The organism is Paraburkholderia fungorum (genome assembly GCF_046027605.1).
Classification (GTDB): Bacteria; Pseudomonadota; Gammaproteobacteria; order Burkholderiales; family Burkholderiaceae; genus Paraburkholderia; species Paraburkholderia fungorum_F.
This window is the reverse complement of sequence record NZ_JAQQEF010000027.1, coordinates 1-57671: the sequence shown is the minus strand read 5'-3', so window position 1 is coordinate 57671 and position 57671 is coordinate 1. Positions and strand designations below refer to the sequence as shown.

The 57671-nt window shown below is 62.3% G+C and carries 51 protein-coding genes (1 of these 51 running past the window's edge); 14 read left to right on the top strand and 37 right to left on the bottom strand.

Annotation, left to right across the window (positions count from 1 at the left end):
- From mrdA to PQR53_RS31525, 4 genes are all read right to left on the bottom strand, one after another.
- Positions 1 to 867, bottom strand: partial view of a penicillin-binding protein 2 gene (gene mrdA, locus PQR53_RS31540; protein WP_408463063.1) — the start only. Its footprint begins 1458 nt before the window's first position; only the first 867 of its 2325 coding nucleotides appear in the window; its start codon is at positions 865 to 867; its stop codon lies off the left edge, out of view.
- Between the two features lie 142 nt (positions 868 to 1009).
- On the bottom strand, positions 1010 to 1522 hold the full coding sequence (mreD, locus tag PQR53_RS31535) for a rod shape-determining protein MreD (RefSeq protein WP_179735467.1): 513 nt from the start codon (positions 1520 to 1522) through the stop codon (positions 1010 to 1012).
- Positions 1519 to 2634: a rod shape-determining protein MreC gene (gene mreC, locus PQR53_RS31530; protein WP_408463059.1), complete on the bottom strand. Its 1116-nt coding sequence runs from the start codon at positions 2632 to 2634 to the stop codon at positions 1519 to 1521. The genes mreD and mreC overlap by 4 nt, the downstream gene beginning before the upstream one ends.
- A 153-nt stretch (positions 2635 to 2787) precedes the next feature.
- The gene (locus tag PQR53_RS31525; protein WP_004189550.1) at positions 2788 to 3831 is read right to left on the bottom strand and encodes a rod shape-determining protein; all 1044 of its coding nucleotides are present in this window, start codon (positions 3829 to 3831) and stop codon (positions 2788 to 2790) included.
- A 380-nt stretch (positions 3832 to 4211) separates the two neighbouring features.
- Between PQR53_RS31525 and gatC the strand changes: the two genes are divergently transcribed.
- From gatC to PQR53_RS31500, 5 genes are all read left to right on the top strand, one after another.
- Positions 4212 to 4511: an Asp-tRNA(Asn)/Glu-tRNA(Gln) amidotransferase subunit GatC gene (gene gatC / locus PQR53_RS31520; protein ID WP_408463056.1), complete on the top strand. Its 300-nt coding sequence runs from the start codon at positions 4212 to 4214 to the stop codon at positions 4509 to 4511.
- Between the two features lie 31 nt (positions 4512 to 4542).
- Positions 4543 to 6030, top strand: a complete 1488-nt coding sequence (gene gatA, locus PQR53_RS31515) for an Asp-tRNA(Asn)/Glu-tRNA(Gln) amidotransferase subunit GatA (protein WP_408463053.1) — start codon at positions 4543 to 4545, stop codon at positions 6028 to 6030.
- Positions 6031 to 6035: 5 nt separating this feature from the next.
- Entirely contained in the window at positions 6036 to 7511 is a 1476-nt protein-coding gene (gene gatB / locus PQR53_RS31510; RefSeq protein WP_408463050.1) for an Asp-tRNA(Asn)/Glu-tRNA(Gln) amidotransferase subunit GatB, read from the top strand.
- 167 nt (positions 7512 to 7678) lie between these two features.
- A complete protein-coding gene (locus tag PQR53_RS31505; RefSeq protein ID WP_408463047.1) occupies positions 7679 to 8518 on the top strand; it encodes a PPK2 family polyphosphate kinase in 840 nt (279 codons plus the stop codon).
- Between the two features lie 54 nt (positions 8519 to 8572).
- Positions 8573 to 9352 (top strand): exodeoxyribonuclease III, encoded by a 780-nt coding sequence (locus PQR53_RS31500; protein ID WP_408463045.1) that lies wholly within the window; start codon positions 8573 to 8575, stop codon positions 9350 to 9352.
- A 73-nt stretch (positions 9353 to 9425) separates the two neighbouring features.
- Here PQR53_RS31500 and PQR53_RS31495 read toward each other — a convergent pair whose 3' ends face one another.
- The 7 genes from PQR53_RS31495 to argB all read right to left on the bottom strand — a co-directional run bounded on the left by PQR53_RS31495 (position 9426) and on the right by argB (position 16825).
- The gene (locus PQR53_RS31495) at positions 9426 to 10712 is read right to left on the bottom strand and encodes a M48 family metallopeptidase (RefSeq protein ID WP_408463166.1); all 1287 of its coding nucleotides are present in this window, start codon (positions 10710 to 10712) and stop codon (positions 9426 to 9428) included.
- A gap of 23 nt (positions 10713 to 10735) precedes the next feature.
- Positions 10736 to 12130, bottom strand: a complete 1395-nt coding sequence (locus PQR53_RS31490; protein WP_408463042.1) for an AmpG family muropeptide MFS transporter — start codon at positions 12128 to 12130, stop codon at positions 10736 to 10738.
- A gap of 14 nt (positions 12131 to 12144) precedes the next feature.
- Complete coding sequence (gene metW / locus PQR53_RS31485) at positions 12145 to 12753, bottom strand: methionine biosynthesis protein MetW (protein WP_120297324.1); 609 nt, start codon at positions 12751 to 12753, stop codon at positions 12145 to 12147.
- Complete coding sequence (metX, locus tag PQR53_RS31480) at positions 12750 to 13895, bottom strand: homoserine O-succinyltransferase MetX (protein ID WP_408463039.1); 1146 nt, start codon at positions 13893 to 13895, stop codon at positions 12750 to 12752. Before metX ends, metW begins: the two co-directional genes overlap by 4 nt.
- Before the next feature lie 304 nt (positions 13896 to 14199).
- Positions 14200 to 14901 carry a nucleoid occlusion factor SlmA gene (gene slmA, locus PQR53_RS31475; protein ID WP_408463036.1) on the bottom strand — a complete coding sequence of 234 codons (702 nt, stop codon included), beginning with the start codon at positions 14899 to 14901 and terminating at the stop codon, positions 14200 to 14202.
- Positions 14868 to 15671 carry a pyrimidine 5'-nucleotidase gene (locus tag PQR53_RS31470; protein WP_408463033.1) on the bottom strand — a complete coding sequence of 268 codons (804 nt, stop codon included), beginning with the start codon at positions 15669 to 15671 and terminating at the stop codon, positions 14868 to 14870. The genes slmA and PQR53_RS31470 overlap by 34 nt, the downstream gene beginning before the upstream one ends.
- A 254-nt stretch (positions 15672 to 15925) precedes the next feature.
- Positions 15926 to 16825 (bottom strand): acetylglutamate kinase, encoded by a 900-nt coding sequence (gene argB / locus PQR53_RS31465; protein ID WP_028197732.1) that lies wholly within the window; start codon positions 16823 to 16825, stop codon positions 15926 to 15928.
- A 265-nt stretch (positions 16826 to 17090) separates the two neighbouring features.
- Here argB and PQR53_RS31460 point away from each other — a divergent pair, with 265 nt between their 5' ends.
- Positions 17091 to 17315, top strand: a complete 225-nt coding sequence (locus tag PQR53_RS31460; protein WP_408463030.1) for a cysteine-rich CWC family protein — start codon at positions 17091 to 17093, stop codon at positions 17313 to 17315.
- 89 nt (positions 17316 to 17404) lie between these two features.
- Here PQR53_RS31460 and PQR53_RS31455 read toward each other — a convergent pair whose 3' ends face one another.
- Positions 17405 to 19042 carry a tetratricopeptide repeat protein gene (locus PQR53_RS31455; RefSeq protein ID WP_408463027.1) on the bottom strand — a complete coding sequence of 546 codons (1638 nt, stop codon included), beginning with the start codon at positions 19040 to 19042 and terminating at the stop codon, positions 17405 to 17407.
- Positions 19043 to 19172: 130 nt separating this feature from the next.
- Between PQR53_RS31455 and PQR53_RS31450 the strand changes: the two genes are divergently transcribed.
- Both PQR53_RS31450 and PQR53_RS31445 read left to right on the top strand, forming a co-directional pair.
- The gene (locus tag PQR53_RS31450; protein ID WP_408463024.1) at positions 19173 to 20483 is read left to right on the top strand and encodes an ATP-binding protein; all 1311 of its coding nucleotides are present in this window, start codon (positions 19173 to 19175) and stop codon (positions 20481 to 20483) included.
- Positions 20480 to 21022: a response regulator transcription factor gene (locus tag PQR53_RS31445; protein WP_408463021.1), complete on the top strand. Its 543-nt coding sequence runs from the start codon at positions 20480 to 20482 to the stop codon at positions 21020 to 21022. Before PQR53_RS31450 ends, PQR53_RS31445 begins: the two co-directional genes overlap by 4 nt.
- A gap of 217 nt (positions 21023 to 21239) precedes the next feature.
- Here PQR53_RS31445 and hslU read toward each other — a convergent pair whose 3' ends face one another.
- From hslU to PQR53_RS31400, 9 genes are all read right to left on the bottom strand, one after another.
- A complete protein-coding gene (gene hslU / locus PQR53_RS31440; RefSeq protein WP_408463018.1) occupies positions 21240 to 22586 on the bottom strand; it encodes an ATP-dependent protease ATPase subunit HslU in 1347 nt (448 codons plus the stop codon).
- Between the two features lie 9 nt (positions 22587 to 22595).
- Complete coding sequence (gene hslV / locus PQR53_RS31435) at positions 22596 to 23132, bottom strand: ATP-dependent protease subunit HslV (protein ID WP_028197737.1); 537 nt, start codon at positions 23130 to 23132, stop codon at positions 22596 to 22598.
- Between the two features lie 309 nt (positions 23133 to 23441).
- Complete coding sequence (dksA, locus tag PQR53_RS31430) at positions 23442 to 23861, bottom strand: RNA polymerase-binding protein DksA (protein WP_012431412.1); 420 nt, start codon at positions 23859 to 23861, stop codon at positions 23442 to 23444.
- Positions 23862 to 24525: 664 nt separating this feature from the next.
- Positions 24526 to 25629 carry a CobW family GTP-binding protein gene (locus PQR53_RS31425; protein WP_179735503.1) on the bottom strand — a complete coding sequence of 368 codons (1104 nt, stop codon included), beginning with the start codon at positions 25627 to 25629 and terminating at the stop codon, positions 24526 to 24528.
- Positions 25630 to 25886: 257 nt separating this feature from the next.
- Entirely contained in the window at positions 25887 to 27089 is a 1203-nt protein-coding gene (locus PQR53_RS31420; RefSeq protein WP_408463016.1) for a class I SAM-dependent rRNA methyltransferase, read from the bottom strand.
- A 97-nt stretch (positions 27090 to 27186) separates the two neighbouring features.
- On the bottom strand, positions 27187 to 28110 hold the full coding sequence (gene xerC, locus PQR53_RS31415) for a tyrosine recombinase XerC (RefSeq protein ID WP_408463013.1): 924 nt from the start codon (positions 28108 to 28110) through the stop codon (positions 27187 to 27189).
- Positions 28111 to 28134: 24 nt separating this feature from the next.
- On the bottom strand, positions 28135 to 28854 hold the full coding sequence (locus tag PQR53_RS31410; protein ID WP_408463010.1) for a DUF484 family protein: 720 nt from the start codon (positions 28852 to 28854) through the stop codon (positions 28135 to 28137).
- Between the two features lie 231 nt (positions 28855 to 29085).
- Complete coding sequence (gene dapF, locus PQR53_RS31405; protein ID WP_408463007.1) at positions 29086 to 29964, bottom strand: diaminopimelate epimerase; 879 nt, start codon at positions 29962 to 29964, stop codon at positions 29086 to 29088.
- Between the two features lie 93 nt (positions 29965 to 30057).
- On the bottom strand, positions 30058 to 30942 hold the full coding sequence (locus tag PQR53_RS31400) for a lipid A biosynthesis lauroyl acyltransferase (protein ID WP_408463004.1): 885 nt from the start codon (positions 30940 to 30942) through the stop codon (positions 30058 to 30060).
- Positions 30943 to 31219: 277 nt separating this feature from the next.
- Between PQR53_RS31400 and metK the strand changes: the two genes are divergently transcribed.
- The gene (gene metK / locus PQR53_RS31395) at positions 31220 to 32410 is read left to right on the top strand and encodes a methionine adenosyltransferase (RefSeq protein WP_408463001.1); all 1191 of its coding nucleotides are present in this window, start codon (positions 31220 to 31222) and stop codon (positions 32408 to 32410) included.
- Positions 32411 to 32681: 271 nt separating this feature from the next.
- Here metK and PQR53_RS31390 read toward each other — a convergent pair whose 3' ends face one another.
- Entirely contained in the window at positions 32682 to 33050 is a 369-nt protein-coding gene (locus tag PQR53_RS31390; RefSeq protein WP_408462998.1) for a hypothetical protein, read from the bottom strand.
- A 462-nt stretch (positions 33051 to 33512) separates the two neighbouring features.
- Between PQR53_RS31390 and PQR53_RS31385 the strand changes: the two genes are divergently transcribed.
- Positions 33513 to 34274 carry a phytanoyl-CoA dioxygenase family protein gene (locus tag PQR53_RS31385; RefSeq protein WP_408462995.1) on the top strand — a complete coding sequence of 254 codons (762 nt, stop codon included), beginning with the start codon at positions 33513 to 33515 and terminating at the stop codon, positions 34272 to 34274.
- A 60-nt stretch (positions 34275 to 34334) separates the two neighbouring features.
- Here the strand turns inward: PQR53_RS31385 and PQR53_RS31380 are convergent, their stop codons facing one another.
- A complete protein-coding gene (locus tag PQR53_RS31380) occupies positions 34335 to 34541 on the bottom strand; it encodes a DUF3185 family protein (RefSeq protein WP_179735520.1) in 207 nt (68 codons plus the stop codon).
- A 219-nt stretch (positions 34542 to 34760) separates the two neighbouring features.
- Between PQR53_RS31380 and mgrA the strand changes: the two genes are divergently transcribed.
- Positions 34761 to 35804 carry an L-glyceraldehyde 3-phosphate reductase gene (gene mgrA / locus PQR53_RS31375; protein ID WP_408462992.1) on the top strand — a complete coding sequence of 348 codons (1044 nt, stop codon included), beginning with the start codon at positions 34761 to 34763 and terminating at the stop codon, positions 35802 to 35804.
- 193 nt (positions 35805 to 35997) lie between these two features.
- Here mgrA and PQR53_RS31370 read toward each other — a convergent pair whose 3' ends face one another.
- From PQR53_RS31370 to PQR53_RS31350, 5 genes are all read right to left on the bottom strand, one after another.
- Entirely contained in the window at positions 35998 to 36183 is a 186-nt protein-coding gene (locus tag PQR53_RS31370; protein WP_120297341.1) for a hypothetical protein, read from the bottom strand.
- A gap of 352 nt (positions 36184 to 36535) precedes the next feature.
- Positions 36536 to 37825 carry an MFS transporter gene (locus PQR53_RS31365; protein ID WP_408462989.1) on the bottom strand — a complete coding sequence of 430 codons (1290 nt, stop codon included), beginning with the start codon at positions 37823 to 37825 and terminating at the stop codon, positions 36536 to 36538.
- A 163-nt stretch (positions 37826 to 37988) separates the two neighbouring features.
- Positions 37989 to 39437, bottom strand: coding sequence for an efflux transporter outer membrane subunit (locus PQR53_RS31360; RefSeq protein ID WP_408463164.1), 1449 nt, complete (start codon positions 39435 to 39437; stop codon positions 37989 to 37991).
- A 62-nt stretch (positions 39438 to 39499) separates the two neighbouring features.
- Positions 39500 to 40825, bottom strand: coding sequence for an efflux RND transporter periplasmic adaptor subunit (locus PQR53_RS31355; protein ID WP_408462986.1), 1326 nt, complete (start codon positions 40823 to 40825; stop codon positions 39500 to 39502).
- Between the two features lie 76 nt (positions 40826 to 40901).
- Entirely contained in the window at positions 40902 to 44084 is a 3183-nt protein-coding gene (locus PQR53_RS31350) for an efflux RND transporter permease subunit (RefSeq protein WP_408462984.1), read from the bottom strand.
- Positions 44085 to 44500: 416 nt separating this feature from the next.
- Here PQR53_RS31350 and PQR53_RS31345 point away from each other — a divergent pair, with 416 nt between their 5' ends.
- Both PQR53_RS31345 and PQR53_RS31340 read left to right on the top strand, forming a co-directional pair.
- On the top strand, positions 44501 to 44713 hold the full coding sequence (locus PQR53_RS31345; protein ID WP_035554043.1) for a hypothetical protein: 213 nt from the start codon (positions 44501 to 44503) through the stop codon (positions 44711 to 44713).
- Positions 44714 to 44814: 101 nt separating this feature from the next.
- Positions 44815 to 45843: a serine/threonine protein kinase gene (locus tag PQR53_RS31340; protein WP_408462981.1), complete on the top strand. Its 1029-nt coding sequence runs from the start codon at positions 44815 to 44817 to the stop codon at positions 45841 to 45843.
- Positions 45844 to 45855: 12 nt separating this feature from the next.
- Here PQR53_RS31340 and PQR53_RS31335 read toward each other — a convergent pair whose 3' ends face one another.
- On the bottom strand, positions 45856 to 47757 hold the full coding sequence (locus tag PQR53_RS31335) for a DUF3857 domain-containing transglutaminase family protein (RefSeq protein WP_408462978.1): 1902 nt from the start codon (positions 47755 to 47757) through the stop codon (positions 45856 to 45858).
- 331 nt (positions 47758 to 48088) lie between these two features.
- Between PQR53_RS31335 and PQR53_RS31330 the strand changes: the two genes are divergently transcribed.
- Positions 48089 to 48829 (top strand): PepSY-associated TM helix domain-containing protein, encoded by a 741-nt coding sequence (locus PQR53_RS31330; protein WP_408463162.1) that lies wholly within the window; start codon positions 48089 to 48091, stop codon positions 48827 to 48829.
- Positions 48830 to 49490: 661 nt separating this feature from the next.
- Here the strand turns inward: PQR53_RS31330 and PQR53_RS31325 are convergent.
- From PQR53_RS31325 to PQR53_RS31290, 8 genes are all read right to left on the bottom strand, one after another.
- The gene (locus PQR53_RS31325; protein WP_408462976.1) at positions 49491 to 49733 is read right to left on the bottom strand and encodes a hypothetical protein; all 243 of its coding nucleotides are present in this window, start codon (positions 49731 to 49733) and stop codon (positions 49491 to 49493) included.
- Positions 49726 to 50748, bottom strand: coding sequence for an XdhC family protein (locus PQR53_RS31320; protein ID WP_408462974.1), 1023 nt, complete (start codon positions 50746 to 50748; stop codon positions 49726 to 49728). Before PQR53_RS31320 ends, PQR53_RS31325 begins: the two co-directional genes overlap by 8 nt.
- Positions 50721 to 51317 (bottom strand): SRPBCC family protein, encoded by a 597-nt coding sequence (locus tag PQR53_RS31315; RefSeq protein WP_408462971.1) that lies wholly within the window; start codon positions 51315 to 51317, stop codon positions 50721 to 50723. The genes PQR53_RS31320 and PQR53_RS31315 overlap by 28 nt, the downstream gene beginning before the upstream one ends.
- Entirely contained in the window at positions 51308 to 52585 is a 1278-nt protein-coding gene (locus PQR53_RS31310; protein ID WP_408462968.1) for a vWA domain-containing protein, read from the bottom strand. The genes PQR53_RS31315 and PQR53_RS31310 overlap by 10 nt, the downstream gene beginning before the upstream one ends.
- On the bottom strand, positions 52582 to 53469 hold the full coding sequence (locus tag PQR53_RS31305; RefSeq protein ID WP_408462966.1) for an AAA family ATPase: 888 nt from the start codon (positions 53467 to 53469) through the stop codon (positions 52582 to 52584). Before PQR53_RS31305 ends, PQR53_RS31310 begins: the two co-directional genes overlap by 4 nt.
- Positions 53470 to 53576: 107 nt before the next feature.
- The gene (locus PQR53_RS31300) at positions 53577 to 54374 is read right to left on the bottom strand and encodes an FAD binding domain-containing protein (protein WP_408462964.1); all 798 of its coding nucleotides are present in this window, start codon (positions 54372 to 54374) and stop codon (positions 53577 to 53579) included.
- A 22-nt stretch (positions 54375 to 54396) separates the two neighbouring features.
- Positions 54397 to 56793, bottom strand: coding sequence for a xanthine dehydrogenase family protein molybdopterin-binding subunit (locus PQR53_RS31295; RefSeq protein WP_408462961.1), 2397 nt, complete (start codon positions 56791 to 56793; stop codon positions 54397 to 54399).
- A gap of 10 nt (positions 56794 to 56803) precedes the next feature.
- Positions 56804 to 57331: a (2Fe-2S)-binding protein gene (locus PQR53_RS31290; RefSeq protein WP_408462959.1), complete on the bottom strand. Its 528-nt coding sequence runs from the start codon at positions 57329 to 57331 to the stop codon at positions 56804 to 56806.
- Positions 57332 to 57671 lie beyond the last annotated feature (340 nt).

Genomic DNA, 57671 nt, shown 5'->3' with positions numbered 1-57671 from the left:
TTCGATCGCGACCAGCGCCCCGCGACGGCCGGCAAAGGCCTGCTCGGCGACCTGCTGCAGGCCGATATCGATCGACAGTTCGAGGTTATTGCCCGGCGTTGCCTGGGTGCGCGACAGCGTGCGCACCGGGCGGCCGCCGGCGGTTACTTCGACTTCCTCAAAACCGGTCTGGCCGTGCAGCTCCGTCTCGTAGCTCTGCTCGACGCCGATCTTGCCGATGTAATCGGTGCCCTTGTAGTTGTTCGCGTCGAGGCGCGGATCGTAATGGTCCGGATCGCTGTCGTTCTGATCGCTGGCGTCGTCGATACGGTCCTGATCGCGCTGCGAAATCCGCCCGATATAGCCGATCACGTGCGCCGCAGTGGGCCCAAGCGGATATTGGCGGAACAGGCGTGCGCGCACTTCCACACCCGGAAAGCGGAAGCGTTGCGCGGTGAAGCGCGCGACTTCGTCATCGGTGAGGCGGGTGCGGATAGGCAGGCTTTCGAAGTTCTTCGAGTCTTCCTGCAGCTTCTTGAAGCGGCGGCGGTCGCGCGCGTCGATCGAGACGACGGTGGCCAGATTGTCGATCACGTTTTCGAGCGTGTCGTTCAGCTTCGACGGCGTGATTTCGAGCGTATACGCCGAGTAGTTCTTGGCCAGCACCACGCCGTTGCGGTCGGTGATGATGCCGCGGTTCGGCACGATCGGCGCAACCGAAATGCGGTTTTCGTCGGCTTGCAGCGAGTACTTGCTGTAATGCCAGACCTGCAGGACCAGGAAACGGAAGCCGATCAGCCCGAAGCAGATGAACACGAACAGGCCCGCCGCCGCGACGCGCAGGCGGAACTTCGAGAGCTGTTGCTGAGTGTCCTTGAATTCGGTCATGCGATTCTGCAAAAGGCCGTGTGATGGCCATCATGAGTGTGCACCCAAACCGGCCGGAACCGGGAGGCATGAACAGCGATGCGCATCGAGCGGGCCGGGCGCCCCGGTTTCAGCGGAACGGCCGGCGGGCTCGAATGCGTGGTTAAATCGGCCGCGTATCGTCCGGATCGGCCGGGCGACGCTGCGGCATCAACAGCAGCACGCTGGCGATCGGCCACAGCGCGGCTTCGACGAAGCCGTCGATCAGATAACCCCAGCCCGGAAACGCCGCGCCCGTCAGCAGACGGATCACGAACGGCACCAGTTGCGCGACGACCAGCAGCGGCATCACCGCGAAGGTCTGCACGCCGAGCGACATCCACAGCACCCGGCGATGGATCGTAATCGCACCGTACGACAACAACGTATACGCCAGCGCATGCTCGCCGAGCAGGCTGGCGTTGTGCACGTCCATCAGCAAGCCGAGAAAGAAGGCGATGCCCATGCCCACTTTGCGCGGCTGGTGGACGTTCCAGAACAGCAGCACGAGCGCCACGAAGTCCGGCACGCCGGCGAGGCGCCCCCACGGCATCAGGTTCAGCAGAAACGCCGCGGCGAGGCTGAACGCGATGAAGTAAGGATTGACCGGCTGCAGGATGTATTGCGGACGGTTCATGGCTGGGCCCCCGGCGTGGCTTGCGGCTTCGCGGTCTTGTCAGCGGCCGGTTTCTTTTCGGCGGCGGCTTTCTTCTCCGTGGCAGGGGCTTTGGCCGACGGTTTTTCAGCGGGTTTGGCTGCGGCGGCGGGCTTGTCAGCAGCGGCGGGTTTTTCAGCGGCCCTGGCGGGGGACTTGTCCGCCGCAGCCTTGCTGTCCGCGGGCTTACCGCCCTTCTTCGCTTTCGCGTCCTTGGCGGTCGTGGCCGCATCGGGCTCTTCCGCTGGACGCGGCGGCACGTTGTTCAGATAGTGCAGCACCAGCAACTGACGTGCGCCACGCACCGGAGCAACCGGCAGGCAGATCACGCGCGCGAATGCCGTATCGGCTTGTTTGTCGACCCGCACGACCCTGGCGACCGGCAGCCCCGGCGGATAAACGCCGTCGAGCCCGCTGGTGACGAGTTCGTCGCCGGTTTGCACGTCGGCGCTAATCGGCACGAAGCGCAGATCGAGCGTATCGCCCTTCGGCGTGCCGTAAATCACGCTGCGCAGGCCAGTACGCACGATCTGCACGGGCACCGCCTGGTCCTTGTCGGTGAGCAGCGTCACTTCGGCTTGCAGCGGGAACACGCGCGTGACCTGGCCGATCACGCCGTCTTCATTGACCACCGGTGAACCGTTCTGTACGCCTTGCTGGGCGCCGCGGCCGATCACGACCTTCTGGGTGAACGGATCGCGCGTGTCGTACTGGATTTCAGCCGGCAGCGATTCCGTGGTCGAGCGCTGCGAGAGTTGCAGCAGCGCGCGCAAATGGGTGTTTTCCGCAGCCAGTTCGGTGGCCGTATTGGCCTGCTGCGAGAGCTGAAGATCCTTGGCGCGCAGCTTGTCGTTTTCGCTGCGCAAGGTGGCGCTGGTCACGGCCAGGTCGGCGGCGCCCATGAAGATGTCGCGCGGCACGAGGGCTGCGCGTTGCAACGGATAAAGACCCGCGCCGAGCACGCCGCGAACGATTTCGAGCGTATTGAAGCGTGCATCGGAGATCAGCAGGGCGAGCGCCAGCACGACGAAAAACAACAGTCGTGCGAGGGCGGACGGGCCTTGCTTGAACAGGGGCGGCGGACTGTATTCCATGGTCGGCGCCGGGGGCGTGAGCGGTTGGGTGAGACGGCGGCGCGCGAAGGACGCGCGTTCAGCGCGCGGCGGCTGGTCGGTCCAGCCAACGGCAAACCGGCCCGCAAGGGGCCGTTTGCCTGATCCGCGCTACTGACATGGAGACGGGCTCGCTTACTCGTACGAGAAGATGCTGCCCAGCTTGTCCATGCGTTCGAGCGCCATGCCCGAGCCGCGCACAACGCAGGTCAGCGGGTCTTCGGCGACGAGCACCGGCAGGCCGGTTTCTTCGGCGAGCAGGCGGTCCAGATCGCGCAGCAGTGCGCCACCGCCCGTGAGCATCATGCCGCGCTCGGCGATGTCGGCGCCCAGTTCCGGCGGCGTTTGTTCAAGCGCGATCTTCACCGACGACACGATCTGGTTCAGCGGATCGGTGAGGGCTTCGAGAATTTCGTTGCTGGAGATCGTGAAGCTGCGCGGAATGCCTTCCGACAGATTGCGGCCCTTCACTTCCATTTCCTTGACCTCGGAACCCGGGAAGGCTGAACCGATTTCTTTCTTGATGGCTTCGGCGGTTTGTTCGCCGATCAGCATGCCGTAGTTGCGGCGGATGTAGTTGACGATGGCTTCGTCGAACTTGTCGCCGCCTACGCGCACCGAACCCTTGTACACGATGCCGCCAAGCGAGATCACGCCGACTTCGGTCGTGCCGCCGCCGATGTCGACGACCATCGAGCCGGTTGCTTCCGACACCGGCAGACCTGCGCCGATTGCCGCAGCCATGGGTTCTTCGATGAGGTAAACCTGCGACGCGCCCGCGCCGTGAGCCGCTTCCTTGATCGCACGACGCTCGACCTGGGTCGAACCACACGGCACGCAGATGATGATGCGCGGCGACGGCGAGAACATACGCGATTCGTGAGCAGTTTTGATGAACTGCTTGATCATCTGTTCGGTGACGGTGAAGTCGGCGATCACGCCGTCTTTCATCGGGCGGATCGCCTCGATGTTGCCCGGCACCTTGCCAAGCATCTGCTTGGCTTCCTTGCCGACTGCCTGAATGGTTTTCTTACCGTTGGGACCGCCTTCCTGGCGGATCGAGACCACCGACGGTTCGTCAAGAACGATACCTTTGCCACGCATATAGATGAGCGTGTTGGCTGTGCCGAGGTCAATCGCCAGATCGTTGGAGAAGTAGCTGCGCAGAAAACCGAACATTCAAAATCCTGTCTCGCTTGGGGCCGGCCCTCGCAACGATTACGCAAGGCGGCAGCGGAAAAAATAACAGCTTCAACCGGGCGGAAGCGGCGCCACAGGAACTTGAAGCTGCGAGGGAGTCTACCGGAGGCCGGTGCAAGGCCAGGTCAGAAAAATCCGAACGATCTTTGGGAATAGTTCAGAAAGGCCTTGGTAAGTCGGTCCGGGTTTGGGTCGAACGCGTAATGATACCTTATAATTTTGGTTGTTTTGAAGGAAACGGACGGCACTTTTTGCCTCCGCTGGCCCCTTTTTCGAGGCATTCCTCCAGTGTCGTAACCCGCTGTCGCAGCATCGTTTTTCTCGCGCTGCGGCGGTCCACCACATTTTCCGGTGACTGCATGGCTCTGACCCTGACCGATGTTAAACGCATCGCGCATCTCGCGCGGCTCGAACTGGCTGATGCCGAGGCTGAATACACGCTTGTCCAGCTCAATGATTTCTTCGGCCTCGTCGAGCAGATGCAGGCGGTCGATACCACCGGCATCGCCCCGCTTGCCCATCCGATCGAGCAGATCGAAGACGTCGCGCTGCGTCTGCGCGACGACGCGGTGACCGAAACGGTCGAACGCGAAGCCTTCCAGCGCCCGGCGCCGGCCGTGCAAGACGGCCTGTACCTCGTGCCGAAGGTGATCGAGTAAGAACCGCGAATAAAGCCCAGGATAAAACGCAATGCATGAAAAAAGCTTGACCGAACTGCGTGCCGCACTGGCGGCCAAGGAATGCTCCGCAGTCGAACTGGCGCAGCTGTATCTGAAGCGGATCGACGCGGCCAACAGCCTGAACGCCTTCATTCAGGTCGATGCCGAGCTGACGCTCGCGCAGGCCAAAGCTGCGGATGCGCTGCTTCATACCGGCCACGCCGGCCCGCTGGTCGGCCTGCCGATCGCGCACAAGGACGTGTTCGTCACCAAGGGGTGGCGCTCCACGGCCGGCTCGAAGATGCTGTCGAACTACGAAAGTCCGTTCGACGCGACGGTGGTCGCGCGTCTGCAGAACGCCGGCATGGTGTGCGTGGGCAAGACCAATATGGACGAGTTCGCAATGGGTTCGTCCAACGAGAATTCGTACTTTGGCCCCGTGCAGAATCCGTGGGATCGTAAGGCTGTGCCGGGCGGTTCGTCGGGTGGCTCGGCAGCGGCCGTGGCCGCTCGTCTTGCGCCCGCTGCAACCGGCACGGATACCGGTGGCTCGATCCGTCAGCCGGCATCGTTCTCCGGCATCACCGGCATCAAGCCGACGTACGGCCGTGTCTCGCGTTACGGGATGATCGCGTTTGCTTCGTCGCTGGATCAGGGCGGCCCGATGGCGCAAAGCGCCGCGGATTGCGCAACGCTGCTCAACGCCATGGCCGGTTTCGACGAGCGCGATTCGACCAGCCTCACGCGCGAGAACGAAGACTTCACCCGCTACATCGGCAAGACGTGGAAAGAAGAGGGCGCGGACAAACCGCTCGCGGGCTTGCGCATCGGCCTGCCGAAGGAATACTTCGGCGCGGGCCTCGCCGACGACGTGCGCGCTTCGATCGACGCCGCCTTGAAGCAATACGAGGCACTCGGCGCGACGCTGGTGGAAGTGTCGCTGCCGAAAACCGAGCTGTCGATCCCGGTGTACTACGTGATCGCGCCGGCGGAAGCTTCGTCGAACCTGTCGCGTTTCGACGGTGTGCGCTTCGGCCATCGCGCCGCGGAATACCGCGATCTGCTCGACATGTACAAGAAGTCGCGTGCGGAAGGCTTCGGTCCGGAAGTGAAGCGCCGCATTCTGGTGGGCGCCTATGTGCTGTCGCATGGCTACTATGACGCGTACTACCTGCAGGCGCAGAAGATCCGCCGCATCATCGCGCAAGACTTCCAGGAAGCGTTCAAGCAGTGCGACGTGATCATGGGCCCGGTCGCGCCGTCGGTGGCGTGGGACCTCGGCGCGAAGGGCGACGATCCGGTGCAGATGTATCTGGCCGACATCTACACGCTGTCGGTGAGCCTCGCCGGTCTGCCGGGCATGAGCGTGCCGTGCGGTTTCGGCGCGGGCGCGAATGCGCAGCGTCCGGTGGGTCTGCAGATCATCGGCAACTATTTCAATGAAGCCCGGATGCTGCAAGTGGCCGATGCGTTCCAGCGCGCGACCGACTGGCATCGCAAAGCACCGGCAGGAGTGTGAACACCATGGCCAAGCAATGGGAAGTCGTGATCGGTCTGGAGACCCACACGCAACTGTCGACTCAATCGAAAATTTTCTCGGGCGCCGCCACGCAATTCGGCGCTGCGCCCAATACGCAGGCCTGCCCTGTCGATCTGGCGTTGCCGGGTACGCTGCCGGTGATGAACCGCGGTGCTGTTCAGCGCGCCATCGAGTTCGGACTCGCGATCGGCGCAACGATCGCGCCGCGCAGCATCTTCGCGCGTAAGAATTATTTCTATCCCGATCTGCCGAAGGGTTATCAGATCAGCCAGTACGAAATCCCCGTCGTGCAGGGCGGCCAGGTCACGATTCAAGTGCCGGCCAATGAAAAGGCGGGCAAGGCAGCGTACGAGAAGGTCGTCAACCTGACGCGTGCGCACCTCGAGGAAGACGCGGGCAAGTCGTTGCACGAAGACTTCGCCGGCATGACGGGCATCGATTTGAATCGTGCCGGTACACCGCTGCTCGAAATCGTCACGGAGCCGGAAATGCGCAGCGCCGCTGAAGCCGTTGCGTATGCGAAGACGCTGCACACGCTGGTCACCTGGCTCGGCATCTGCGACGGCAACATGCAGGAAGGCTCGTTCCGTTGCGACGCGAACGTGTCGGTGCGCCCGGTTGGTCAGGCGGAATTCGGCACGCGTGCTGAGATCAAGAACCTGAACTCGTTTCGTTTTCTTGAAGAAGCGATCCAGTACGAAGTGCGTCGTCAGATCGAATTGATCGAAGACGGCGGCACAGTGGTGCAGGAAACGCGTCTATACGATCCGGACAAGCGCGAAACGCGCTCGATGCGCAGCAAGGAAGACGCGCACGATTACCGCTATTTCCCCGATCCCGATCTGATGCCGCTCGTGATCGACGCGGCGTGGGTCGAGCGCGTGAAGAGCGAAATGCCGGAACTGCCGGAAGCGATTCAACAGCGCTTCGTCACGCAATACGGCCTCACGCCGTACGACGCGAACGTGCTGACGTCGAGCAAGGCCATGGCTGCGTACTACGAAGCGGTCGTTCTCAAGGTCGGCCCGTCGAATGCGAAGGTCGCGGCCAACTGGCTGATGGGCGAGGTGTCGTCGCAACTGAATCGCGAGGACCTAGACATTGCGAATAGCCCGGTGTCCTCGGCGCAACTCGCGCTGCTGCTGCAACGTATCGCAGACGGCACGATCTCGAACAAGATCGCCAAGGAAATTTTCCTCGCGATCTGGGAAGAGAAGGCCACCGACGAAGCCGCTGCCGATCGCATCATCGAAGCGAAGGGCCTGAAGCAGATTTCGGACACCGGCGCGCTGGAAGCGATCATCGACGAAGTGCTCGCCGCGAACCAGAAATCGGTGGAGGAATTCCGCGCCGGCAAGGAAAAGGCGTTCAACGCATTGATCGGCCAAGCGATGAAAGCGACCAAGGGCAAGGCCAATCCGGCGCAGGTGAACGAACTGCTGAAGAAGAAGCTGGCCTGAGTTGACGCTGGGTTGAAGCTAAGTTAAACCGCAGTTGAAGCAAAGTTGAAAAAGCACGGCTGAAGCGCGAGCTTTAGCCATCACGGGCTGTTGCCGGAAACGCAAGTGGGGCAACGGCCCGTTTCATTTTGCGGGCGATGTTTTAACGCAGATCACGGAGTGAGCGAATGGCCAGGCAACCCGAACTCGACGATTTCCGCGTACCGTATTTCGACGAAGGCAAGAAGGCCAGCAAATTTTCGCTCGATGCTTTCGACCCGGCCGCAAAGCCTTTTTCGACCGGTTCGAAAGATTCCGATCGGGCGCGCCTGTCGGAGATCGGCGCGGTGCTCGACACACAGCAGGAGTGCCTGCACGCGCAGCAAAAGCGTCGGGTGTTGCTCGTGCTGCAGGGCATGGACACGAGCGGCAAGGACGGCACGATCCGCGCGGTGTTTCATGAAGTCGATCCGCTCGGTTTGCGCATCGTGCCGTTCAAGGCGCCCACGCCCGTCGAACTGGCCCACGATTTCCTCTGGCGCGTGCATGCACAGGCGCCCGCCGCGGGCGAGTTGACCATCTTCAACCGAAGTCATTACGAGGATCTGCTGGTACCAACCGTGCTCGGCGATCTGGACGCAAAAGCATTCGAGCAGCGCTGTTGCCACATCCGCCAGTTCGAAGAGCTGTTGGCCTATAGCGGCACGACCATCATCAAGTGCATGCTGCACATTTCGAAAGACGAGCAGCGCGCGCGTCTGCAGGCGCGCATCGACGATCCGAGCAAGCATTGGAAATTCGACGTCGCCGATCTCGACGCCCGCAAGCAGTGGGACAAATATCAGGCGGCGTACCGTGACGCGCTGGCCGCGACGTCGACGGATTACGCGCCGTGGTACGTGATTCCAGCCGATTCGAAGACCCATCGCAATGTGATGGTCGCCGAGTTGTTGCTGCGCACGTTCGAAGCGCTGAAGCTCGAATATCCGGCGCCTAAAGAATCGCTGAAGGGCATCAAGGTCGAATGACCCAATAGCAACTGCCCTTTGCTCCACAAACGAATTGAACATAAAAGGAACGACATGTTGCGTGTGATTACCGCCAACCTGAACGGCATCCGCTCAGCGGCGAAGAAGGGCTTTTTCGATTGGTTCGGCGAACAGAAAGCCGACGTGCTGTGCGTGCAGGAAATCAAATGCTCGCAAGACGACATGACGCCCGAGTTCCTGGCGCCGCACGATTTCACCGGCTATTTTCAGCACGCGGTGAAGAAGGGCTACAGCGGCGCGGGCGTGTACACGCGTCACGAGCCGGATGAAGTGGTAATCGGTTTCGGCAGTGAGGAATTCGATCCGGAAGGGCGTTACGTTGAATTGCGCTTCGGCAAGCTGTCCGTGATCTCGGTGTACGTGCCGTCGGGATCAAGCGGTGAAGACCGCCAGCAGGCCAAGTTCCGCTTCATGGACGAGTTCATGCCGCATCTCGCGGAGCTGGCCCAGGAGCGCGAAGTGATCGTGTGCGGCGACGTGAACATCGTCCACAAAGAGATCGACATCAAGAACTGGAAGAGCAACCAGAAGAATTCAGGCTGTCTGCCGGAAGAGCGTGAGTGGCTCACCAGGCTGTTCGACGAAGTCGGTTACGTCGACGTGTTTCGCACGCTCGATCAGCGGCCGGAACAGTACACGTGGTGGAGTAATCGCGGTCAGGCGTATGCGAAGAACGTGGGGTGGCGAATCGATTATCAGATCGCGACGCCGGGCATCGCCAGCAAGGCGAAACGCACGGACGTGTTTCGCGATATCAAGTTCAGCGACCATGCGCCGCTGACGGTCGATTACGATCACAAAGTCAAGAAGTAAGCACGGCGGCAGCGCGCGCGGCAACGGAACCGCGTGTGCCGCAAATAGGCCGCAAAGCCGCAGCTCGAACCACTCAATCTGTGATCGGTTTGCGGCGTGGGCGGCCGAGGCCGGCATAGTCCGGCAGCGCATCGACGCTCTTGCCGATGGCCTTCGCATAGAGCGGCAGCATATCCGGCAAACGCTTGATGATGTCCTGGCGCCGCGCCGGCGTGTAGGGATGCACGTAGATATAGCCCTGGTCGCGATCGCTGCGCGTTGCCGCAGCCAGCTTGTCCCATAGCGTGACCGCCGCGCGCGGATCGAAGCCGGCGCGCGAGGCGATATCGCTGCCGATGACGTCGGCCTCGGTTTCGTCGGTACTTTCGTACTTCATCTCCAGCAACCGCGAACCGATGCCCAGCGGCGCCGCGCCCAGATCGGCGAGCCCAAATAGCTGCGGGATCGTGCCGGACGAGTCGAGCTGGCTGGCCTGCAATTCGCCGAGCCGCTCGCGCGCATGTTCGCGCAGTGCGTGCGCGATCTCGTGACCGATCAGCATGCCGAGTTCGCTGTCGTTCAGACGCACGCGGTCGAGCAGGCCGCTATACACGACGATCTTGCCGCCTGGCAGGCAGTACATGCGGATATCGGGCGAGCGCACCACGGCCACATCCCACTTCCAGTTTTTGGCCCGCTCGTTCCACTTCAGCGAGTAGGGAATCAGCTTGTCGACGATCGAACGAACACGTGTGACATGGGCGTCGGTATCGCCGTACAGGCGGTTCGCGTGTTCCGCGCCGTACGTGATCTGGCTGAATTCTTCAGCGGCTTGCGCCTCGAGCATCGGCGACGGGATCAGATTGCGAAACACGAGGTAGCCGCCGTAGCGCAACTGTGTGTTCGGACTACTGTAAGTCGGTGGCGTGGGGGCGTTGGTGGTTGCAACCGGCGTAGAGGTGGCGCCAGGCGCTTTTGCGCCCGCGGCTGGAGCCGCGGCCGGCGCGGCCGTTGCGGCGGGCGTCTTCGCCGTGACTGGTGGCGGTGGCGCTTGCGTCGAAGAAGGTGGCGTGGCGGCTGCGGGTGCGCTGCCAGCGGTCGCGGCGCTGGTCGCGCCCGCCGTAGGCGCCGAGGTCGCGGTTTCAGCGCTCGACGTATTGGGCGCCTTAGCCGCCGGCGCAGTTGCGGTAGCCGCTGCGGTTGCAGGGGCAGGCGCCCCCGCCGCAGGCGCGCTGGTCGCGTTCGCCGGCACAGCCGTCGCATACGCGCTCAATGGCGCCGTCAACGTCAGACTCGCGCAACCGAGCGTCAACGCCGCACGCAGCATCACGCGGCTGGCTTTGGGCGACAGAATCCCAAACGCATTCAAATCCAGGCGCATCGCGCGCTTTGACTGAAGCGTGGTCACGACCGGGTTCTCCAGGGCGCGATGCGCAGCAGAAGCAGCATGCCGGGCAGCCCCAGCGCGGTACACACAATGAAGTAGTCGAACCAGCCGATCCTTGCGACCACATACCCGCTGGCCGCCGACGCCAACGTGCGAGGCACCGAAGCCAGGCTCGTGAAAAGCGCGAATTGCGTGGCGGTATAACGCGGATCGGTGGTGCTGGCGATGTAGGCGGTGAAGGCCGCCATCGTCAGACCGGTTGCGAAGGTTTCCAGACCGTAGACCAGCGCCAGCGCGACTGAGCGCGGATCGAGCTGCACGGTCCAGTCGATGCCGACCAGCGCGAGCAGTTTCGACGTGCCCTCGCTGAGCCAGACGGCGATGTCATAAATCACGGTAAGACCAGGCGATGCCGGGCCAAGATGCGCGAGCCATGCAAAGCCGAGCGTCGACACCATCTGCAGGACGCCGAAGATCCACAAGCCGCGGCCGATGCCGACCTTCATCAGCCAGATCCCGCCGACGATTCCGCCCGCGAGACTCGCACCGAACGCCGTAGTCTTGGCGATCACACCGATCTGCGTGCGCGAAAAGCCAATGTCGAGGAAGAACGACGTGGACAGCGTGGTTGCCATCGTGTCGCCGAGCTTGTAAAGGAAGATGAAGCCGAGCACAAAGAGCGCGCCGCGCCAGCCGTCGCGTTGAATGAATTCGCTGAACGGCTGGACGATCGCTTCGCGCAGATTCTTCGGCGGCGTGCCGTGCACGTCGGGCTCGCGCACCACGAGCGTCATGATCATGCCAGGCAGCATGAATGCAGCGGTGACGATGAAAACGGTGCTCCACGGCAAATGGTCGGACAGAATCAGCGCCAGCGAACCCGGCACTAGTGCTGCGATTTTGTACGCGTTCACGTGGACGGCATTGCCGAGACCCTGCTGCGTGTCGCTCAGCAACTCACGCCGGTAGGCGTCGATCACGATGTCCTGGCTCGCGCCAAAAAACGCGACCAGCGCGGTCAAAGCGGCCACAGTCCAAATGGAGTCTTTCGGCGACACGAAACCGAGCGTGGCAATCGCGCCTGCGACCAGAATCTGCGTGACCAGCATCCAGCCGCGCCGTCTTCCTGGACGCCAGCCCGGAAAGCGCGGCACGTAGCGGTCCATCAACGGTGCCCAGATGAATTTCCAGGTGTACGGGAACTGGATCAGCGCAAAGAGGCCGATTTCCTTCAGATTGACGCCTTCGGAGCGTAGCCACGCCTGCACCAGGTAGACGAGCGTGAACAACGGCAGTCCCGACGTAAAGCCGAGAAAGACGCAGATCAGCATGCGCGTATTCAGAAACGCGCGCCAGCCGGGATGTTCTTCGTGAGCGGTAAGTGCAGGCGCCTCGTGCGGCGGGTTCGACATGTGGATAAGTGGCGTTAGCTTTTCTTGACGCGATAGACCGCAAGACTACCACGCCAGTTCACCCCCCACCGCACCACCTGGCCGTCGTGCAGCACCACGCGGTCGAGAATTTCGATGCCGACTTCCGGCGCCAGCGCCTCGAAATCCTTGATGGTCAGCACCCGCACGTTCGGCGTGTTGTGCCACTGATAAGGCAGCGACTTCGACACCGGCATGCGACCCTGCAGCACGGAAAGCCGGTGCGCCCAGTAGCCGAAATTCGGGAACGATACGATGCATTCCTTGCCCACGCGCACCGTCTCGCGCAGGATGGCAGCCGTCTGATGAATGGTTTGAAGCGTTTGCGACAGAACCGCGAAATCGAAGCTGCTGTCTTCGAACAGACGCAGGCCGTCTTCCAGATTCTGCTGGATCACGTTGACGCCGTTTTGCGTCGACGCCAATACCCCGGCGTCGTTGATCTCGATGCCGTAGCCCTGCACGTCCAGCTCTTCGGTCAGCAGCGACAGCAGCGAGCCGTCGCCGCAACCCAGGTCGAGCACGGTGGCGCGCGGTTCAACCCAGCGGGCGATCGCGCGGAAGTCCGGGCGCAGCGCCAGGTAATCGAGTGCTCGCTGGTTCATGCGTTCACCTCGTTCGCAATACGTTCGTAATAGGCGCGCATCAGGTTGTGATAGCGCGCGTCGTCGAGCAGAAAGGCGTCGTGGCCGTGCGGCGCGTCGATTTCCGCGTAGGTCACCGTGCGCTTGTGGTCGAGCAGCGCCTTCACCAGTTCGCGCGAGCGGGCCGGCGCGAAACGCCAGTCGGTCGAGAAGCTGGCGATCAGGTATTTCGCCGTGGTGTGCGCGACAGCGGCGGTCAGATCGCCGTCGAAGGCTTTGGCAGGATCGAAATAGTCGAGCGCGCGCGTGATCAGCAGATACGTGTTCGCGTCGAAGTAATCGGCGAATTTGTCGCCCTGGTAGCGCAGGTACGATTCCACTTCGAATTCCACGTCGAAGTTGAAGTTGTACGCATCCAACGCGCCTTCCGCGCGGCGCAACGAGCGGCCGAATTTCTCGGCCATGTCGTCGTCCGATAAATAGGTGATGTGGCCGATCATCCGCGCGACGCGCAAGCCGCGCTTCGGCTTGACGTTGTGCGCGTAGTAGTTGCCGCCGTGGAAGTCGGGGTCCGACAGGATCGCCGAGCGCGCCACCTCGTTGAACGCGATGTTCTGCGCCGACAGCTTCGGCGTGGACGCGACCACGATGCAGTGGCCCACGCGCTCCGGATACATCATGCTCCACGCGAGCGCCTGCATGCCACCGAGGCTGCCGCCCATCACCGCGGCGAAACGCGTGATGCCGAACTCGTCGGCGACGCGCACCTGCGCGTTCACCCAATCTTCAACCGTGACAACTGGAAAGCTCGCGCCGTACGGATTGCCGGTTGCCGGATCGATACTCATCGGGCCGGTCGAGCCGAAGCACGAGCCCAGATTGTTCACGCCAATCACGAAGAACCTGTTGGTGTCGAGCGGCTTGCCCGGACCGACCATGTTGTCCCACCAGCCGACGTCCTTCGGGTTGTCCGCATAGACGCCCGCCACGTGGTGCGACGCGTTGAGCGCGTGGCACACCAGCACGGCATTGCTGCGCGCGGCGTTGAGCGTGCCGTAGGTTTCGACCATCAGGTCGTAACCGGCCAGCGAGCTGCCGTTCTGCATGAGCAGCGGCTCGGTGAAATGCATTTTTTGAGGAGCCACGATACCGATCGATTCCATTCATTCCGCCGTTTAACAAAAACAGGGCGGCTAGATGGCGTCGGCGAGGCACGGAAGAGAAACAGTGTGCGCGGCTGACGACCTCTTTAGCCGCATTTGTAGTGAACTGCGGGAGACGTTCCCGGCAGTTCGCGCGCCCGCAATCGAGTCAGCAAATCGGCGCGTAATAAGTGTTCAAGTGTGTTCGAGGTGCTTAGGACAGCGGTCTCAGGTGCTTCGAGGGTCCGTAGTCAGGCGCAAAGTATAGCGGAAAATTTCATGCGGCAGCGTCGCAACGCCTCTGCAAGCTCGCGTGCCGCGTGGACTACTGAAGAATCAGCAGCAGTTGTGCATCGGCGTGTTCGGCGGGCGGCCGCGCGAAGCCGCTGCGCACATACCGATGCCAGCGGCCGATGATGTAACTCAGCAGCAGGCTCGCGCGGATCGCGGGATCGTAGCCGGCGGGCAGCGGTGCGGCATGCTCATTGGCGCTCGGGTTCGTGTTTTCCACTGCGTTTTCGCCTGCTTCCATCTGAGCCAACCGCAAACACTGTTTCAGCGATGCCTCGACTCGCTCCAGCATCTGAGTGACCCGCTCGGTCAGCCGTTCGTGCTCGCCGACCAGCGCCTCGCAGGTCAGCACGCGTGTCATGCCGGGATTTTTCGCTGGGAAGTTGAGCAGCATCAGCGCGATCGCACGGGCTTGCAGCACGCCGTTGCTTTCCTTGTCGGCGATCTGGTTGATCAGGGCGAAGAGAGTCTGCTCGATGAACTCGATGAGCCCTTCGAACATTTGCGCCTTGCTGGCGAAATGACGGTACAGCGCGGCTTCGGAGACACCGAGCCGGGCGGCGAGGGCCGCCGTGGTGATCTTTTCGCTTTTCGGCGCTTCCAGCATGGCGGCAAGCGTCTGCAGGATGTGCACGCGGCGCTCGCCCGGCTTCAGGCGAGTCGCACGCGGGGCGGCGGGCGGCGGCGTGGGTTCGTGTTCGGCTACGGCTTCGTCAGGCTTGTCGATCGGCTGCATGGCTGTCGTCCCGTCTGCTGTCCCTTCAATCGAACCGAGCGGGTGCCCAGTCGTAGCGATTTTAACGAACGAATGCTTCGGTCGACATAATGCGGCCGGCCGGTGCCCGGCAGACGCGTCGGCACACCGTCCGCATGCGGCTTGCGCGGCAGATGGCCGGTGATCCACACGGTGCGGATGCCGAGTCGCCGGTAGTTCTTCAGATGCGAGCGCGTGTCTTCCACGAGGATCACGTCCTTCAACGAGACGTGCGCGTCGCGCATCGCCCGGCGCAGCATCGAATGGTCAGGCTTGGCGCGCCAGTGGCGGCGATCGCGCATATGTTCGATGGCAATCACCTGTTCGAACAGCCGCTCGATGCGCAGCTCCGCGAGCACCGCGCGCGCATATGCCTCGGGGGCATTGGTCAGCACGATCTTGCGACCGGGCAGCGCGGCAACCAGACGCGCGACGCCGCGTTCGTGACGGATCATCGAAACGAGATCGGGGAACGTATGGACGACTTTCAGGAAGTCGTTCGGGTCGAGCGGATGGTGGCGTGCCAGGCCGAGCAGCGCCGCGCCGTAGCGTTGCGTGTAGCCGGTGCGCAGGCGGTTGGCTTCGTCGATATCAACACCCAGCGAGTCGATGATGTATTGCGTCATCCCCTGATTGATCGCCGGGAAGATCGCGTGCGACGCGTGGTGCAAGGTGTTGTCGAGATCGAACAGCCAGACCGGACTGCCGCCTGCGATGTGCGGACGACGGCGTCGGGAAGTGGGCGTGCGCATGATGAAAGACGCCGATCAGGCGTGAGCAGTCGCATCGCGCAGCGGACGCGGAGGGTTCGCGGTGCGGATGACGGTGAAAGAGAGGAGCGCTTGGTGGCGCGAGAGGGCGGCGCGCTGTGGGCCGTTACGCCGCGAGCCGCCGTGGCGCCGGCGCTCGCCGGGCATGCAGGAACTCACGGTGACGGCAGCGGTGCTGCACGGCACACATGGCGCGCCGTGCAAGCGTGCCGTATGTGCCGGGTTTGAGGCAGGAATCAATGCGAGCGGATCATCGTGCCGAACGGCTGTTCGGTGAGAATTTCCAGCAGCACCGAGTGCTCGATGCGACCGTCGATGATGTGGACCGAACGCACGCCGCTCTTGGCTGCATCCAGCGCCGACGAGATTTTCGGCAGCATGCCGCCGGAGATCGTGCCGTCCGCGAACAGGCCGTCGATTTCGCGCGCCGACAGATCGGTCAGCAGATTGCCTTCCTTATCCATTACGCCCGGGATGTTGGTCATGATCACAAGCTTTTCGGCGTTCAGCACCACCGCCAGTTTGCCCGCGACCAGATCCGCATTGATGTTGTACGACAGGCCGTCTTCGCCGAAGCCGATCGGCGAGATCACTGGAATGAATGCGTCGTCTTGCAGCGCCTTCACGACCGCCGGATTGATCGCCTCGACTTCGCCCACCTGGCCGATATCGACGTACTGGCCCGGATTGTCGCGATCCGGCATCTGCATTTTGCGCGCGTGGATCAGGCCGCCGTCTTTGCCGGTCAGACCGACCGCGTGGCCGCCAAAATGGTTGATCAGCGTGACGATGTCCTGCTGCACTTCGCCGCCGAGTACCCATTCGACGACTTCCATCGTCTCTTCGTCGGTGACGCGCATGCCCTGAATGAACGTGCCCTGCTTGCCGATTTTCTTCAGCGCCTGGTCGATCTGCGGACCGCCGCCGTGCACGATGACTGGATTGATACCGACCAGCTTCAGCAGAATCACGTCGCGCGCGAAGCCTTGCTTCAGCCGCTCTTCGGTCATGGCGTTGCCGCCGTATTTGATGACCACGGTCTTACCGTGATATTGGCGAATATAGGGCAGCGCCTCGGCCAGGATTTCAGCCTTCAGGGTGGGCGCGATCTGCGAAAGGTCAGGAAGCTCGGACATGGCGGCAGGCTCAGGCACGGAACAGTTAAAACAGGGCGAATTGTACAGGACTGGCGCGCTGCAACAGGGTTTTCGACATGGGCGCCAATGGCGGCGGGCGCGGGCTTTGCGCGCTGCGCAATAGACGGCGTCAGGCGCCGGCTGACAATCAAGCGTACCGCCGATCGGCGAGGCCGGTAAATCGGCCGAATGGCCGACTCACGCCGGCGCGCCAGTCGTGGCATCATTTCTGGGTTCAGGCTGAAGCGAGACCACCCGGCCCGTTATGAAATCGTCAGCTTCCCGATCACAAGGTAGCGCGCTGTGTCCGCGCTGCGGTCATGCATTCGATTGCGCCATGCATGGAGTGCCGTTTGACTGCTGGTGCCGTGAGATGCCGGCTATGCCGGCAGAGCGGCTCGATCCGTCCGGCCGTTGTCTGTGTCCTGAATGTCTCGCGGCGGAGATCGCGCGAGCGGTGCAACCGGCGCCGGGAGTCGGTACACCGTGAAGCGTAGAGGCGCAGAAACGTGGAAGCGCGGAAACGCAGAAACCAAGACGGCTTGAATGCCGTACGGCATTCAACAATGCAGTGACGATCTATGCCGCGCGGTGCCGGGCCGCGAGCGCGCTCAGATCACAGGCGACTGCTTCCAGCACCGGGTTCCATTCCCTGAACCGTGGCTGCCGGTAGAGCGTCGCGCTCGGATACCACGGGCTGTCAGGGCGGTCGAGCAGCCACACCCAATGCGGATTGACGTCGAGCAGCACCCAGGTGCGCTGGCCGAGTGCGCCGCTCAAATGCGCCACGGATGTGCAAACGGTAATGACGAGATCGAGCGCGCTGACAAACGCGGCCGTGTCGTCGAAGTTGGCGAATTCGGCGGTGCAGTCCGACATTGGCAGACCGGCGGCCTCGGCCGCCGCGACGTCCGCCTCGGCACCCGGTTGCAACGAATAGAACGCCACGTCTTGCAGGCCGCCGAAATGTGCCGCGTAGCGTTCCCAGCCCACCCGCCGGAATGGATTGCGCTGATGGCCGACGCTGCCGGTCCATGCCAGTCCGACTTTAAGCCTCGCTTCGCCGGCAAGCCTCTGCTGCCATGACGCCCTGGCCGCCGTATCTGGACGCAAATATGGAGTCGCGGCGGGGAGGGTCTCTTCGCGCGTGTCGAATATCAAGGGCAGGCTGAGTAACGGAATCTCATAGTCGAACGGCGGCAGCGATTCGACGCCGCCCCCGGCCGAATAGTCATTTACATGCTCGCCGAGGCTGCGGGCGAGCAGCGCGCCCATTTGCGGAAATGAGTTCCACACGAGACGGCCGCCTTCGCGATGAACGCGCTCGGCCAGCAGGGGGATATAGCGGCTGAACTGCAGGACATCGCCCATGCCTTGTTCACCCCACGCCAGCAGCGTTTTGCCGGCGAGCGGCTCGCCTTGCCAGGTCGGCGCCGGCATCGCCGGACGGTTGCCGCCCAACTCAAGCGAGCCATCCCAACGCGCCTCGTGAGCGTGCCAGCCGTGCGCGTAATTGCCGCGCAGCAGGAGCAGCATGCCCAGATTCGAACGCACAGTCGCATCGGTGGGCGCTAACGCACAGGCGGTTCTTGCGGCGTGCTCCGCTTCGGCCCAGCGTTGCGCTTCACGCAGCGCCAGCGCATAGTTGTTGTGCGCCAGCGGGCTATGCGGCGCGCATTGCACGGCTCTTGCGCCGGCTTCGAGCGCGCGACAGAGATTCAGATTGACGCGGCTTGCCTGAGTGAGATTAGTCCACGCGTCGCCGTGGTCGGGTTCGTCATGAACCGCACTTTCCAGTAGAGCGAGCTGCTCGCTCAGGTCGCCACCAGTGAGCGTAAGGGCGCCAGCGAGATTGTTGCGCAACTGCGGCAATTTCGGATCGATGGCGAGCGCGCGACGATAAGCCGCGATGGCTTCGTTATGCCGGTTTGCCATCTGCAGCGCGTAACCGAAACGGAAGTGCGCAAGAGCGCGATGCGGATCGAGTTGAGCAATAATGGCGGCGAGTTCGATCGCGTCGTTGTGACGATGTTGTTCGAGCAGTGCAGCAATGAGCGATTCGATTGACTCGTCGTCGAGTGCGTGAAATTGCGCGGCGGCATCGAGCCAATTGGCCTGCGCTTCTGCGGTGCCATTTTGCCGGGCTGCGGCGGCATGTCGCAGAAAAGTCAGGAAAGCTGACGAGGCGGGTGTCGCGCTATCAGAAGTGGGTAGCATGGATGGGTTTGGGCGGCGTAAGAACCGGTGATAAGCGATCGGCCGATACAACAACTGTCGCAAAAATGCCATGTTACCGGCGCGAAGCCGCGAGGTAAGTCGGACTAGTCCGAACAGGTAAACTAAAGTCATGCATCGTATAACCAACACCGGCCGGGTCAACCTCGGTCATCTGTTCTGGCTGCGTAACCTGGCCATCATCGGTCAGTTGATGACGATCGCATTCGTGCAGATCTTCATCGGCGTGCACCTGCCTTTGCCTGCGATGTTGCTGGTGATCGCCCTCGAGGTGATCTTCAATGGACTGACGTGGTGGCGTGTTTCGCAGCAGCGGCCCGAGTCCAATCTCGAACTGTTCGGCCAGCTCTGGGTCGATCTCGGCGCGTTGTCGGCGCTGCTGTTTCTATCCGGTGGTACCACCAACCCATTCGTTTCGCTGTACCTGCCATCGCTCGCAATTGCGGCAGCCGTGTTGCCATGGCATCTGATGGCATGGCTCGCCGCATTCGCCGTGGCCTGTTATGCGGTGCTCGGTTTCGATTCCGTCGCGCTGAATCTCGACAACCCGGCGAATCTGTTCGAATACTACCGAGCCGGCATGTGGGTGAACTTCATGGTCAGCGTCGGCCTGATTGCGTGGTTCGTTGCACGCATGTCACGCGCACTGCGGCTACGTGACGCAGCGCTCGGAGACGCGCAGCAGCGCTTGCTTCACGACGAACGCGCGGTCGCGCTCGGCGTGCAGGCCGCCACTGTCGCGCACGAAATCGGCACGCCGCTGTCTACAATTGCCATGTTGTCCGAAGAATTGCGCGACGCCGCGCGAACCGATAAGGGACTGGCGCCGTACAGCGCCGATCTGGCGTTGCTCGAACAGCAAATGACGCTGTGTACTTCGGCGCTTGCGCGACTGCGCAGCCGTGCCTCGACAACGACCACCCGGCAAACGGTCAGCGAATGGCTCGAGTCGTTCGGCGAGCAATGGCGCTTGCGTCATCCGCATGTGAAGTTCGAGCGGATCGGTGTGCCGCCCGCGGGTGTCAGCCTTGACGATACGGTTGCCGTCAGTCAGATTCTCACGATTCTGCTCGACAATGCCGCGCGGGCGAGTCGCGATCACGTGACGCTGTCGTGCATGCTCTCGGCGCGCGGCGACCAGGTTGTATTCGAGGTATGTGACGCGGGCCCTGGTATTCCGGCTGCGTTGCGCGGGTCGCTCGGCACGATGCCGGTCGACAGCACACAGGGTGGGCACGGCGTGGGCCTGTATCTGGCATTTTCAGCGGCGGCACGTCTGAGGGGATCGATCGAGCTGAACGATGTCAGCGAGATCAAACCGCGTGGCACGCGTGCAGTGTTGAGACTGCCGCTCGCTGGGCGCAAATTATCAGGTGCGGGCCGTCAAGGCACTTCGCCATCCAACACGGAGAAACAGGCATGAGCGATATGAATTTTCTGGTGATCGACGACGACGAGGTGTTCTCCGGCATCCTCGCCCGCGGGTTGACGCGGCGCGGGTATACGGTAGCCGAAGCGCACAACGCGGATGAGGCGATCAAGTTGGCGAACCAGCAGAAGTTCGGCCAGATCACGGTAGACCTGCATCTCGGCAACGACTCTGGTCTTACGCTGGTTGCGCCTTTGCGTGATTTGCAGCCTGACGCGCGCATGCTGGTGTTGACCGGTTATGCCAGCATCGCCACGGCGGTGCAGGCGGTGAAAGACGGTGCCGATAACTACCTGGCAAAGCCTGCCAACGTCGAGACGATTTTGTCGGCGCTGCAAAGCGAGGCGAGCGCGTTGCAAGCTGAGGAAGCGATTGAGCGTCCCACGCCGTTGTCGGTTGCGCGCCTGGAGTGGGAGCATATTCAGCGCGTGCTCGCGGAGCACGGCGGCAATATTTCGGCCACCGCGCGCGCGTTGAACATGCATCGTCGGACGCTGCAGCGGAAGTTGGCGAAGCGGCCGGTCAAACAGTAAGCACTCGGTCTCGCTTGGGCGCTGCTTGCACTTGCGGGCAGGAAGAAAAACGGGCTGTCTTTCGCAAGACAGCCCGTTTTTTACGCCTTTAGCATAGCCGGCCACGTGCCAGGTAGATGGCTTTAACGCGGCATCGGCATCAATGTTGATATCAGCATCAACGATGGCATCGATACAAAAGTCGGCATCGATATCAACGTCGACACTGACACCGGCATCACAGTACGTAGCGCGACAGATCCTCATCTTCCGCCACTTCGTTCAGCGCGCGATCGACATACGCCGCGTCGATCTGCACCGTCTTGCCCGAGTGATTGCCGGCTGCGAACGAGACATCTTCGAGCAGCTTTTCGATCACCGTGTACAGACGGCGCGCGCCGATGTTCTCGGTTTTCTCGTTCACCGAGAACGCGATTTCGGCCATGCGACGAATGCCGTCGTCGGCGAATTCGAGGTGTACGTCTTCCGTGGCCAGCAGGGCCTGGTATTGCTTGACGAGGCTCGCGTCGGTCGACACCAGGATCGATTCGAAATCGCCCACCGACAGCGAATCCAGTTCGACCCGAATCGGGAAGCGGCCTTGCAGCTCCGGAATCAGATCACTCGGCTTGGCCAGATGAAACGCGCCGCTTGCGATGAACAGAATGTGATCGGTCTTCACCATGCCGTACTTGGTGTTGATCGTGGTGCCTTCGACGAGCGGCAGCAGATCGCGCTGCACGCCCTGACGCGACACCTCGCCACCGCCGGCTTCATTGCGCGACGCGATCTTGTCGATTTCGTCGAGGAACACGATACCGTTCTGCTCGACGTTCTGCACCGCCTTGGCTTTCACCTCTTCGTCGTTGAGCATCTTTCCGGCTTCTTCGTCAGTGAGGACCTTGAGCGCTTCCTTCACCTTCAGCTTGCGGCGCGTTTTCTTGCCGCCGCCGATGTTCGCGAACATCGAGCGAATCTGCTCGGTCATGTCTTCCATGCCCGGCGGCCCCATGATGTCCATGCCGACTTGCGGCTGTTCGACGTCGAGTTCGATTTCCTTGTCGTCGAGCAGGCCTTCGCGCAGACGCTTGCGGAAAGTCTGACGCGTGGTGCTGCCTTCGTCGACGGTATCCACAGCGCTCGAGCTCGCGCCGAAACCAACCGGCCGCGCGCTCGGCAACAGGATGTCGAGAATGCGGTCTTCGGCCTGGTCTTCGGCCTTGGTTCGAACTTTGCGCATTTCCGTTTCGCGCGTCTGCTTGACCGAGATTTCGATCAGGTCGCGCACGATGCTATCGACGTCGCGGCCGACGTAACCAACTTCAGTGAACTTGGTGGCTTCGATCTTGATGAACGGCGCGTCGGCCAGTTTCGCCAGACGCCGCGCGATTTCGGTTTTGCCGACGCCGGTCGGCCCGATCATCAGAATGTTCTTCGGCGTGATTTCCTGACGCAGCGGGTCTTCAACCTGCTGACGGCGCCAGCGGTTGCGCAGCGCCACGGCGACTGCTTTCTTCGCGCGGCCTTGGCCGATGATGTGTTTGTCGAGTTCCGAGACGATCTCGGCAGGGGTCATGGTGCTCATCGTGGGTCCTTACTCGATCGTCTCGATGACGCGGTTATGGTTCGTATAGATGCACATGTCGCCGGCAATCTCCAGCGACTTCTCCACGATCTCGCGCGGCGACAGCTCGGTGTTGTCAACGAGTGCCTTCGCGGCGGCTTGTGCGTAAGCGCCGCCCGAACCGATCGCGCAGATGCCGCCTTCCGGATCGAGCACGTCGCCGTTACCGGTGATGACGAGGGTGGTGGTGGCGTCCGCCGCGATCAGCATCGCTTCGAGGCGGCGCAGCATGCGGTCGGTGCGCCAGTCTTTGGCGAGTTCGACGGCGGCGCGGGTCAGATTGCCCTGATGTTTTTCCAGCTTCGCTTCGAAGCGGTCGAGCAGCGAGAAGGCGTCGGCCGTGCCGCCGGCGAAGCCGACCATCACCTTGCCGTTATAGATGCGCCGGACTTTCTTCGCGCCGCCTTTCATGACGATGTTGCCCAGCGTTACCTGGCCGTCGCCGCCCAACGCGACCTTGTCGCCGCGGCGCACGGAAACGATCGTCGTGCCGTGAAATTGCTCCATATGCGTTCCTCTTTGCAAAACGGGTAGGACGCGGTGGCGCAGCACCACCGCCTGAATCCTCGAAGCGGACGGCGCGCAAAGCTGAAACGATCAACTCGCCGGCGCGCGCTCGTGCAACGCATGTCGGACTTATTTTAGGGCGTGCGCGGTCATATCAAGAGCCGGCAAATGGCATAAGACAAAAACACGGGATTCGGTGCGGGGAACTGTGCGGAAGCACGCACAAAAGAAAAAAGGCGCACAGATCACCGTGCGCCTCTCGACGAAGCAGCTTAAAAGGGCGCGGAGCCGAAGCCGCGCCGCGGGCGTTCAGTCGCCGAACAGCTTCTGGCGCAGTTCGCGGCGCTCCTGTGCTTCGAGCGACAGGGTGGCCGTGGGCCGTGCGAGCAGACGCGGAATGCCAATCGGCTCGCCGGTTTCTTCGCACCAGCCGTAGTCGCCGGAATCGATGCGCGCGATCGATTGCTGCACCTTTTTCAGCAACTTGCGCTCGCGGTCGCGCGTGCGCAGTTCGAGCGCATGCTCTTCCTCGATCGTTGCGCGGTCGGCCGGGTCCGGCACGATGACAGTTTCGCGCAGGTTCTCGGTCGTCTGGCCGGCATTGCGGAGAATGTCCGCTTGCAGCTGTTCGAGCTTGTTCTTGAAGAAGGCGAGCTGATCCTCATTCATGTAATCCTTGTCGCTCATCTTCAGGATTTCGGCTTCGGTCAAGAGTCGTTTCGTCGTCATCTGGCTTGCTTCTTCAATGTGAGGCAAAACTCTTACATAGTGCCCGCACTTTCGTATTGCCCGCAAAGGCGCCTCGAGGACGCGGAGCGCCAGGGCGGGCACGGACGATGGACTGTCGTGACGCCGAAGCGCCTGGCGCCCACACGCCGGGCGTCGCTACGCCAATGCGGGGCCGAACTCCTCTGGAAACCGATTCTCAAATGCTCCTGAGGCATTGCTTGCCGGCAGCGCGCCTTATCAGCTGTGCCAGCCGGCATTGTCGGCGTGCTATCCGGACAAGATTTTCCGGCGCCGTTTCAGGCCCAGCGCGGGATACGCGCGACCGGGCAATTCGTTGTCATTCTCCAGTGGGCACGTATTGTAACTGAATCACAATCCTGCACCGCAACTGGTGAAAATCCCGCATCAAGCGCAGATATCCCGAAAATATAACGCGCGAACGGCCAAAAAGCGATGGTCGTGCACGCTTTAATGCAGCAGGGTTTTCACGTGCTTTTCACACAACCGACATTTCAGCAGGCTTTCGGACGTTTTTTGCGGTGCTTTCTGCAGATGATTTACTTTTGTGACCGCACGGCGCTCGTGGTTACAGCCCGTGGTTACAGCACAGAGCACAGAGCACGCAGCATGCCGTGCGCTCGGCACGGCATGCACGGCATGATATTTACGCCAGACAGGCGTCGAGGCCGTCGGTGATCAGGTCTTGCGGCAGTTCGATGCCGATGAACACCATCTTGTTGGTCTTCTTCTCGACCGGTTGCCATTTCGCCGCCAGGTCGCTGCCCATCATCTGATGCACGCCCTGGAACACCACCTTGCGGTCGACGCCCTTCATATACAGCACGCCCTTATAACGCAACAGGCGCTCGCCGTAGATCTGCAGAATGCCGCCGAGGAAGTCCTCGAGCTTGTTCGGATCGAACGGACGGTCGCTGCGGTAGACGAACGATTTGATCTTGTCGTCGTGGTGCGCGTGATGATGATGCGCGTGGTCGTGGCCTTCGTGGTCGCACTTGCCGTGGTCGTGATCGCAGTTTTCGTGATCGTGACCATCGTGGTCGGCATGGGTGTGGCCGTGCTCGTCATGCGCGTGGGCATGGCTATGCGCGTGCTCGTCTTCAGCGAGGAAGTCCGGATCGATTTCCAGCTTCGAATTCAGGTTGAAGCCACGCAGGTCGAAGATTTCCTTGATGTCCGCTTCGCCGAAATTGACGATCTTGATCGCCGCCCGCGGGTTCATGTGCAGCAGACGATGGCGCAGATCGTCCACATGCTTTTCGTCGACCGTATCGGACTTTGTGATGAACAGGCGATCGGCGAAGCCGACCTGGCGCTGCACCACTTCGTGTTCGTCCAGCTGATGATTCGCGTGCTTCGCGTCGACCAGCGTGATGATCGCGTCGAGCAGGAATTCGTTGGCGATCTGGTCGTCCATGAAGAAGGTCTGCGCGACCGGGCCCGGATTCGCGAGGCCAGTGGTTTCGATCACGACGCGGTCGAAATCCAGTTCGCCGGACTGTTTCTTCGCCGCCAGATCGCCCAGCACACGCGAAAGGTCGCCGCGGATCGTGCAGCAGATGCAGCCGTTGCTCATCTGGATGATCTGTTCACTGGTGTCCTGCACGAGGATTTCGTTGTCGATGTTCTCTTCGCCGAACTCGTTCTCGATCACGGCGATCTTCATGCCGTGCTTTTCGTTCAGGATGCGCTTGAGCAGGGTGGTTTTGCCGCTGCCGAGAAAGCCGGTCAGGATGGTGACTGGGATCATGTTGGTCGCCTGTATGTACGTGAGTCTGTGCGTAATCAAATGTGCAGCGCAAATGTGCAGCGCGAGATCTGCAGCGCGAAATGCGCGGCGCGCAAGCTGCGCCGAATGCGTCTGCAAATCCGCTTTGCCGGGCGCGTCAGCCTGACGGCGCGCGGCCCGATCTAGCCGGATATTGAAACATATCTGTCAAGCCGGCGCTCGCGGCGGGGGCGAACCCCTCGGCGGCGCGCCGGAAATAGCCCTGAAACTATGGGCGATCAGGCAATTTGCAACAGCAGGCCTTTTAGATATTCGCCTTCCGGGAATGCGGTGAGCAACGGGTGGTCCACCCCGGCGCCGAGGCGCTTGAGAATCCGTGCATCGACCCGTGCATCGGCCGCCGCGCCGGACACGATCTTCTGGAACAACTCGGAATCGATCGCGCCGGAGCATGAATAGGTGAACAGCAGGCCGCCCGGGCGCAGCAGCTTCAGGCCGGTCAGGTTGATGTCCTTATAGGCGCGCGAGGCGCGGTCCACATGTTCACGAGACGGCGCGAATTTCGGCGGATCGAGCACGATCAGGTCGAAGCGTTCGCCTTCGTCGTAGAGGCGGCGCAGGGTTTTGAACGCGTCGGCGTCGAGCCAGATCGCGCGCTCGGGGTCGAAACCGTTGGCGGCCACGTTCTGTTGCGCGATCGCGAGCGCGTCGCCCGACGAATCGATCGACACCACGCGTTTGGCGCCGCCTTTCAATGCCGCCAGAGAAAAACCCCCGGTGTAGCAGAAGCAGTTCAACACGTCGCGATCTTTTGCCAGCTCCTGCACCAGCAGGCGGTTGTCGCGCTGGTCGACGTAGAAGCCAGTCTTGTGGCCGTTGCGCACGTCGACGTGGTAACGCACGCCGTTTTCGCTCGCGATCAGCGCTTCCGACGGCGCAACGCCTGCCAGCACGCCGGTGATCTGCTCGAGCCCTTCCTTCTGGCGGATCGACACGTCCGAGCGCTCGTAGACGTTCGGGCAGCCCGTCGCGTCGACCAGCGCGGCAACGATCGCTTCCTTCCACGCTTCGACGCCTGTCGCCATGAACTGGCACACCAGTTGGCTGCGCTGGCCTTCGTCCTCGGCGACGTAGTGATCGACGATCAGACCAGGCAGGCCGTCCGCTTCGCCGAAAATCAGCCGCACGGCGCCGGTGTTGTGCACCATCGTTTGACGATGCGCCAACGCGCGCTGCACGCGGCGCTTGAAGAACGCGTGATCGATCGGCTCGGCTTCGTCGAAACTCCACACTCGGGCGCGAATCTGCGACTGCGGGCTGTAGGCCGCCCGGGCGAGGAAGCGGCCGTCGTGCCCGCGCACCAGCACGGTCGCGCCGGGGGCGGGATTGCCGTCGACGCGATCGATCGCGTTGGCATAGACCCACGGATGACGGCGCAGCAGCGATTTTTCTTTCGACGGTTTGAGCGTAACGGTATTCATCAGGGTGTCAGCAGAGCAATAGGCCGCGTGGCTTTCGAAGCACGCAGCGGGTGAAGCGAAGGCGGAGACCGCAAACCGCAAAAACAAATGAGCGGAATCAGTCGCGTTTTTTGGCGCGCGGATGCGCCTGATCGTAGACGTGCGCGAGATGCTGGAAATCGAGCGCGGTATAGACCTGCGTCGCGGTGATGCTGGCGTGCCCGAGCAGTTCCTGCACGGCCCGCAGGTCGCCGCTCGACTGCAGCACGTGCGTGGCAAACGAATGCCGCAGCACGTGCGGGTGCACATTGGCCGGAATGCCGGCGACCAGCGCCGCGCGCTTCACGCGATCGCGCACGACATTCGGCGACAGCCGATTGCCGCGCGCCGAGAGAAACAGCGGATGCGGATCGTGTCTGACCATCTGGTCGCGCACGGCGAGCCACGCATTCAACGCATCGATCGCTTTGCTGCCGACCGGCACGACGCGGCGCCGGTTGCCCTTGCCCAGCACTTCGACTTCCGCGGAGTCGAGCTTGAGCCAGCCCGCGGAGCGGTAGCCGTCGGCCTCGGCGAAACGGGCGTCGAGACCGACCAGTTCGGACAGCCGCAAGCCCGACGAGTAGAACAATTCGAGCATCGCGTGGTCGCGCAAACCTTCGGGCGTCGCGGGGGGAGGGCTTTCCATCAGGCGCGTGGCGTCGTCGACGGAAAGCGCTTTTGGCAGTGCTTTGGGCTGCTTCGGCGCGCGTACGGTGGCGACCGGATTGGCCGGCAGATCGACGCGGCCCGCGAACCAGCGGTAGAACGCTCGCCAGCACGACAGCCGATGGCTGATCGAGCGCGCCGTCAGGCCGCCGGCATGCGCCCGCGAAACCGCACCGCGAATATCGACGGCCGTGAGGCTTTCGAGCGGCCGGCCTTTGGCCAGCAGCTTGAGTTCTTCGAGTTCGTGGGTGTAGCCGCGCAGCGTATGCGCCGACAGTCGCCGCTCATGTTCGAGGTTCGACAGGTAGGCGGCGATCGGGTCGGCTTCGGTCACGATGGCTTATGTGGGCTCGGCGGCTCAGCGCGGCAGCAGACGGCTCAGCGCCGCGCTTGCCAACGCGCCGATCTGCGTCAGGAAATCGGTTGCCATGCCGTCGTGGAAGCGGCGCGGATCGGCCGAACCCATCACCAGCAGGCCGAAGGTGGGCGCTTCTTCCTTGCCTTCGGGGTCGCGCAGCGCGAGCAACGCAATCGATTCGGTGGCGTGCGCGGCCTCGCCCGTACCGCCGGCGGACCCCTCGTCGCTCACCGATGCCACCGCCGGCACCAGCCACTGCGCCGCTTCGAAGCCGGTGTTCGCGCCACAGTAAGGCGTGGTGAGGCTGTTCGCGAAGATTCGCACTTCCTCGCCGACATGGCGCGCGAACTCGGCCTGCCCATACGGCTCGGCTACGTCCCATACGCGCAGCGCCGCTTGCGGCACGTCGAAAATATCGCGCAAACCGTTCGAAATCGTGCGCGGCAGCGCGTAGGGATCGCGCTCGGCCATCACGCGGATGGTCCAGCGATTGAACTTCGAGGCGATGCTGTCGTTTTCGTGACCGTAGCGCAGCAATTCGGCCAAACGCCGTTCGAGATGCTTGTTCTTGTCGCGCAACATTTCCATCTGTCGCTCCTGCAGCGACACCGCGGCTTTGCCGTGCGGGTTCGCAAGCCGGATCGTCGCGAGCATTTCCGCGTGTTCGGCGAAGAATTCGGGGTTGGCGAGCAGATATTCGGCGACTTCGCGATCGTTCATGGTATCGGCTAAAGGACTACGGGACGACGCCTACGGGCGCCGCATCGGTCATGAGTTTGGTCGGCTGGTGAAAAAGCCGCTTTGCCCGGCTCTTCATCGGCTTCTTTGTTGGCCTGTTCATTGGCCTATCGTCGGGCTATTCGTCAGGTCATTCATCGGCCTGGTCGAGACCTCGCACAGGCCACATGCGTGGTATTTCGCGGGCCGATCGATTGGCCACTGATGCGGGTGTCAGACCGGCGCAAGTCCCTCGGCCAGTTCGATCTCGCCTTCGAAGACGGTTGCCGCAGGACCGGCCATCAGCAGCGGTGCGCCGTCTTGCGAGTTGTCCCACGTGATGGTCAGCTTGCCGCCGTGCGTGTGCACCAGCACCGGCGCATCGAGCAGCCCGCGGCGAATGCCGGCAGCGACTGCCGCGCACGCACCCGTGCCGCATGCCAGCGTTTCGCCGGCGCCGCGTTCGTAAACGCGCAGCTTGATCTCGCTACGGCCGACGATCTGCATGAAGCCCGCGTTCACTCGCTGCGGGAAGCGTGCATGCCGCTCGATCACCGGGCCTTCGACGACAACCGGGAAATCCTCGACGTCGTCGACCACTTGCACCGCGTGCGGATTGCCCATCGACACCACGGAGATCCAGCGCGTCACGCCGTGCACATCGAGCGGCCAGAGCGTGTCAGCACCTTCACGGCGGCCTTCGAGACCTTTGGTGGCGAACGGTACGCGCTCCGGTTCGAACACGGGTGTGCCCATGTCGACCAGCACTTCGCCATTCTCCTGCATGGTCAGCACAATGGTGCCGTTCTGCACTTGCACACGGACGCTGCGCTTGTCGGTCAGCCCACTGTCGCGCACGAACTTGACGAAGCAGCGCGCGCCGTTGCCGCAGTGCTCGACCTCGCCGCCGTCGCAATTGAAGATGCGATATCTGAAATCGACGCCGTCTACAGTGGGCTTCTCGACCAGCAGCAACTGGTCGGCGCCGACGCCGAAATGCCGGTCCGCGAGCGCGCGCACCTGCGCCGGTGTCAGGTTGACCGGTTGGGTGTAGCCGTCGAGCACGACGAAGTCGTTACCCGCGCCGTGCATTTTGGTGAATTTCAGTTTCATCACGCTATTGTAAGTGACGCGCCCCAAGGTGGGCCGAACCCACTTTATTTCCGCGTTCGGGCGCTTTTTTCAAAGACCGGTCAAGAAGGCCGGTCAATAGACGTTCGGCTCGCCTGGCGGCCGCGTCTTGAAGCGCTTGTGCACCCAATAATATTGTTCCGGTATCAGGGGAATCTGTTCCTCGAGGAATGCGTTCATGCGGCGCGCGTCGGCCTCGTCGTTGCCGGTGGGGTAGTTTTCCCATGGCTTGAACACCTTGAGACGGTAGCCCTTGTAATTCGGCAGCACCTCGCCGATGAACGGCACCACTTGCGCATGGCCGACCCCGGCGAGGCGTCCCACGGCTGTCAGCGTGCACGTGGGTACGCCGAAGAACGGCACGAACGTCGAGTTGCGCATGCCATAGTCCATGTCGGCGCCGAGCATGACCGGCTTGCGGTCGCGCAACCAGCGCAGCACGATGCGCGCACTGTCGGCGCGGCTTGCCATGTCCGCGCCGAAGCGGCCGCGAGCGGCCTTTGCAACGTCGTCGAGCACCTTGTTGGACATCGGCTGATAGAGCGCGCCGCATTGCCGGCGCAGCGCGTGATTGATAAACACTGAGCCCGCTTCGATGCCGACGAAATGCGCGCCAAGCAGCAGGGTGGGCGGCATGTCGGGATCCAGCAGATCGATCTCGCTATCCACCTGCACGAGCTTTTCGAGCTTTTTCGCCGAGCCGAACCACTGGACGCTGCGCTCAACATAACTGCGGATCGCGTGGCGGAAGTGTTTCTGCGCGATCTCCTCGCGGTGCGCGGCGCTCCACTCCGGGAAACACAAGCTCAGATTGATGTGGACGATGCGCTTACGGTTGCTTGGGATCTGATAGAGCAGCCAGCCCAGCCCGTCGCCCATTCGCGCGACCAGGCCGTAGGGCAGCAAAGCCAAAAATTTCAGGAATCCAATGGCCAGATGGGCGCCGAGACGACTCAACATGCCGCCCCTCCGTTTAGGGCGTCGAGCGACGCTTTGCTCAAGAAACCAGAAGACGGGTCGAAAACCAGCACGGATGAACACTCTGTGACAATCAAAGGAAGTCGCTATAATAAGGGCTTCGCCGAGTTAATAGACAACTTGCGGGGCGAAGCTGGCGGGTGCGATCCATGGGATACGCCCCCTGCCGGTAAGGTAATCCGCTAAAGCGTCGCCGCTTCAAGCTCCCGAAGCTGGCTACGTGAAACTCAACCGTAACCACCAAACAGGAGTCTGCAACGTGGCAAACGACTATTTCTTCACCTCCGAATCCGTTTCCGAAGGCCATCCCGACAAAGTCGCGGATCAGATCTCGGACGCCATCCTCGACGCCATCCTGACGCAAGACAAGTACTCGCGTGTTGCAGCCGAAACGCTGTGCAACACGGGTCTGGTCGTGCTCGCCGGCGAAATTACCACCACGGCGAACGTCGATTACATCCAGGTCGCGCGCAACACGATCAAGCGTATCGGTTACGACAACACGGATTACGGCATCGACTACCGTGGCTGTGCAGTACTGGTCGCATACGACAAACAATCGCCAGATATCGCCCAAGGCGTGGACCGTGCGCACGACAACAACCTCGATCAAGGCGCCGGCGACCAGGGCCTGATGTTCGGTTACGCGTGTGAAGAAACGCCGGAACTGATGCCGCTGCCGATCCACCTGTCGCACCGTCTGGTGGAACGTCAGGCAAATCTGCGCCGCGACGGCCGTCTGCCGTGGCTGCGTCCGGATGCGAAGTCGCAGGTCACCGTGCGTTATGTCGACGGCAAGCCGCATTCCATCGACACGGTCGTGCTGTCCACGCAGCATGCGCCGGACATCGATCTGGCCGTGCTGCGCGAAGCCGTGATCGAAGAAGTGATCAAGCCGACGCTGCCGGCTGACCTGATCAAGGGCAATATCAAGTTCCTCGTGAACCCGACCGGCCGGTTTGTGATCGGCGGTCCGCAAGGCGATTGCGGTCTGACGGGCCGCAAGATCATCGTCGATACGTACGGCGGCGCGGCGCCGCACGGCGGCGGCGCGTTTTCGGGCAAGGATCCGTCGAAGGTCGACCGCTCGGCAGCCTATGCCGGCCGTTACGTCGCGAAGAACATCGTGGCTGCCGGTTTGGCATCGCGCTGCCTGATTCAGGTGTCGTACGCGATCGGCGTGGCTCAACCCACTTCGGTCATGGTCAACACGTTCGGCACGGGCCGCGTGTCGGATGCAACGATCACGAAGCTGGTGCAGGAGCACTTCGACCTGCGTCCGAAGGGCATCATCCAGATGCTCGACCTGCTGCGCCCGATCTACGAGAAGAGCGCGGCCTACGGTCACTTCGGCCGCGAAGAGCCGGAATTCACGTGGGAAGCCACTGACAAAGCATTGGCACTCGCCGAAGCAGCAGGCACCGAACCGGTCGCCGCGCTCGCAGAATAAGCGCAGTCCGCTTCAGCAAAAAACCCCGCCGGCGCGAGCTGGGCGGGGTTTTTTATTGCCATCGAATATGCTGCGGTGGGGTGATGAAGGCGTCAACGCAGTCGCGGCGGTCTGTATCCGCTTGCGGGCGTGGGGGCGTCGTTCGAGGCCGGCTCGGCGGTTCGCTCTCAACGACTCGCGCCTGGCCGCGCATCCGCAGCGCAGACGCCTATCCGGCCGCTGATTCAGCGTCTCATTCAGCGGTCCGCAGACCTTCCATCTAGTCGCTAATTCAGCGACTCGCAAACGCGAACGCAAACCAGCCGGTGCTGCCGCTCGTCGACATACGTCGTGGGCGGCGGCTTGTGCTTTGCGGTGCTGCTACCGGCGCAGTCGGCTTGGCGGTAAGGCGCAGCGGCGTCGGTTTGCGCAGCAGCGTGCGCAGCGAGAAACGGCGCGAACCGCCTCGCAGGCGCAGTGCGGAGAAGAAGGTGTGGAACCACGTGCGAATGCCGTCGACCGCTTTGGCTTCACGCCATTGTTCGCCTAACGCGCGAGTGCGGGTGGCATGGTGACGCAGCGCCCGCACGACATGGCGGCGCGCCGGACGCGCCGCTTTCAACGCGGCGCGGGTAAGACGGGTGCTCAAAAGAGTATGCATGGCTTCACAGGTAGGCAATGTGTCGCGCGACGGAGTGTGCGCCAGAATGAGCACCAAATGTGCCAATGGCGGTGTCGCGAAGGACGACGCGAGAGCCCGGAATTCGACTGATAAGAACGCGGGGGACGGCGGAGTCGGCCACAGCGGCCTGTGTGCGCCGTAAAAGTGCGGGAAGAGCGATCAACATGTGTGAAAGGCTACACGTGAATCGTGACGTCAGAAAGTCCGTTTTTACCCTGCGAATACGGGTTTCTACCGGTAAAACGTGAGATGCCAGCTTGGGGGCTCGCGCCCTTTGCGATCGATTGTCGTGCGAGCTTGCCCTCACAACGTGCTCTGCCAATCGGCTTTCGCATGAAAGTAGTGCGTAAGTCTGCGGCTTCTCGCAAGGCGAAACTGCGCGCAGTCCGATCGCGCCCGTTTTACAATCGAGCATCAGCTAGTCGACAGTAACGGAACACCATGTCACTTCATTCGAAGAAAGAGCAGATTCACACGTTACGAGAGCAGGGTTTCGTCGTCGTGCCCGGATTGGTGTCACCCGAGCGCTGCGGCGAACTGAAGCAGATTGCGGAGCGCCAGTTGCAGGAAGCGGCCGCGCCGATCGAGTTCGAAGCGGATCTGCAGTATCCGGGCGCGCCGGAATCCAAACATGCGCCGGGCGGCCACACGGTTCGCCGCTTGCTGGATGCGTACGGCCGTCATCCGAGTTTTGCGCAATGGGCGACCGCGCCGGAAATTCGTGGCTGGATGGAGTTGTACTTCGGTGAAGAGCCGCGCTTATCGCGGGCGCATCACAATTGCATGATGACCAAGCACCCTGCTTATGGCAGCCTGACCGGCTGGCATCGGGACGTGAGGTATTGGTCGTTCGAGCGTGACGACCTGGTATCGGTGTGGGTCGCAGTCGGGTCGGAGACGGTCGATAACGGCGCGTTGTGGTTTGTGCCGAAGTCGCACGGCGCTGCCTTCACGTCCGAGCGCTTCGACGAGGCCAAGTTTTTCCGCTCCGATCTGGAAGAGAATCAGGCCTTGATTCGCACCGCCGTTTCGCCCGAACTCAAGGCCGGCGACGTGGTGTTCTTTCATTGCAACACGCTGCATTCGGCTGGCAAGAACCTCAGCGATCAGGTGAAGTTTTCTCTGGTGTTTACCTATCACGGGGCGAGCAATGTGCCGCTACCGGGATCCCGCTCGGCGGCCAAGCCGGAAATTGTCTTTTAGGTTTTTAGCCGGGCGCGGCGCGAATGTGTGTTGGTCTCGCGCCGCCTAGGCATCAATGCGCTACCGCTTGCGCCCTGAAACAGCTACCCCGGTCAGGCCGGCAATCGTGGCGATAACGCCGCCCACAATCAGCATGATCGCCTTGTTGGTCGGCGATCCGGTAAACACGCGCGATACCTCGCTGCTGACCGAGTTGAACGCCTGCCCGCCGAAATACAACAACACGATACCGCCGACAACCAGCGCGATTGAAATCGCCTTCGTCATGAATCCACCCCTTCGAGAAGCCTTGATCGGCCAAAGTGTAGGGGAGCTGCAAGCAACCGTCCATCCCGCATGCTCGGCGTCTGCACGCATCACGTCAATTGGCTACCATAGTGGTCTAGCGTCACTCATACCTCAACATAGAATCTGCACGCCTCTCGCAGCATGCGATCTCCTCACGTCCGCAACCGCCGGGCGACTTCACCATCAAGGACACTAGCAATGGCTTACGAAGCAGCTTCAGAACGCTATTCGGACATGCAATACCGCGTCTGCGGCAAATCGGGTCTTAAACTGCCGGCGCTGTCGCTGGGCCTGTGGCACAACTTCGGCGACACCACGCCGATCTCCACGCAGCGCGATATCTTGCGTACGGCCTTCGACCTGGGCATCACTCATTTCGACCTCGCCAACAACTACGGTCCCCCGTACGGCAGCGCCGAAACCAACTTTGGCCGTCTCTTCAAAGACGACTTCAAGCCGTATCGCGACGAACTGCTGATCTCGTCGAAGGCAGGTTGGGACATGTGGCCGGGTCCCTATGGTCAGGGCGGCGGCTCGCGTAAGTACGTGCTCGCGAGTCTCGATCAGAGCCTGCAGCGCATGGGTCTCGATTACGTCGACATTTTCTATTCGCATCGCTTTGATGCTGATACGCCGCTTGAAGAAACCGCCGGTGCATTGGCGAGCGCCGTGCAGCAAGGCAAGGCACTGTACATCGGTATTTCGTCGTACTCGGCAACCAAGACGCTCGAAATGGCCAGGCTGCTCGCTGAGTACAAGGTGCCGCTGCTGATCCATCAGCCGGCGTACAACATGCTCAACCGCTGGATCGAACGCGAGCTGCTGGATACGCTCGAGAAGGTCGGCGCGGGCGCGATCGCGTTCACGCCGCTCGCGCAGGGTCTGCTCACCGGCAAGTATCTGAACGGCGTGCCGGAAGACGCGCGCGTCAACAAGCCGGGCGGCGGTTCGCTGAAGCAGGAGCATCTAAGCCCGCAAAACATCGAGCACGTGCGCAAGCTCAATGACATCGCGCAGCGTCGCGGACAAAGCCTCGCGCAAATGGCGCTCGCATGGGCGCTGCGTGATCCGCGGGTGACGTCTGTGCTGATCGGCGCGAGCCGTGCTGAGCAAGTGCGTGAGAACGTCGGTGCGCTGAAGAATCTCGCGTTCTCGAAGGAAGAGCTGGCAGAGATCGACCACTATGCAACGGAAGGTGGCGTCAACCTATGGGAAAAGCCTTCGACCGATCAGGCAGTCTGATCGAATCAGCGCTTCAACGGTAGGGATTCGTCGTAGCAATAGCAAAGCCGCCCGCTTGGGCGGCTTTTTTAATCAAGGCATTCAGGGACGCACATCTTCCCACGCAGCGACCGAAGCGACTGCGCGTTCAGTCGACCGAACTATCCGGATCGAACTATCCCCGAAGCGTCCAGGCCGTCTTCGCCGGACTCCGCTACACCAGCGCAGGCAAGCCCTCGACCAGCACGACGGCGAACACCACGCCGATCAGCGCGCCGAGCACGCGTAGCGCGTTGTGACGCAACTCCGTCTTGCAGGGAAGCGCGCCGACAAACAGAGCGCCGGCCAGCGCCATCGGGATGACCAGGATGAAATCGCCAATCGTGAAGTAGGTCGTCATACTCGTCTCCTTGTCTAGTACTGGCGCGGGCAGCGGCTCTATTTCTGGAGTCATGCACTGCCAACGCCTGAATCGAGTATAGGCGACGGTTAGATCAACATAACGACGGCTTGCGGCGCTGCAGCGCGTCTTCGCAGGCTGCTGAACCCAATGCTGCAAAGGCCGCTGCGATTGACGCGACGCAGCAAAAGTGTCGTAAAAAATTGAAGCGTTCGCTTACATTGGGCTTTCTTTTTTGAGCATTTTGATGCGCGGCGGATTGTTCCCGTCTGCTGCGATGGGCGTCTTTTCAGGCTTGTCTCCCAGCCGTGTCCGAGTCCGGTTTCGCGAAACGAGCGATCAGGGGCTGCCTTCATCCTGCGGTCCCTTCGCGCTGACGCAAGCGCACAGCCGCAACGATGCCAATGACGAGCAGCACGCCCACCAGTCCCACGACACCATTCCAGCCATAACCGGCCCACACGTGCCCGCCATAGGAACCGACCACGCTGGAGCCGATGTAATACGCGAGCAGATATAGCGCGGCCGCTTGTCCCTTGGCTTCTTTCGCCAGGCGTCCGACCCAGCCGCTTGCCACCGAATGTCCGGCGAAAAAGCCGAACGTGAAGCAGGCGATGCCGATTGCAATTGTCGCGATCGGATGGAACATCGTAAGCGCCAGTCCGAGCGCCATCAGCAGCAGGCCGCCGATCAGCACACGCGCCCGGCCGAATGTATCGGCCATGCGGCCCGACCACGGCGAGGCGATCACGCCCGTCAGATAGACGACGAAAATCGCGCCGATCTCGGTCTGACTCAACTGGTAGGGCGGCGCCAGCAGCCGGTAACCGATGTAGTTGTACAGCGTGACGAAGCTGCCCATCAGCACGAAGCCGAGCAGAAACAGCAGCGGCAAGCCGGGCCGCGTGAATTGCTTCAGCAGCGCAGCGCGATGATGTGCAAAGCCGAGTCCGCGACGCGGCACGAAATGGCGCGACGGTGGCAGTAGCGTGCGAAACGCGAGCATCGAGAGAATGCCGAGCACGCCGATCGTGCCGATTGCCACGCGCCACGAAAACAGATCCGCGACGACGCCGGTAATCACGCGCCCGGCCATCCCGCCGATCGCCGTGCCGCCAACATACAGTCCCATCGCCAGACCAAGCCCATCGGGGTGGACTTCCTCCGCGAGGTACGCCATCGCGACGGCGGGCACGCCGCCCAGCGCGAGGCCTTCGAGCGCGCGCAACACGAGCAGATGATGCCAGTGCGGCGCGATCGAGACGCCGATCGTCAATAGCGCCGACAGTGTGAGCGATGCAGTCATCAGCTTATGACGGCTCCAGCCTTCCGAGACGAAACCGGCCACGAACACGGCGAGCGCGAGCGCGGCCGTCGTCACCGACAGCGACAAACTGCTTTGTGCCGGCGTGACGCTGAACGCCGTGGAGAATGCAGGCAGCAATGGCTGTACGCAATACAGCAGCGAGAAGGTCGCGTAACCGGCGAACAGCAACGCGATGCTGGCGCGCCAATAGGCTCGCGTGCCGCGTTCGAGATAAGGGATGTTGGTGACGTCAGGCACGGCAGAGGAGGCGAAAGTAGCGCGTGAAACAGGAACAGCCGAGGTAGCAGTCCGGTGAGATTCCGGCGATGCGGTCACGAAAAAATCTCCAGGGAGCGCAGGTGGTCGAAGGAGTTAAGGATACGCTGAAAACTCGGACGAGTGCGCGCGACATGCCACGGGGCGTTGCCGCGACGCATGCAACTGGCGTGCTCGCCGCGGTTTGCGCGTCTTGTGGATTCTCAAACCGCGACCACGACCACTAACCGTGCGCCGCCGCCTCGCTCGCAGGCTCGGCGGGATGCACGATCTGTTCGTCGGTCGGCAACGCCGAGGCATCCCAACCGCCGCCCAACGCCTTGACCAACGCGACGCTCGCCGCCATCCGGCGGCGAGCGATCGACACCGCATTCCGTTCGTTGGAAAGCGCTGTGGTTTGCGCCACCACGACGTCGAGATACGTAATCGCGCCGTTTTTATAGCGGTTTGACACGACCGCCAGCGAACGCTGCGCGGCGGCTACCGCGTCGTCTTGCGCGGCGGCTTCCTGTTCGAGCACGCGCAATGCGGCGAGGTTGTCTTCGACCTGACCGAACGCCGTCAGCACTGTCTGGCGGTACTGCGCGACGCTTTCGTCGTAGTGGGCACGGGCTTGCTCTTTCACCGACGCACGTCCGCCGAAGTCGAGCAGCGTGCCGGCCAGTGCCGGCCCGAGCGACCACAGACGGCTCGGCGCCAACAGCCATTGGCTGTAGTTGGTCGCTTCGAGCCCACCCGTCACCGACAAAATCAGACTAGGGAAAAACGCGGCCGTTGCCACGCCGATCTGCGCGTTCATATCGGCGACATGCCGCTCTGCCGACGCAATGTCGGGCCGCCGTTCGAGCAACGCGGATGGCACGCCGGCCGCCGCGACCACCGGCACTGCGGTGAGCGGTGCAGCCGGCAGCGAAAAGGTCGAGGGCGTCTGGCCGATCAGGATCGCGATCGCGTGCTCGAGTTGCGCGCGCTGCACGCCGAGGTCGAGTGCTTGCGCCTGAGTGGTTTGCAATTGCGTTTGCGCCTGCGCGACGTCGGCGTCGGTGGCGATGCCGCCGGCATAGCGGTGTTGCGTCAGATCGAGTGCTTCCTTGTAGGCCTTGATCGTGTCGTCGAGAAGTTGCCGCTCCTGATCGAAACCTCGCAGTTCGAAGTAGTCCGTCGCCAGTTCGGCCTGCATCGAGAGGAGCACGGCTTGCGCATCGGCGGCACTCGCCTGCGCTTCGGCTTTCGCGCCTTCGACGCTGCGCGATACGCGGCCCCACAAGTCCGGTTCCCACGAAGCATCGGCTTGCACGAGGTAATCGTTCAGCGTGAGGCCCGCAGTCGATTTGTGCAGCACATTCTCCGAGCTCCTCGCGCGGGAATAATCGCCGTTCGCGCTGACAATAGGGAAGAAGTTCGAGCGGTATTGCGCCACTGTCGCGCGGGCGGCGCGAAAGCGCGCCTCGGCGGCCTGTACGTTCTGGTTCGCGCTCGCGACCTGCTGCTCGAGCGCGTCGAGCGATGGATCCGCATAGACGCTCCACCACGCGCCGCGCGTGAGCGTGTCGGCGGGTTGTGCGGGCTTCCAGCCGGTGCCTTCGAGTTCCTTGTAGGTCGCGGCGGTGGTGGCTGGCGGCTTGACGTAGTCGGGGCCGACGGTGCAAGCGGAGAGCGAGCAGCCGAACATACCGGCAAGCAGCGCTACACGTGTGAGCCGCGCCGCGAAACGGCGAAGCAATGCCGGCGCGCTCACAGTGCGGCCCTCACGGCTTGCAGACTGGCGACGCGCGCAGCAGGCGCGCTTGCCGCAGCGGCGCCAGAAGCGCCCGCGGCACCTTCGCCAACGGCAGCCGCGCCAGAGGCACCCGCCGTACCCTCGGCACTCGAAGCACCCCCCGCTTTCCCCGGCACGATCCGGACCGGTGCGCCGTCGACGATCGAATCCTGCGGATTCAGAATCACCTGCTCATTGCCTTGCAAGCCGGACGCGACAGCCACGCGCGTACCGAAGTCCGTCCCAAGCGAAACCGGTAGCAGTTTCACCTTGTGCTGTGGATCCACGGTCGCGACCTTGACGCCGTCCGGCCGGAACAGCAGCGCGTTGCCTGGCAGCGTAAACGGTGCCGCGCCCGCACCCAAGGCGAAATGCACTTGCGCATAGGCGCCCGGCAGCAGATCGCCATTGCGATTGTCCACATCGACTTCGACGAGCATGGTCCGTTGTTGCGGATCGACGGCGCCAGCCGTTCGCGCCACCGTGCCCGGATAGTGTTTCGATGGCGTCTCGGTCAGCGTCAGAAACGCAGTCTGCTGCGCGCGAACCTGCAGCGCATATGCTTGCGGCACGTTCACATACACGCGCAGTCTGTCCGCCTGCGCGACATGGAACAGTTCCTTCGCCGGTCCGCCGGAACTGCCCGCGTCGATCAGCGCGCCCACATCGACATTGCGTGCCGTCACGATGCCGTCGAATGGCGCATACACCTTCTGGAACGATTGCGTTTTCTCGAGGCGCGCCACGTTGAAGCGCGCGGCGTCCAGCGTGCCTTTCTTCGCGAGCATGTCGCCGACTTTCTCGTCGGTTTCCTGCTTCGAGACCGACTTGCTTTGCAGCATCCCAGTCCAGCGGTCGGCGGTGCTTTTCGCGAGCGCGTAGTTGGCGTCCGCATTCGCGAGATCGGCGCGGGCGGCGCGCAGTTGATCGTCTACTTCGGGCGTGTCGATTTCCGCGAGCAACTGGCCGTTCTTCACCTTGGCGCCGATGTCCGCGTACCACTTCTTCAGATAGCCGTTGGTGCGTGCGTAAATCGGCGTGTCGAGAAACGCCTGCACGTTGCCGGGCAGCACGAGGTCCAGTCCCACCGTCGACTTCTGCGGGCGCACGACTTCAACGCTCGTCTGACTCGCATGTTCAGCATCACGTTCGAGCGCCGCGTGCGCGTCGTGGCGCGACCAGATGCCTTGTACCGCGAGTATGACCACCACCGCGGCCGCCGCCACGATGATCCAGCGTGCGCGTTTTTGCCTGGCTGGATTGGGCGCGGTGTTGGACCCGTCTGGACGTTTTCCTTCCATCAAACTTCCCCTATCAGAATGCCTGGGCAGTCGACGCTGCCTCTCGTGTTTCGTACTGTGTGTCGTGCGCTGGCCGTCATGGCTTTTGCACCACGTGCTCGGCCGCTCGCTGGCGCCGCGCGGCAAGCCGGCGATAGATCATCGAAAACACCACGGGCACGAAGATTAGCGTAGCCAACGTGCCGACCGTCAAACCGCCGATCACCGCGCGCCCGAGCGGTGCATTCTGCTCGCCGCCTTCGCCGAGACCGATGGCCATCGGCACCATGCCGATCACCATCGCGAGGGCCGTCATCAGCACCGGACGGAAACGCGTGACGCCCGCCTCGATCGCGGCACGTGTCGCGTCGCCGTGTTCGAGCAACTGTTCACGCGCGAAACTGATCACGAGAATCGAGTTCGCGGTGGCGATGCCGATACACATGATCGCGCCGGTCAGCGCCGGAATCGACAGCGTGGTGTGTGTGAGAAACAGCATCCACACGATGCCTGCCAGCGCGCCCGGCAGCGCGGTAATGATGATGAACGGATCGAGCCACGACTGGAAATTCACCACGATCAACAGATACACCAGCAGGATCGCGAACACGAGACCGGTGAACAGACCCGAGAACGAATCGTTCATCGTCTGCACCTGGCCGCGCACCTCGATGCTTGAGCCTTTCGGGAGATCGGCCTTGCTGTCGTCGATGATCTTGCGGATGTCGTCGGATACACCGCCGAGATCGCGGCCGTCCGCGGTGCCGAAAATGTCGATGGTGGTTTGTGCGTTGTAGTGCGTGAGCACCGCATTGCCCGCCTGGCGTTTCATCGTGGCGAGCGAGCCGAGGATATTGCTGCGGCCGTTCGCGTTCAGTGGAATGTTCGCGAGCGATTGCAGCGAATCGATCGTGTATTGCGGTGCCTCCGTGATCACGTTGTAGCTGACGCCGTTGCGCGGATTGAGCCAGAAGGTCGGCGTGGTCTGCTGGCTGCCGGACAGCGTAATCAGCAGATTGCTCGCGATGTCGCGTTGCGAAAAGCCGGCCTGCTGGGCGCGCGTGCGGTCCACGTCGATAAAGATGCGTGGCAAATCGGCGGGCTGCTGGATGCGCGCATCGGCGAGACCCGGCACTGTGCGCAAGCGATTCAGCAACTGCGCGGCGAACACGCGATTGCCGGCGACGTCACGTCCGACGATCTGAATATCGATCGGCGAGGGCATGCCGAAGTTGAGGGTCTGACTGACGATATCCGCGGGCAGGAAGGCGAACTGCACGCCGGGGAATTCGTCGGTGAGCGTTCGGCGCAGCGTGCGCACGTAGTCCGCGCTCGGATGATGATCGGGATTCAGCGTGATGAGGATGTCCGAATCCGAGGTGCCGATCGTGCCGGTGTTGCTGTACGAGAGGTTGATGCCCGAGACCGGCAAGCCGATATTGTCGATCAGCGAATGCAACTCGGCCGGCGGTATCAACTGACGAATGCGCGTATCGACGCGATCGGTCACCACCGCGGTCTCCTCGACCCGCATGCCGGTTTTGGCACGCAGATGCAGCGCGATCGTCCCCGCATCGACTGCCGGAAAGAAGTCACGGCCGAGAAACGGCATCAGCAGCATCGAGGCACCGCAGCAGACCAGAAACAGTGTCACGAACAGACCCGGGCGCGCCACCCGCGCTTCGAGAAAAACGCGGTAGCGCTCGCGAAAACGCGCGAAGCCGCCCTCGAACGCATAGTGCACGCGCATGAACGGATTGCGCGTTTGCTGTGGCGCGTGGTGCAGATCCGCCGGCTTGTGGTGATAGCGCAGCAGATACTTGGCGAGCGTCGGGACCAGCGTACGCGAGAAGAAGTAGGACGCCAGCATCGCGAACACCACGGCTTCGGCGAGCGGAATGAACAGATAGTGCGCGACGCCCGTCAGCAGAAACATGGGCACGAACACGATGCAGATGGATAGCGTCGACACCAAGGTAGGAATCGCGATCTGATGCGCGCCGTCGAGAATCGCCTGCTCCAGCGTCTTGCCTTGCTCCAGCTGATGGCTGATGTTTTCGATTGCCACGGTCGCGTCGTCGACCAGAATGCCGACCGCGAGTGCGAGCCCACCCAACGTCATGATGTTGATGGTTTCGCCGAGCATCGACAGTGCAATGATCGAGGTGATCATCGACAACGGAATCGACACGGCGATGATCAGCGTCGCGCGCCAGTTACCGAGGAACAGCAGAATCATCAGGCCAGTCAGGCACGCGGCGATCAGCGCCTCGCGCAGGACGCCCTGCACGGATGCACGCACGAACAGCGACTGATCAGCGACCGGATCGATGTTCAGCGAAGCCGGCACGAGATTGCGCAGCGTCGGCATCATCGTCTTGATACGGTCGACGATGTCGAGCGTGGACGTGTTGCCGCTTTTGTTGATGGTCAGCAACGCGGCACGCTGGCCGTTCACGCGCACGATGTTGGTCTGCGGCTGGAAACCGTCGCGTACGTGAGCGACGTCGCGAATATAAACGGTGCCGTTGGCGGTGGATTTGATCGGAATGTTATTGAGGCCCTCCAGCGAATCCGGACTGCCGTTCATCTCCACCGAATATTCGGTCGAGCCGATTTTCGCCGTACCCGAAGGCAGGATCAGATTCTGTGCGGTGACGGCGTTGACCACGTCCATCGGCGACAGATTGCGCTCCTGCAGCTTGCGCGAATCGATATCGACCATGATCTGCCGCTGCTTGCCGCCATACGGCAGGGGCGCCGATGCGCCCGGCACGGTGGCGAGCTGCGTCTTCAGAAAGTTGTTGCCGAAGTCGAACAGCTCCTGCTCGGTGAGCGAAGCGGACGACAGCGCGAGGCGCAGGATCGGCACCGTCGACGCGTTGTAGCGCAGGATATTCGGCGGCGTGATGCCGGGCGGCAACGAGCGCAATTGCGTCTGTGACAGCGCGGTGACTTCGGCCAGCGCCTCGTCGATGTTCGCGTGTGGCTGAAAAAAGATCTTCACCACCGCGATCCCGTTCAGCGAAGTCGACTCGGTGTGTTCGATATCGTTGACCGCGGTCGACAGTCCGCGCTCGTAGTTGAGCACGATGCGCCGTTCCATCTCGTCGGCGGGCAGGCCGTTGTACGACCAGATCACCGAGAGCACCGGAATGTCGATATTGGGGAAGATGTCGGTGGGGGTGCGCAAAATCGTCAACGGACCGACGATCAGCAAAAGCAGGGCCAGCACGACAAACGTATAAGGGCGCCGCAGCGCCAGACGGACAATCCACATGGGTCAGTGGGGCCGATGAAAGCCGAAGCCGGCGGCGCGGTGCGCGCCGCGGCTAAAGAGCGTGCCACGGTGGCGGCCGGCCGGCACGATGATGGGATTAATGGAGGTGTTCTGGCGGTCCATGATTTTGATATATCGCCCCGGCTGGGTTTATGATGGTCTCGTTACGACGCTTTATGCCCAGATCATCGGCCCAGCGCGCTGTAATGGGAATAGGGCGAAACGACGGGTCGACAACCTTGAGTTCGCCTCTTCCACGGCCCCGCAACACGGGAACAATGACTCGAACCTTTCACGCGTCATACGCGCAGCAGATTGGGTGCGTACGCAACGTTATCGGCGAAGCGGCGCTTTTATCATCACCTTGACCGGCGCGGAAACCATAAAGCCGGCTATGGGAGAAACGGGGAAACATCATGCAAATCGGTTCCATTGTCCGATCGGTGCATATCGCCGTGCCGCAAGGCGCGCGCGGGATTGTCATGCGCATTCTCGGCGACATGGCCATGGTGGCCTGGTATGCCGGCGAGCCCGGCACGTCGGAGCATCTCAACACTGAACCCTTTTTCCTTGAAGATCTGATCGATACAGGCGAGCAGGTGCGCCCGTCGAGCGCGCAGGTGCATTGAAGCCGATTTGTGAGTCCGTTTCATGGCTGTTGCAGGTGACTGTAAGCCGCAAGTGAGCCGGCGCCCTCGTCTTTGACGGCGGCGCGGCGCACAATGCGGGCATGAACGACGACATTCTCGACCCACAGGACGGCGCCGATAGCGCCGTACCTTTCGCCCGGCTCAAGCCGGAAATCGTGCTCGACGCGCTCGACAGCGTGCTCAGCAGCGTCGGCGTGTACACCGACGGACGCATGCTGCCGCTCAACAGCTACGAGAACCGCGTGTACCAGGTGGGCGTGGAAGACGGTCCGCCGGTGGTCGCCAAGTTCTACCGTCCCGAGCGTTGGACCGACGCCGCCATTCTCGAAGAACATGCCTTTGTCGCCGATCTTGCCGCGCTTGAGATTCCGGCGGTGCCGGCGCGTGTTTTCGAAGGCCGCACGCTGCATACCTTCGACGGTTTCCGCTTCTCGATCTTCGAGCGCCGCGGCGGACGCGCGCCTGATCTCGACCGGCGCGATACGCTCGAATGGCTGGGGCGGTTTATTGGCCGCATCCATGCGGTGGGCCAGACGCAGAACTACGTCGAGCGTCCCACACTTGACATCAACACGTTCGGCTACGAGCCGCGCGATTTCCTCCTGTCACACAGCTTCGTGCCCGACGACGTGCGGACTGCGTGGAAAACCGTGATCAATCTCGCGCTTGAGGGCGTCGAACGCGCCTTCGAGCGTGCCGGCGAGATTCGCATGCTGCGGATGCACGGTGATTGCCATCCGAGCAATGTGTTGTGGACCGACGCGGGCCCGCATTTCGTCGACTTCGACGATAGCCGCATGGGTCCGGCGGTGCAGGATTTGTGGCTGCTGTTGCCGGGCGAGCGCGCCGAAGCTTCGCGTGCGCTGGCGGATCTGCTCGCCGGTTACGAAGACTTCTGCGACTTCGAGCCGCGCGAACTGTATCTCGTCGAAGCGTTGCGCACGTTGCGGCTGATTCACTACCAGGCGTGGCTCGCGCGCCGCTGGGACGACCCGGCCTTTCCCGCGGCGTTTCCGTGGTTCAACACGCAGCGCTATTGGGAAGACCGCATCCTCGAAATGCGCGAGCAGCTCGGCGCGATGGAGGAAGGGCCGCTCTGGCCGGTTTGAGTGTGAGCGCTTCTACGGCGCCTGCGACGCCACACTCGACGATTCCACCAGCGTCGATTTAACAATCACTTCGGCGCGCACGTCGCGCCCGATCGCTTCGATCGCGGGACGCATCTGCGCGAAATCGTCGGGCGTGCAGACTTCGCTATCGAAATGGGTGGCGCCGTCGCGCGTCATCGTCACGACGTTGCTGAGCGGATCGAACGTGTACTGCGACTGAAAATCGATGAAGCGGTCTTGTGTACGCTTCGCTTCAGGCATGTCCTGCACGTGGAAATTTGGCGGCAGTTCAATGCGCGCGCGTTCATGCAACGTCAGGTTGTGACAGACGAAAGGCTGCGTGCGCCGCCGTTCGCCGAGCCAATAGCGGGTGTCCGCCTCGAAGCCGCCGGCCAGACTCGTCAGGGCTGGAATCGATGCCGCGGCGCCCGGCACCACGAGACTTTCGAGCGTGCCATTCATGGTGATCGTCAGCGGGCCGTCGGCGACGGCGAGGTCGCTGGTGGTCAGCGTGGCGGTGCCACGCAGATTGGCGGCGCGTAATTCCGCCTGGATCGAGTCCTCACGTTGCGCCGGCGTCTGGGTGCGCAACATCGCGCGGGCCTGTTCGGCCGAGGCGCCCGATGCTTCCAGCCGATACGTGAAACTCGCCGAGCCATCCGGCTCGACCTTGATCGACAGGTCGGTGCTGCGCGTCATCGATGCGGTGGCCGGCGTTTGCGCGACCAAGCCCTGATTGACGAGCACGGTAGGCCGGTTCATATCGGACGAGGGCAGCAAGCCGAATTCGACATTCGACGCCGTCGAGTCGGCGTATTGCTGCAAATCCGGCAGCCACGTGATGGCGTGATTGATGACGCCGTAGCCCGGTACGCTCGGCAGCGTATAGATCGAGCCGCTGCTGATCAGGGCCGGCTCGTTGCGGATGCCGACCGCGTCGAGCAGCGCGCCATATAACGCGACGTGATCCTTGCAGTCGCCGTAACGATTCGCGAGGATCGCGCTTGCGCTGTGCGGTACCACCGAACCGCGCCCGACGTAGATCGCCACATAGCGGACGTTGCGGCGCACCCAGTCGTACAGCGTCTTGGCTTTGTCGCGCGGCGTGTGGTCACGCGCCGTGAGGGTTTGCGCGAGACGCGTGACGGCGGCGTCGCGTGTGCTCGAGTCGGCGGCGGATGCCCTGTAGCTGGCGGCGAAGGCAGCGTAGTCCGGAAAGGTCGAGACCATTAGCCGGTCGCCGTACGATACGTACGCAATCGAGCCGCGCTCCAGGCGGCTGAAATGCGCCTTGTCGTAGCGATATTCGTAGCGTGTGCGGCCGTCGCGCGTGACCGGTTGCAGCGTGGTGAAGCCGCGCGCATCGGCATAGAGCGGCTTGTCGGCGGGCAGGTCGTAGATGAGACGAAAGTTGTGGGTCGGCGCGAGATCGGGCGGCGTGAAGTCGCTGAATTCGCCCGGCACGATCGGCTGTTTTTGCGTCTTGCGATAGGTGAGATGCACGCGGGCGCCGGGCTCGACGGCGGGGAACACGATCACCTTTTCCTGAATGTCCTGAAACATCGGCGCGTCGAACGAGCGGGCTTCCTGCACGTCACGGATCTGCTCGGGCTGCACGTCGTGACGCACGCCGTCCGCGGTGATCGTGTACGCCTCGATGATCTGTACGTCTGCCATGTTGCGGTTGAACCAGACGTATTGCTGCGCGACCCGTGCGACGCCAGCTTCGTTGTTCACGCGCAGGGTCATCGAATCAAGCTTGGCGAAGGAGCCGTCGGCGTTAACGGTGAAGGTCTGCGTTTCGCCTTCGTTGGTATAGGGATCGTCCAGCTTGGCCGCGATGCTTGCGCTCGCGGCGTGGATGGCGGCAAGCCAGCCGATCGAGGCAAGACATAGCAAAGAAGAGAGGCGCATGGCGGGCAGGTATCCGGAACGGCAACGTTGACGGGATCGCCAGCTAGAGTCGGATTGCGCCGCCCGGATGTCAAGCGGATGCCACGCATTGCAATTGAGCAAATGCCCTAACTATGTAATGATAGCCATTCTCAATTGAAAGGTATCGCCAGCTTTCTGTCACATTTCTCCTCCTCTGTGACTGCCAGCCAGCCTTTCAGCTGGACGGCCTGGACCGCAAGCCGGGTCGTCCGGCCCTTCCTTTCGACACTTCTCTTTACCGCTGGCGTGAGCGTGTGCGTTGTTATCGCTCGCTGGCGAGGGTTTAACTTGCTGCGCCTGGAGCCTGGATGTGAACGCGCCTGATTCGATCGACATGAAGCCTGCTGCTGGTGGCGGCACGCAGTACGCCGCTCACACGCCGGGGCGGGGTCATCATTTGATGGACGACGCGGAGCAGGCGGCGCGGCGCCAGCGTTCGCGGCGGGCGAATTTCATCAAGTGGTTGCGCAAGGTGCATGGATGGGTTGGGTTGTGGGGCGCGGTGCTGGGCTTGATGTTTGGCGTGACCGGCTTTTTGCTGAACCATCGGGGCGGACCGTTGAAGGTATCGTCGGGCGAGCCGCAGGTCGAGGAGATGCAGATTCCCGTACCGGAGAAGAAGCTGGTTTCGCCGATGGAGATGGTGAAGTGGCTTAAGGGCGAGTTGAAGATTGACGGCAAGCCGGGGCGGGTAAAGCGCGAGCCGGCGCATGCGGTGGCGTGGGGCGATCGCAGCGCGATGCAGCCGGAGTTTTGGCAGGTCGGAATTTTTGGGCCGACGCAGAATGTGCAGGCTGAGTATTGGGTAGGGAATGGGTTTGTGGCGGTGAAACGCACGCAGAACTCGTTTCTCACGACGATGAATAATTTGCATCGCGGGGTGGGGTTGAGTGTCGGATGGGTTTTGTTGATCGATACGATTGCCGGTGGGATGATTTTGTTGTCGTTGACGGGTGTTTTATTGTGGACCGAACTGAATAAGCGGCGCGTTGTGGGGGTGGTTCTGGTTGGCGGCTCAGTGGTTGCCGCTGTGGTTTGTGGGTTAATTTAAATAAAGGGTTTGGGCTGCGCGTGCTTTGGTTGTCTGGTTGCCTATGGCGTTGGCCTTTCCTTGAATTGTTATTGGTGTATTAGCGTCGCCCCTGTGCGGGGCGGGCACCTACTTTTCTTTGCCTGCCGCAAAGAAAAGTAGGCAAAAGAAAGCGGCTCAAACCGCTAATTCTTAAGCGGGTCCCCCGCACAGTGACGGTTGTGGTGCATCTGGAATCCGTGTCCTCGCGCATTCAGCGTGAGTGACAAAGCACTCATACTTCCCGCCTCGCCCTCCGTGCTCGCCGGAAGGGATAATCATGCAAACCAGTGGCTTCGTCTGGACGCGGCGGGGGCCATCGGCTTCGCCTCGGCGAAATGCTGAATGAACCGAATTACACGAATTACACGAATTACACGAATTGCGTGAATTGCTCGAATGACCCGAATGACCCGAATAAATCGACTAAGTTGATAAGCTCGAATGGGGCTCGAATGGGGCTCGAATGGGGCTCGAATGGAGCTCGAATGGAGCGTGAGCGCGGAACGCGGCAATTGGGTTTGAGAAATGCGTTTCGGCGCGCGCAGCGTCGCCGGAAGAATGACGCCTTTGTCACTTAGGCCGAATGCGCGAGGGCACAGATTCCATATGCACCACTACCGTGGCTGTGCGGGGGACCCGCTTAAGAATTAGCGGTTTGAGCCGCTTTCTTTTGCCTACTTTTCTTTGCGGCAGGCAAAGAAAAGTAGGTGCCTGCCCCGCACAGGGGCGACGCTAATAGACCAATAAGAAAACAAGGAAAGGCCCACACCATAAAAGCACAGACAAGAAGCGCCGCGTAGGCAAACAAAATCAAGCAAACCCCAACGCCGCAGGCAAAAAACAGACAACAAGCGCCGCGCAGGCAAAAAACAAAATCAAACACTACAAGCCGCATCTCCAGAAGCCAAAATCTCCCGCGCGGCCTTAGCGCCCTCAACCTGTAATAAAGTCGGCAACGAAACCCCATTCTTAGCCGCCGTCACCTCGGCAAGAATCGAAACCGCAATTTCAGGCGGCGTCCGGCTGCCAATATAAATCCCAACCGGCCCGTGCAACCGGGCCAACTCCGCATCGTTCAGATCGAACTCCTTCAACCGCTCGCGACGGGCCTGATTATTCCTTCTCGATCCCAAAGCACCCACATAAAAAGCCGGCGTCTTCAACGCCTCCATCAAAGCAAGATCATCCAGCTTGGGATCGTGCGTCAGCGCAATCACCGCGCACCGCTCGTCCAGCTTCATCTCGATCACCGTGTCGTCGGGCATCGTCCGCACGATCTTCGTGCCGGGAATGTTCCACTCCTCTGTGTACTCCTCGCGTGGATCGCAGACCGTGACCTGATAATCGAGCCCGACCGCGATCTGGCACAGATAGCGCGACAACTGCCCCGCGCCAATCACCAGCATCCGGTAGCGCGGGCCGTGAATCGTCAGCAGATGTTCACCGTCGAAATGCACGCCGTCTGTCGCCTGCGCGGCATCAAGTCGCACCGCGCCCGTCACCATGTCGACTTCGCGTGCCACCAGACGGCCGTCCTCCACCGCATTGCACAGATCGGCAATGCCGCTCTGCGGTGTCAACGGCTCCAGCACGAGCTGGATCGTGCCGCCGCAAGGCAAGCCGAAGCGATGCGCTTCTTCCGCTGAAATGCCGTACTTCACCGCCTCCGGGCGAGTCTGTTCGATACCCCTTTGGCGCACGCGATCGATCAGGTCGTCTTCGATGCAGCCACCCGATACCGAACCCACCACCAATCCGTCGTCACGCACCGCGAGCATCGCGCCCTCGGGACGCGGCGACGAGCCCCACGTCTTCACCACCGTCACCAGTAGCGCGCGATGTCCCTCTTCCAGCCAACGTGCGCTGGATTTCAGGACTTCGAGATCCACGCTGTCCATGATTTCTTCCTCTTCGTTCCGTCACCGCCGGACTCAGTGTCCGCGGCCTCATTCAATCCTGTATTCTGCCCTGCTGCGTCGGCGGCTGCAGCGTCGCTGTCCTCCGGGGCCGTGGCTTCATCAGCGGCGCCGCCGACCTGCGCGCCGAAGCGCTTGAAAAATTCGCCCGCGATTTTGCGCGCCGCGCCGTCGACGAGCCGCGATCCAATCTGTGCAAGCTTGCCGCCGACCTGCGCGGTCGCGGTGTACGTGAGCGTCGTGGCGGTCTCACCCTCGGGTACGAGCGTGACGCGCGCATTGCCCTTGCCGAAGCCCGCCGCGCCACCCTGACCCTCGAAAACAATCGTGTAAGTGTTCGGCGCCTCGATGTCGGTCAGCAGCATACGCCCCTTGAAGCGCGCCTTCACCGGACCGACCGATGCGCTCAGCACCACCGCGTACGCATTCTCGCCATCCGGGTCGATGCTCTCGCAACCGGGAATGCAGGCGCGCAGGATTCCGGTGTCGTTCAGCGCATCCCACGCGCGCTGCTGCGAAACCGGCAGCGTATGGGTTTCACTCAATTCCATGGTATTGCTCCTGCGGTGGTCCTGGCACGTCCGGTGAGACGAGGCGCGCGTGTGAGTTGCGCGAGATCGCGGCCGAACGCCGTCAGACTGTCCAGGTTATGAACGGGACGATGCGCGTCAACATACGGCAGGATTGCCTGCACGCCGCGCGCTTTGGGAGAAAAGCCGCTGAAACGCAGCAGCGGGTTGAGCCACACGATCCGGTATGCGAAGCGGCGCAGGCGGGCCATTTCGGTGTCGAGCATATCGATCGCTTCATGATCGAGGCCGTCGGTGACGAGCAACACCGTCGCTCTGCCGGTCAGTACGCGACGTGCCCAGCGTCGGTTGAATTCGGCGAGTGCCGCACCGATTCGCGTGCCACCCGACCAATCGACAACCTGATCGGTCAGCGCCGCGATAGCCACGTCGGGATCGCGCTCGCGCAGCGCACGCGTTGCATTGGTGAGACGCGTGCCGAACAGAAACACCTGCAGGCGCTCACGTGATTGCAGCAGCGCGTGGCAGAAGTACAGCACCGCGCGCGAATAGCTGCTCATCGAGCCGGAGATATCGAGCAGCAAGACCAACGGCGGTTTGCGTTCCACCGCCGCGCGATACTTCCACACCGTCCAGTCGCCGCCCGCGCGCACCGCTTGCCGCGCGCTCGCGCGCAAGTCCGCATGCGTGCCGTGCGAGGCCGCCTTCAGGCGGCGCGTCGGTTCGGTGGCAAGCGGCAGACGCTGGCCGCGGATCAGATGCCGCAACGTGCGCCATTCATCAGCGGAAAGTGTTTCGAAATCGCGATGACGCAGCCGCTCTTCAGCACTGAAGGTGACGTGCGCATGCAGCTCGTGCTGTTCCGTTTGTTGCGGCGCCTTGCGATGCGGCGAGGGCGGCGTGCGCATGGCAAGCGCGTCGGCGAGACGGTTGTTGCGTTTGGGTGGCGGCAGCCCATCGCGGACTTTCGGCAGCAGCAGCGCGCGCAGCTTGCCTTCCCAATCCGGGTCGCGCCAGAACAGGTCGAAGGCGGCGTTGAAGAGTTCGCGTTCGTCCGGCGCGCAGACCAGGAGCGTGGCGAGCGCGGCGCGTACATCGTCGCGCCGGCCGAGGTCGATCCAGTGCAACGCGGCGAGTGCGTCGACGGCTTGCGCCGGCGACATCGGCAAGCCCGCGCCGCGCAGCACCCGCACGAAATGCACGACGTTGCGGGCCAATGTCGGCGTGTCGGCCGACGTGTCCGTCGTGTCCGTCGTGTCGACGGAGGGGGGCGTCGAGCGAGCACTCATCCCGGCGCCGCGAGACATTGTGCGATCTGCGCGGCATCGATGCGCGCCAGATCGTCCTGATACTTGAGCAGCACACCCAAGGTGTTCTGCACCGATTGCGGATCGAGTTCCGTCACCGACAGCGCTTCCAACGCGCGGCACCAGTCGATCGTTTCGGCGATGCCGGGCGCCTTGAACAGATCCATTCCACGCAACCGATGCACGAAATCGACCGCGCGCCGTTGCAATTCCGCCGAAGTCTGCGGTGCCCGCGCGGCGACGATTTCCAGTTCACGATCGCGCTCGGGATAGCCGATCCATTGATATAGGCAACGGCGTTTCAACGCGTCGTGTACTTCGCGGGTCCGGTTCGACGTCATCACGACCAGCGGCGGCTGCGTCGCGCGCACTGTGCCGTACTCGGGAATCGATACCTGGAAGTCCGAAAGCAATTCGAGCAGGAACGCTTCGAACGGTTCGTCGGCGCGGTCGATCTCGTCGATCAGCAGCACGCGCCGCGCGCCCGGATGATTTTCGTCGGGCATCAGCGCTTGCAGCAGCGGACGCTTCAGCAGGAATTCGCTGCGATAGAGTGTGTCATTGCCGGGCCGCTCACCGGCGGCCTCGGCCAGACGCAGTGCCATGATCTGACGTGGGTAATCCCATTCGTAGAGCGCGCTGGCGGTGTCGAGTCCCTCGTAGCATTGCAGTCGCAGCATCGAGGTCCCGAGCATCCCCGCCGCGGCTTTGGCGAGTTCGGTCTTGCCGACGCCCGGCTCGCCTTCGACGAACAACGGCCGCTCCATGCGCAGTGCGAGATACAACGCGGTGGCGAGCTCGCGGCTGGCAAAGTAGCTTTGGGCGGCGAGTTGAGCGAGAGTGTCGTCGATTGAAGCGGGCTGCATGGTGTTCCTGAATCTGCACGTGGAGAGCAAAGCGGCACGGCCGCGAAACGTTGCAGCCGTGCCGCGCCAACGCGCGTCACCACGTCAGCCGAAAACCACAAGAATCGCTAACCGTTCGCCTTCGTCACCGCTCGCGCGGCCAGCACCGGAATCAGATGAGCGCGATATTCGGCGCTTGCGTGCATGTCGGTGTTCAGATCGGCGTCGGACACGGTCACTGCTCGCGCGGCGTCGGGCGTGAAATTCGCCGATAGCGCGCTTTCCAGTTCCGGCACGCGAAAGACCGCCGACGCCGCGCCGGTCACCGCGACGCGCACGCCACTCGCGAACTTCGCGATGAACACGCCGACCAATGCAAAGTGCGAAGCCGGGTTGCGGAATTTCTCGTAGGCCGCGCGCTCGGGTACCGGAAACTCCACGGCGACGATCAGCTCGTCGGGGGCCAACGCGGTCTCATACATGCCGACGAAGAAATCGCTCGATGCAATCCGTCTCCTGTCCGTGACGATCGTCGCGTCCAAGGCCATTGCCGCGGCCGGATAGCAGGCGGCCGGATCGTTGTTCGCGAGCGAGCCGCCAATGGTGCCAAGCGCGCGCACCTGACGATCGCCAATGTGCGCGGCCAGATCCGCGAGCGCCGGCAACACGCGCCGAAGCTCCGAGTGATCCGCGACGTCCGCGTGACAAACGGCCGCACCGATCGTCACTGACTTTGCGTCGACGGTGATCGCTTTGAGCGCGGGAATGCGCGTCACGTCGATGAGTTGCGAAGGCTGCGCGAGACGCAGACGCATGGTCGGCAACAGGCTTTGGCCGCCGGCCAGAAACTTCGCGTCGCTGTCGGCGGTGAGGGCTGCGGCGGCCGCTTTCGGATCCGTCGCGCGTTGATACTCGAATGAATACATGTCGAATGCTCCGCTCAGGATCTCAGTGGGGTTGCTTGGCGTTTGAACTCGCGGCGTGAATCGCGGACCACACGCGATGCGGCGTCGCCGGCATTTGCAGGTCGGTCACGCCGAGCGGTGCGAGCGCGTCGAGGATCGCATTGATGACCGCCGGTGGCGAGCCGATCGCGCCTGCCTCGCCGCAACCTTTCACACCAAGCGGATTGTGCGTGCACGGCGTGCCCTTCACGGTTTCGACGGTGAAGTTCGGCAGATCGGACGCATGCGGCATCGCGTAGTCCATGTAGGAGCCGGACAGCAACTGGCCACTTTCGTTGTCGTACACGCAGCGTTCCAGCATCGCCTGACCGATGCCCTGAGCGAGTCCGCCGTGCACCTGGCCCTCGACGATCATCGGGTTGATCACGTTGCCGAAATCGTCGACCGCGGTGAACTGCTGGATGCGGCACACGCCCGTGTCGGGATCGACCTCGATTTCGCAGATATACGCGCCGGAGGGATACGTGAAGTTGGTCGGATCGTAAAACGCGCTTTCTTCGAGACCCGGTTCGAGCACGTCGAGCGGATAGTTGTGCGGCACATACGCCGCGAGCGAGATGTCGGCGAACGCTTTGGTGCGATCGGTGCCCGCGACGCGGAACACGCCGTCCTTGAACTCGATGTCTTCCGCTGCGGCTTCCAGCAGATGCGCGGCGATTTTCTTGGCCTTGGTTTCGATCTTGTCCAACGCCTTCATGATCGCCGAGCCGCCGACCGCGATCGAGCGCGAGCCATACGTGCCCATGCCGAACGGAATGCGGCCGGTGTCCCCGTGAACGATCTCGACGCTTTCCAGCGCAATGCCGAGCCGGTCCGCGACCACTTGCGCGAAGGTTGTCTCGTGCCCCTGACCGTGACTGTGCGAGCCGGTGAACACGGTGACGGAACCCGTCGGATGCACACGGATCTGGCCGACTTCGAAGAGCCCGGCACGTGCGCCGAGTGCGCCGGCGATGTTCGACGGGGCCAACCCGCACGCTTCGATGTAACACGAGTAGCCGAGGCCGCGGCGCTTGCCGTTCTTCTCGGATTCCTGCCTGCGCGCTTCGAAGCCTTTCACGTCCGCGAGTTCGAGCGAGCGTGCGAGGATGGTTTCGTAGTCGCCGGTGTCGTAAGTGAGGCCGACTGGGGTGGCATACGGAAACTCGCGGATGAAATTGCGGCGACGGATTTCCGCGGGGTCGAGTTTCATCTCGCGCGCCGCGGTTTCGACCAGGCGCTCGACCACGTACGTCGCTTCGGGACGGCCTGCGCCGCGGTAGGCATCGACCGGCACGGTGTTGGTGAAGACTGCTTTCACCTCGGCGTAGATGGCGGGCGTCGTGTACTGGCCGGCGAGCAGCGTGGCGTACAGGATGGTCGGCACGCTCGACGCGAAGGTCGACAGATACGCGCCCATGTTGGCGATCGTATGGATGCGCATCGCGAGGAATTTGCCGTCGGCGTCCATTGCCAGTTCGGCTTTGGTCACGTGATCGCGGCCGTGCGCGTCGGACACGAAAGCTTCCGAGCGCTCGGCGGTCCATTTGATCGGACGACGAATCTTCTTCGACGCCCACGTCAGCGCGACGTCTTCGGCGTACAGGAAGATCTTCGACCCGAAGCCGCCGCCGACGTCCGGCGCGATGACGCGCAGTTTCGATTCCGGCAGCGACAACACGAACGCGGCCATCAACAGGCGTTCCACGTGCGGATTCTGGTTTGCGACGTAGAGCGTGTAGCTGTCGTCCTGCACCGAGTAGCTCGCGTTGACCGCGCGCGGCTCGATGGCGTTCGGGATCAGGCGGTTATTGACGATGTCGAGCGTGGTGACATGTGCGGCTTTGGCGAAGGCGGCGTCGGTCGCGGCTTTGTCGCCGTGGCCCCAGTTGTAACAGACGTTGTCCGGCACTTCGTCGTGAACCGCGGCCTGGCCTGGATCGGCCGCGTGAGCGGTGTCGACCACGGCCGGCAGCACGTCGTAATCGACCTCGATCAGTTCGGCGGCGTCTTTGGCGGCCTTGATCGAATCGGCGATGACGAGCGCGACCTGATCGCCGACGTGGCGCACTTTTGTATGCGCAATGATCGGATGAGGCGGCTCGTTCATCGGCTTGCCATCGGTACTGTGGATCAGCCAGCCGCACGGCAGGCCGCCGACGTTGTCAGCGGCCATGTCCGCGCCGGTGAAGATCGCGATCACGCCGGGCGACTGTTTGGCCGCGGCCGTGTCGATGCTGTTGATTTTTGCGTGCGCGTGCGGTGAGCGCAGGAAGACCGCGCAGGTTTGCTGCGGCAGGACGATGTCGTCGGTGTACTGACCGTTGCCGGTGAGGAACCGATAGTCTTCCTTACGTTCGACGGAGGCGCCGATCAGGTGATGGGTTTCGGGTGCGTTCATCGTCGTCTCCTCAGGCGGTAACTGGCGCGGTGGCTGCGGCCGGGTTCGCGGGGGCGTTGGTCGTGCCGGAGGATTTCATGCTTTCTGCGCCTTCGAGCACTGCTTTGACGATGTTGTGATATCCCGTACAGCGGCACAGGTTGCCGTCGAGTTGGGCGCGCACCTCGTCGCCGGTGAGATTAGGCTGACGTTCGACGAGTGAGACCGCGCTCATGACCATGCCGGGCGTACAGAAACCGCACTGCAGGCCGTGGCAGTGTTTGAAGGCGGCTTGCATCGGGTGCAGGGCACCGTCTTTGGCGAGTCCTTCGATGGTGGTGATGTGGGCGCCTTCGGCCTGGACTGCGAGGATGTTGCAGGATTTGATCGCGCGGCCGTTCAGGTGGATGGTGCACGCGCCGCACTGGGCGGTGTCGCAGCCGATGTGCGTGCCTGTGAGGCGAAGTTGATCGCGCAGGAACTGAACAAGCAGGGTGCCAGGGTCGATTGAGGCGCTGATGGGCGCGCCGTTCACCGTCAGACTGATGCTGATCGCCATGAAGTTGTCTCCTTATGGGGTGAGACCGGACCTTTTTCTTGCCTTCGGCTGCCTGTTCGTGAGGTCCGATGAGGGTGATGCTGGTTTACGGCTTTTTATGGGTCTGCCGAAAAGTAAAGCACAAATTGGGTGGGGGCGCTATTAGGTTGTGCCTGCGGCGCTGGGATTTGGTTGGTCTTTTGCCTGCGCGGCGATTGTTTCTGTTTGCCTACGGCGTTGGCCTTTGGTTGGTCTTTTGCCTGCGTGGCGCTTGCTTGTCTGGTTGCCTATGGCGTTGGCCTTTCCTTGAATGGATATTGGTGTATTAGCGTCGCCCCTGTGCGGGGCGGGCACCTACTTT

Coding starts and splice junctions, on each gene's coding strand:
- PQR53_RS31310 (WP_408462968.1), bottom strand. CDS start 52,585: ATGAGTGCTCGCTCGACGCCCCCCTCCGTCGACACGACGGACACGACG.
- mgrA (WP_408462992.1), top strand. CDS start 34,761: ATGGCTTACGAAGCAGCTTCAGAACGCTATTCGGACATGCAATACCGC.
- PQR53_RS31350 (WP_408462984.1), bottom strand. CDS start 44,084: ATGTGGATTGTCCGTCTGGCGCTGCGGCGCCCTTATACGTTTGTCGTG.
- mreD (WP_179735467.1), bottom strand. CDS start 1,522: ATGAACCGTCCGCAATACATCCTGCAGCCGGTCAATCCTTACTTCATC.
- gatA (WP_408463053.1), top strand. CDS start 4,543: ATGCATGAAAAAAGCTTGACCGAACTGCGTGCCGCACTGGCGGCCAAG.
- gatC (WP_408463056.1), top strand. CDS start 4,212: ATGGCTCTGACCCTGACCGATGTTAAACGCATCGCGCATCTCGCGCGG.
- PQR53_RS31290 (WP_408462959.1), bottom strand. CDS start 57,331: ATGGCGATCAGCATCAGTCTGACGGTGAACGGCGCGCCCATCAGCGCC.
- PQR53_RS31390 (WP_408462998.1), bottom strand. CDS start 33,050: ATGCATACTCTTTTGAGCACCCGTCTTACCCGCGCCGCGTTGAAAGCG.
- mreC (WP_408463059.1), bottom strand. CDS start 2,634: ATGGAATACAGTCCGCCGCCCCTGTTCAAGCAAGGCCCGTCCGCCCTC.
- metX (WP_408463039.1), bottom strand. CDS start 13,895: ATGGAATCGATCGGTATCGTGGCTCCTCAAAAAATGCATTTCACCGAG.
- PQR53_RS31385 (WP_408462995.1), top strand. CDS start 33,513: ATGTCACTTCATTCGAAGAAAGAGCAGATTCACACGTTACGAGAGCAG.
- PQR53_RS31380 (WP_179735520.1), bottom strand. CDS start 34,541: ATGACGAAGGCGATTTCAATCGCGCTGGTTGTCGGCGGTATCGTGTTG.
- argB (WP_028197732.1), bottom strand. CDS start 16,825: ATGTCCGAGCTTCCTGACCTTTCGCAGATCGCGCCCACCCTGAAGGCT.
- PQR53_RS31410 (WP_408463010.1), bottom strand. CDS start 28,854: ATGAACGATCGCGAAGTCGCCGAATATCTGCTCGCCAACCCCGAATTC.
- PQR53_RS31370 (WP_120297341.1), bottom strand. CDS start 36,183: ATGACGACCTACTTCACGATTGGCGATTTCATCCTGGTCATCCCGATG.
- PQR53_RS31420 (WP_408463016.1), bottom strand. CDS start 27,089: ATGAATACCGTTACGCTCAAACCGTCGAAAGAAAAATCGCTGCTGCGC.
- PQR53_RS31300 (WP_408462964.1), bottom strand. CDS start 54,374: ATGTATTCATTCGAGTATCAACGCGCGACGGATCCGAAAGCGGCCGCC.
- PQR53_RS31335 (WP_408462978.1), bottom strand. CDS start 47,757: ATGCGCCTCTCTTCTTTGCTATGTCTTGCCTCGATCGGCTGGCTTGCC.
- PQR53_RS31305 (WP_408462966.1), bottom strand. CDS start 53,469: ATGCAGCCCGCTTCAATCGACGACACTCTCGCTCAACTCGCCGCCCAA.
- PQR53_RS31455 (WP_408463027.1), bottom strand. CDS start 19,042: ATGCTACCCACTTCTGATAGCGCGACACCCGCCTCGTCAGCTTTCCTG.
- PQR53_RS31470 (WP_408463033.1), bottom strand. CDS start 15,671: ATGCGCACGCCCACTTCCCGACGCCGTCGTCCGCACATCGCAGGCGGC.
- PQR53_RS31495 (WP_408463166.1), bottom strand. CDS start 10,712: ATGCGCCTGGATTTGAATGCGTTTGGGATTCTGTCGCCCAAAGCCAGC.
- PQR53_RS31425 (WP_179735503.1), bottom strand. CDS start 25,629: ATGATCCCAGTCACCATCCTGACCGGCTTTCTCGGCAGCGGCAAAACC.
- metW (WP_120297324.1), bottom strand. CDS start 12,753: ATGAACCAGCGAGCACTCGATTACCTGGCGCTGCGCCCGGACTTCCGC.
- dksA (WP_012431412.1), bottom strand. CDS start 23,861: ATGACGACGAAACGACTCTTGACCGAAGCCGAAATCCTGAAGATGAGC.
- PQR53_RS31490 (WP_408463042.1), bottom strand. CDS start 12,130: ATGTCGAACCCGCCGCACGAGGCGCCTGCACTTACCGCTCACGAAGAA.
- dapF (WP_408463007.1), bottom strand. CDS start 29,964: ATGAAACTGAAATTCACCAAAATGCACGGCGCGGGTAACGACTTCGTC.
- PQR53_RS31525 (WP_004189550.1), bottom strand. CDS start 3,831: ATGTTCGGTTTTCTGCGCAGCTACTTCTCCAACGATCTGGCGATTGAC.
- PQR53_RS31315 (WP_408462971.1), bottom strand. CDS start 51,317: ATGGAATTGAGTGAAACCCATACGCTGCCGGTTTCGCAGCAGCGCGCG.
- PQR53_RS31345 (WP_035554043.1), top strand. CDS start 44,501: ATGCAAATCGGTTCCATTGTCCGATCGGTGCATATCGCCGTGCCGCAA.
- PQR53_RS31505 (WP_408463047.1), top strand. CDS start 7,679: ATGGCCAGGCAACCCGAACTCGACGATTTCCGCGTACCGTATTTCGAC.
- PQR53_RS31320 (WP_408462974.1), bottom strand. CDS start 50,748: ATGGACAGCGTGGATCTCGAAGTCCTGAAATCCAGCGCACGTTGGCTG.
- PQR53_RS31295 (WP_408462961.1), bottom strand. CDS start 56,793: ATGAACGCACCCGAAACCCATCACCTGATCGGCGCCTCCGTCGAACGT.
- PQR53_RS31400 (WP_408463004.1), bottom strand. CDS start 30,942: ATGTTGAGTCGTCTCGGCGCCCATCTGGCCATTGGATTCCTGAAATTT.
- PQR53_RS31500 (WP_408463045.1), top strand. CDS start 8,573: ATGTTGCGTGTGATTACCGCCAACCTGAACGGCATCCGCTCAGCGGCG.
- hslU (WP_408463018.1), bottom strand. CDS start 22,586: ATGAGCACCATGACCCCTGCCGAGATCGTCTCGGAACTCGACAAACAC.
- PQR53_RS31355 (WP_408462986.1), bottom strand. CDS start 40,825: ATGGAAGGAAAACGTCCAGACGGGTCCAACACCGCGCCCAATCCAGCC.
- PQR53_RS31340 (WP_408462981.1), top strand. CDS start 44,815: ATGAACGACGACATTCTCGACCCACAGGACGGCGCCGATAGCGCCGTA.
- gatB (WP_408463050.1), top strand. CDS start 6,036: ATGGCCAAGCAATGGGAAGTCGTGATCGGTCTGGAGACCCACACGCAA.
- PQR53_RS31360 (WP_408463164.1), bottom strand. CDS start 39,437: ATGTTCGGCTGCTCGCTCTCCGCTTGCACCGTCGGCCCCGACTACGTC.
- PQR53_RS31450 (WP_408463024.1), top strand. CDS start 19,173: ATGCATCGTATAACCAACACCGGCCGGGTCAACCTCGGTCATCTGTTC.
- hslV (WP_028197737.1), bottom strand. CDS start 23,132: ATGGAGCAATTTCACGGCACGACGATCGTTTCCGTGCGCCGCGGCGAC.
- PQR53_RS31460 (WP_408463030.1), top strand. CDS start 17,091: ATGAAATCGTCAGCTTCCCGATCACAAGGTAGCGCGCTGTGTCCGCGC.
- PQR53_RS31445 (WP_408463021.1), top strand. CDS start 20,480: ATGAGCGATATGAATTTTCTGGTGATCGACGACGACGAGGTGTTCTCC.
- slmA (WP_408463036.1), bottom strand. CDS start 14,901: ATGCAGCCGATCGACAAGCCTGACGAAGCCGTAGCCGAACACGAACCC.